We start from the raw sequence: 55388 nt of genomic DNA, 5'->3' as shown, positions 1-55388 counted from the left end.
GCGGCGATGCTGGCGCCGCCGTGCCGCACCGTCACCGCCTGTCCGGGTCGGATCGCGGCGAGGTCGAGTTCGGGCACCCGGGCATCCAGTTCCAGCCGCCCGTCCCGCAGGATGCGGAACATCTCCTGCCCCGCGCCGGTGACGGCGCCGATGCGGGCGGTGACGCGGGCGACGATGCCATCCGTCGGCGCCAGGATGCGGGTCTGCGCCAGCCGCGCCACCGCCTCGTCCCGCCGCGCGCGGGCGGAGGCGAGGCGGGCCTCGGCCTGCAGGGCGGCGGCGCGGCGCTGTTCGGCCACCTGCACGGAGGCGCTTTGCGTGCGGACCAGGGACTCGGCGCGGGTAAGGTCGGCGGCGGCGAGATCCCGCGCCGCATCGGCCTCCAGGATCGCCGCCTCCGCCTGCGCCGCCTGGGCGGCCAGCACGCCGTCGTCGAGCCGGGCCAGCAGGTCCCCGGCGCGGACGGACTGGCCTTCCTCGACCGGGGCTTCCACCACGCGCAGGCCGCCAATTTCGGCGCCGATCACCAGTTCCTGCCACGCCACCACGGAGCCGTCGGCGGTGACGGAGGTGGCGACCGGGCGGGTGGCGGCGGTGGCCAGGGCGACGGTCAGCACCGGGGTGGGGCCGGCGGCCGGTGTCGCGGGCGGGGCCGGGGCGTTGGCGGGTGCGCGCAACAGCCAGATCCCGCCGCCCGCCAGCAGGGCCAGCAGCAGGCCGAGCACCAGCCAGCCGCGGCGCCGCCCCCGAGGGGCGGTGGTGCGGGCGGCCGGGTCGGGGGTGATCCTGCTGTCGAACATATCGGATTCCGGCACGCCGTGCCGGGGAAGTCCAGCCGCGTGCCCTGCGTGCCGGCTGCCCGGCGCCACGCCTATCTGGTGCGGTGCGGCAGGGTGGTCAACGATGGCTTTGGTATCGGACGGCAACGGCAGGCGGCGGCCTCAGGGCAGCAGGTGGATTTCTGCGCGTCGGCTGAACGGGTCGATCCGGCTGCGCAGGTCGCGTTGCTCGGCTGGCGGGGTCACCGCCTCGATGCGGCCGGGCGGCACGCCAAGGCCCTCCAGCGCCTCCGCCACCGCCACGGCGCGGCGCCGGCTAAGCAGGCCATCGAGGCGCGGCCCCTGCTGGTCCTGGGCATGGCCCTCCACGCGGATGCGGCCAGGCGTGGCCTTCCAGGCTTCGGCAAGGCTGGCGAGCAACTCGAGGCAGGCGGCGTCCGGCGCATCGCCGCCGCGCGGGAACAGGCAGGCGGGCGGGCGCGTCTCGGCCCAGGTGGGTGCGGCCAGCAGGACCAGGAGGCAGGCGAGGCGGGCGGGCGACATGGGGCAGGCATCCCATGTTCGGGCTGCCCTGGCGAGGCTTGGCTTGACGTTCCGCCTTCGTTCGCCCTAATCCCTGCGCAGGCCGCCACGCCGGGAAGACCCCATCTGACCCCCGCCCCCACGCTGCGCCTGACGCGCCTCCGCCTGACGGATTTCCGGTCCTATCCCAGCTTCGAACAGCGTTTCGAGGGTCGTATCGTGGCGATTGCCGGGCCGAACGGCGTCGGCAAGACCAACCTGCTGGAGGCGATCAGCCTGCTCGGCCCCGGCCGCGGGCTGCGCGGCGCGCGCGCCACCGAGATCGGCCGGCGCGGCGGCGGCGAAGCGCCGCGGCCCTGGGCCGCCTTCGGCGCCTTCGAGGGGCCGGACGGCCCGACCGAGATCGGCACCGGGACCATCGGCGACGCCGCCGACCCGACCCGACGCCGCTACCTGGTGGATGGCGAGCCGGCGAAGAGCCAGGCGGACCTCGCCGGCCGCGCCGCCGCCGTCTGGCTAACGCCGCAGATGGACCGCCTGTTCCAGGAGGGTGCCAGCGGCCGCCGCCGTTTCCTGGACCGCCTGGTCTGGGCGCTCGACCCCGGCCATGCGCGGGAGGTGGCGGCGCATGACACCGCCATGGCCGGCCGCAACCGCCTGTTGTCCGAGGGCCGATCAACTGGAAAGGGGCGGGACGCCGGCTGGTTGGCGGCGCTGGAGGATGCCATGGCGCGGCACGGCATTGCCGCCATCGCCGCCCGCCGGTCCCTGGCGCAGCGCCTGAACCTGCTGCTGGCGGCCGGCACCGCCACCGGCTCCTTCCCGGCAGCCCGCCTGGACCTCGTCTGCCCGCTGGCCGCCGCGCTGGACGAGACGCCGGCCCTGGCCCTGGAGGACCGGCTGCGTACCGACCTCGCCGCCAGCCGCGCCCGGGATGCTGCGGCCGGCGGTGCCGCGCATGGCGCCCACCGCACCGACATGGACCTGGTCCACCTGCCCAAGGGCCTGGAGGCAGCGCTTTGTTCGACCGGGGAGCAGAAGGCGCTGCTGGTTTCGGTGGTTCTGGCGCATGCCGCGCTGATTGGCGCCGCGCGCGGCTTCGCGCCCCTGCTGCTGCTGGACGAGGTCGCGGCCCACCTGGACCTGGCGCGGCGCCAGGCGCTGTATGCGGCGCTGGCACAATCGCCGGCCCAGGTCTTCCTGACCGGGACGGAAGCGGATATTTTCAGCCCTCTCCAGGGCGTTGCCGAGGTTTTCGCGGCGACGCCCGAGGGCCTGGACCCGATGCCGAATTACCCCGTGCCCCAACCCGCGTGATTCCCTATATAAGCAGGGTTTCAAGCCGCATTTCAGGAGCCACCGCCGGCATGTCCGACGCCGCCGCGCGCGCCAACCCACCGAACCACCCGGTCCCCGGGCAGGCCAATCCTCCGCTGTCGGGGAATGGTGACCCGAATCCGGGCGCTGACACCTATGACAGCGCCTCGATCACCGTGCTGCGTGGCCTGGAGGCCGTGCGGAAGCGGCCGGGCATGTATATCGGCGACACCGATGACGGCTCCGGCCTGCACCACATGGCCTTCGAGATCATCGACAATGCGGTGGACGAGGCCCAGGCCGGCTTCGCCTCCCGCTGCGACGTGGTGCTGAATGGCGATGGCAGCGTCACCGTTACCGATGACGGCCGCGGCATCCCGGTGGACATGCACGCCGAGGAAGGCGTCTCCGCCGCTGAGGTGGTGCTGACCCGCCTGCATGCGGGCGGCAAGTTCAACCAGAACAGCTACAAGGTTTCCGGCGGCCTGCACGGCGTCGGCGCCGCGGTGGTGAATGCGCTGTCGGAGTGGATGGAAGTCCGCATCTGGCGCGACGGGCGGGAGCACTTCATCCGCTTCGAGCATGGCGACACGGTGCAGCCGCTGACCATCACCGGCGAGTCGGCGCACATGCACGGCACGCAGGTGACCTTCAAGCCGGCCGCCAGTACCTTCACCAAGACCGAATACGAATACCCGATCCTGGAACGCCGGCTGCGCGAGTTGGCCTTCCTGAACTCCGGGCTGAAGATCTCGCTGCGCGACGACCGGCACGTGCCGGCGGTGGAGGCGCATTTCGAGTTCAAGGGCGGCCTCGTCGCCTTCGTCGAATGGCTGGACCGCAGCAAGGAGCCCATCTTCAAGCCGCCGATCAGCCTGGTGACCAAGGCCACCGAAGGCATCCGCGTCGAGCTCGCGATGTGGTGGAACTCGAGCCCGCATGAAGTCGCGCTCTGCTACACCAACAACATCCCGCAGCGCGACGGCGGCAGCCACCAGGCCGGCTTCCGGCAGGCTCTGACCCGCATCGTGATGAAGTATGCCGAAGACCTCGCCAAGAAGGAAAAGGTCGAGTTGATCGGCGACGACATGCGCGAGGGCCTGACGGCTGTGCTGTCGGTGAAGGTGCCGGACCCCAAGTTCAGCTCCCAGACCAAGGACAAGCTCGTCAGTTCCGAGGTGCAGCCGGTGGTGCAGATGGCGGTCGCCGATGCGCTGTCGCACTGGTTCGAGACGCATCCGAAGGAAGCGAAGCTGGTGCTGGAGCAGGTCGTGCTCTCGGCCGCGGCCCGCAAGGCGGCGCAGCTCGCGCGCGACAAGGTCGGCCGCAAGAACGCGCTGGACATTTCGACCCTTCCCGGAAAACTGGCCGACTGCCAGGAAAAAGACCCGGCAAAATCGGAAATTTTCCTGGTCGAGGGTGACAGCGCCGGTGGCTCCGCCAAGCAGGGCCGCGACCGGCGCTTCCAGGCCATCCTGCCGCTCAAGGGCAAGATCCTGAACGTCGAGCGCGCCCGGATGGACAAGATGCTGTCCTCCGCCGAGATCGGCACGCTGATCACGGCACTCGGCACCGGCATCGGGCCGGGGCCGGAGGATCGGGGCGGCTTTTCGGCCGACAAGCTGCGCTACCACCGCATCGTCATCATGACGGACGCGGATGTCGACGGCAGCCACATCCGCACCCTGCTGCTGACCTTCTTCTTCCGCCAGATGCCGGCGCTGATCGAGCGCGGGCATCTGTATATCGCGCAGCCGCCGCTGTACCGCGCCAAGCGCGGCAATGACGAGCGCTACCTGAAGGACGATCGCGCGCTCGAGGATTTCCTGCTCGAGAAGGCGCTGTCCGGTGCGCGCATCCGCTTCGCGGATGGGCGTCTGCTGGCGGGCGATGAACTGGGCGAGGAGGTGGAGCGGCTGCGCCAGGTGGCGTCCCGTATCCGACGCCTGGCGACGCAGGTGCCGGCCGGCATCATCGAGCAGGCCGCGGTGGCCGGCGCGCTGACGCCCGACGTGGACCGGGCGCTGGCCGGGGCCGCGCTGCTGGCGCAGCGGCTGGACGCGCTGGCCGCGCCATCGGAGCGCGGCTGGAAGGCCACCGCCGATGGATCGGGCCTCAACCTGTTCCGCGTGGTGCGCGGCGTGACCGAACGCCACGCGCTGGACCCGGCGGCGCTGCGCAGTGCCGAGGCGCGCTGGCTTGATGAGCGCCGCGACGTCTTCGCCCGCGACTACGCCGCCGGCCCGGCCATGCTGGCCTTCGATGCGAATGAGACGACGCAGCACGGCCCGCTTCTGGCCTTCGACCGCGTGCTGACCCAGGGCCGCCGCGGCCTGACGATCCAGCGCTTCAAGGGCTTGGGGGAGATGAACCCCGACCAACTCTGGAAGACCACCCTCGATCCCGCAGTGCGCACCCTGCTGCGGGTGCGGGTGGAGGATGTGGAGGATGCGGAGCAGGTGTTCTCCACCCTGATGGGCGATGTGGTGGAGCCGCGGCGCGAGTTCATCGTGGGCAACGCGCTGAAGGTGGCCAACCTCGACGTCTAGAGTCCGATTGTTTGGTCGTGTGATTCACGCTCTTCGCTATTCCACCGAGACGATCACACTCAGGACCATTGGCGGCACGCTGCCGGCGTGCCGCCGCCCGGCTGCTCAGCCGTTATAGGCGTTCCGGCCCGCCATCACGCCGCCATCCACATCCCAGATCGCCCCGGTGACCCAGTCCGCGCGACCGGACAGGAGGAAGGCGATGACGCCGGCCACGTCGCCCGGCGTGCCGATCCTTCCGATCGGGTGGAAGCCGTTGAAGCCCTGCAGCGTGGCATGGACCTGCTCGCGCGGGATGAAACCCTCGTAGATCGGGGTTTCCACAACGGCCGGGGACACCGCGTTGACCCGGATGCGGTGGGCCGCGAGTTCCATCGCCAAGTGCTGCGTCATGGCATGCAGGCCGGCCTTGGCCATCGAGTAGGCCGTGGACGGCGTCGCGGCCACCGCCTGCCGCGCCCACATCGAGCCGATGTTCACGATGCTGCCGCCCTGGCCCCGCGCGACCATGGCTCGCGCCACGGCCTGGGTCAGGAAGAAGGTGCCGCGGTTGAGCGCGAGATACAGGTCGTAGTCCGCCGGCCCATGATCGAGGAACGACTTTGGCAGGAACACCCCCGCCGCGTTCACCAGGCTGGTCAGGTCGCCATGTTCGGCCGCGAGGCGCGCCGCGAAGGCTTCGACGGAAGTGGGATCGGCAAGGTTCAGGACGGTGGTGGCGACGGCGCCCAGGGGGCGGAGTTCCGCGGCGGCGGCGGCCAGGCGATCCGTGTTCCGACCCAGCAGCAGGACCTTCCCGCCGCCTTCCAGCAGCAGGCGCGCCGTGGCCTTGCCCATGCCGCTGGCGCCGCCGGTGATCAGGGTGTGGGTGTTCGTGAAGTCGGTCATAATGCCTCCCTACTGGTTGGTAGATTTGATGGGCAAGGCAAGCTCAGCTTCGGAGCGAGGCGAGCAGGTCCTCGACGGCACGGGCAACCAGGTCCGGATTGCCGGTTCCCCAGCCGACCAGGCTGGCGCCCTGCAAGGTGGAAAGGACATGCTCCGCGGCACGCCGCGCGGGGCCCCGCAACGTCACCTCCCGCGCCGTGTGGCCCTGGGCCAGGACCTCCTCCAGCCAATCGAGCTGCGCGGCGAAGAAGGTGCCCATGCGATGACGGACCTGCTCGGGCAGCACGGTCGCCTCGGCGGCGAGCATGCCGCAGAGGCACAGCATGCCCTCCCGCAGCCCCGCCTCGTAGATCCCGCCGTAGCGGGCAAGGCGGCCGTGTGCGGTCTGCTCCGCATCGGTGATGTCGGTGAGCATTTCGCGAAAGCGCGCGATGTAGTCCTCGACCAGCGCCACGCCGAGGTCGGCCTTGGCCGGAAAATGGTGGTGGATGCTGGCCTTTCGCAGGCCCACGGCCTCCGACAGGTCGGCGTAGCTGAAGGCGCTGTAGCCGCGGCTGCGGATGATCCGCTCCGCGGCCAGCATCAAACGCTCCCGTGTCGTCTCGGTGTTCATTGTCGTGACCTACCTTCTGGTAGGTAGCCCGTCAATGCCTTGAGCCGTTGCCGCCGAGCTTCAAGCAGGCGTGTTCAGCGAGGAATGGACAGGCTCCCTACCGCGCGTCTATACTTAACCGATTGGTTAATCAAAAAGGGATGATCCGATGAACTACGTCGATGGCTTCCTGGCCGCCGTTCCCGCCGCCAATCGCCAGGCCTTCCTCGATCACGCCACCGCGGCCCTGCCGCTGTTCAAGGAATACGGCGCGCTCCGCGTGGTCGAATGTTGGGGCGACGACGTGCCGGACGGCAAGGTCACCGACTTCAAGGGCGCGGTGCAGGCCAAGCCGGATGAGGTCGTCGTCTTTTCCTGGATCGAATGGCCCTCCAAGGCGGTGCGTGATGCCGGGATGAAGCGGATGATGGAGGATCCGCGGATGCGCGACATGACCATGCCCTTCGATGGGCAGCGCATGATCTTCGGCGGTTTCCAGCCGATTCTCGACGCCTGAGCGGGAGCGCGCTATGCCGAATTCCCATGGCATCTTCATCTGGTATGAGCTGCTGACCAGCGACACCGCAGCCGCACGGCGCTTCTATGGCGGCCTGCTCGGCTGGAATGCCGCTGGTCATGAGGGCCAGCCAGGCTACGAGATCCTGACCCATGGCGAGGACGGGATTGCCGGGCTGATGCAGGCGCCGGCGGGCGTCGCGCCGGTCTGGCTCGGCTATCTCGGCGTCGAGGATGTGGACGCCACGGTGGCGGCCATCGTCGCGGATGGCGGCGCGGTGCAGATGCCGGCGCGCGACCTGCCGGGCGTCGGCCGCATCGCCATGGTGGCGGACCCGGATGGCGCGCCCTTCTACGTCATGCGCGGCGCCGGCGACCGCGCCAGCACCAGCTTCGCGCCCGACGCGATCGGCCACTGCGCCTGGAACGAACTCGGCGCCGCCGACATGGACCGGGCGCTGGCCTTCTACGCCCGGCACTTCCGCTGGACGCGCGGCGAGACGCTGCCGATGGGCCCCATGGGCGATTACCAGATCATGGAGCTGGAGGGCCGCGCCTTCGGCGCCATCATGCAGCGCCAGGCGGAGGCGAAGCCGATGTGGCGCTTCTACTTCCAGGTGCCCGCCATCGGCGCCGCGGTGCGGCGGATGGCGGAGACCGGCGGGACCCTGCTGCACGGTCCCGTGGAGGTGCCGGGTGGCGACCACATCGTCATCGGCCAGGACCCGCAGGGCGCCATGTTTTGCCTGGTCGGCAAGCCAAGTTGAGGGGCCTCAGACCACCGGGCTGCGGCCGCCATCGACGTTGATGGCGGTGCCGGTGATGTAGCCGCCCTGGTCGGAGGCGAGGAAGGTCGCCATCGCCGCGAATTCCTCCGCCTTGCCAATGCGGCCGAGCGGCACGCCCTTGCCCTGCTCGGCCTTCCAGTCCTCCCAGGAAATGCCACGCGGGTCGGCGGCGTGGCGGCGGACCCATTGGTCGCTCTCGATGATGCCGACCAGCATGCCGTTCACCAGGATGCCATGCGGCGCGCCCTCGCCGGCCAGAACCTTGGTCAGCGCCATGCCGGCGGCGCGCGAGACGGCGGTGGGGGCGCCACCGGCGGCGGGAGCCTTGGCGCCGGTGTTCAGCACGTTGATGATGCGGCCCCAGCGGCGGGACTGCATGCCGGGCCAGACGGCGCGGGTCAGGCGGATGGCGGCGAACAGCTTCAGGTCGAGGTCAGCCTGCCACAGCGCGTCATCCACCTCCATGAAGGGGCCGCGCTGGCTGGTGCCGGCGTTGTTCACCAGGATATCGATCGGCCCGAGTTCCGTCGCCGCCTGCTGCGCCGCCCGGGCGCAGCCTTCCGCGGTGCCGACATCGGCCGAGATGGCCGCCACGCGGGCGCCCTGGAACCTGCCCGCGATACGCGCCTTGGCTGCCGCCAGGGCGTCCTCGCCGCGCGCCACCAGCGCCACGGCCGCGCCGGACTCGACGAACTGCTCGGCAATGGCGAGGCCGAGGCCCTTCGAGCCCCCGGTGATCAGGGCGACGCGGCCATCGAGGCGGATCTGCATGGATTTTCTTCCCTGGGACGTGTGGACCCCCTGGTGAGGGGGGATGGGCGATCGACGGGGCTCGAACCCGCGACATCCAAGACCACAACCTGGCGCTCTACCAGCTGAGCTACGACCGCCACACGCCTCCGCCAGGGTTGCCCCCGGGCGCGGGGTGATACGGCGAGCCGGGCCTCGGCGTCAACCTGCCGCGCTGCGCCCGTGATCAACCAACCGCGCTACGCGCGGCGCCCATGCGGCCGGCGATCCAGGCCTCCAGCCGCGCCAGGGCAGCGTCGATCACCTCGTTCCCCTTGCAGAAGGCGAAGCGGACGTAGTGGCTGGGCGCGTCGGCGCTGGCGTAGAAGGCGGTTACCGGAATGGCGGTGACCTTCGCCTCCACCGTCAGCGCGCGGCAGAAGGCCACGTCATCGCCGTTGAAGCCGAGTGGCCGAAAGTCCGTGGTGATGAAGTAGCTGCCCTGGGTTGGCAGCACGCCGAAGCCGAGCCGCGCCAGCCCCGCCGCCAGCCGGTCCCGCTTCGCCTCCAGGCTGGCGGACAGCCCCGCGAAATAGGCGTCGTCCTTCGCCAGGCCGACCGCAATGCCGCGCTGCAGATTGGGCGGGGTGGTGAAGGTCAGGTTCTGGTGCGCCTTGGTGACGTTGCCGGCGAGCGTCCGGTCGCAGGTGACGTAGCCGATTTTCCAGCCGGTCAGGCTGAAGGTCTTGCCGGCCGAGCCGATCCGCATGCAGCGCGGACGCATCCCCGGCAGGGTCATCAGCGGCACGTGCTTCCAGCCGTCGAAGGTCAGGTGCTCATACACCTCGTCGCAGATGGCGTAGCAGTCGTGGCGCTCGATCAGGTCCGCGATGAAGGCGAGTTCGGCGTGGGTGAACACCTTGCCGGTCGGGTTCATCGGCGTGTTGAGCAGGATGGCCTTGGTCTTCGGCCCGAAGGCGGCGGCCAGTTCAGCCCGGGGAAGTTCCCACTTCGGCGGCGTCAGCCGGACCAGCTTCGGAATCGCACCCAGCAGCTTCACCACCGGCAGGTAGGTGTCGTACAGCGGCTCGATCAGCACGCACTCGTCGCCGGGGTTCAGCACCGCCATCAGGCAGGCGGTGATGGCCTCGGTCGCACCAGAGGTGACGATGACCTCCGCATTCGGATCGACCTCCAGCCCGTAGAAGCGCTGGTTATGCGCGGCGACGGCCTGGCGCAGGTCCGGGTGGCCGCTCATCGGCGGGTACTGGTTGCGGCCGTCCTTCAGCGCGGCGGCGGCGGCCTCGATCACATCCTCCGGCCCGTCATAGTCCGGGAAGCCCTGGCCGAGGTTGATGGCGCCATATTCCGTGGCGAGCGCCGACATCACTGTGAAGATGGTGGTGCCGGTGGCGGAGAGCAGGTCGTTCTGGGGCTTCACGTGGGGGTCTCTCGCAACGGGAGGGCTCAAGGCTGCGCCGCGGCGATGATGGGGGGCCTGTGCCGGGGGCGCAACCTGCCGAGGCGGCATTTGCCGAAGCCGGGCCTTTCCCGGGCGCCGCAGGCACGCTATGAGGATCGCGGCAAGGACCCGTAGCTCAGCTGGATAGAGCGCTGCCCTCCGAAGGCAGAGGTCGAAGGTTCGAATCCTTTCGGGTCCGCCAGTTTTTCAGATACTTAGCCTGCTCGGCACAGCGACCGGAGCGGCGCTAGGTAGCAAATAGGTAGCAGCACCGTGCTGCGCCCCGAATCGGGGCTAGGTGCGCGGAGAGCCTATTCCGCCCTGCCATGTGCGCAGCGCAACTGCCCATGTGCTGGCCTTGCCTTCGCGACGATCGCCACCTCCCGGTCGCGCGCAGCGAGGAAGATCAGGCGGCGCCCGACCGAAAGCGCTCGACCTTGCGGTCCGGTCACGTGGCAGCGTCCAGGCGTCGGTCATTGTCGCTCGATCTCATCGTTATGCGCTTGGGCGCCGGAGTTCCATCTGCCGCGCCCAGCAGTGGACTGTCCGACAACGCGAACACGTTGCCGCTGCCTGGGGCAATCGGGCCGCAATGGAACCTATCGCCTGCCTCCGCTGGTGTTCGCTTCAAGCGAGCGATCTGCATCAGAGTTCGACGACAAAGGTGATCCCAGTTCCCGGGTGACACCGGGTCCCCGCTGTGGAGTGGCGTCGAGAGTGAGAGCTTTGCAGCTGTCGCCGTGACGGGTTTCGGGGCCGAGAGAGAGGCTCGCGGCCGGCCCGTCATGGAGAACCGCCATGACCCGCTCCGCGACGCGGCCGGCCCCGAGCGGCCGAGCCTCGGCTGACCGCGCGAACCTCTACGACGAGATCACCGACAGGATCATCGCCGAACTCGAGGCCGGGCGCCTGCCCTGGGTGCAGCCCTGGGGAACCTCCAGTGTGGCCGCACCCCTCGCCCTGCCGAAGAACGCCGCGACCGGCCGGCGCTACTCCGGGATCAACGTGCTGATCCTGTGGGGTGCCGTCGTCGAGCGCGGCTACGCCGGCCAGAGCTGGCTCACCTTCCGCCAGGCGCTCGCGCTCGGCGGCAATGTGCGCAAGGGCGAGCGCGGCACAACGGTCGTCTACGCCGACCGCTTCATCCCTGGCGAGGAGCGCGAGCGCGCGCAAGAGACGGGCAAGGATGCCCGCGCGATTCACTTCCTCAAGCGCTTCACGGTGTTCAACGTCGAGCAGTGCGACGGCCTGCCGCCCGAGCTCGCCGCCACGACGCCGCCTGCGGACACCTCGCTCATCGAGCCGCGCGTGCAGGCGGTGATCGCAACTTCTGGCGCCAATCTCCGCATCGGAGGAGAGCGCGCCTACTACGACGTACTCGGCGACTTCATCGGCGTTCCGCCGCCGCAGGCCTATTTCCAGCCGATCGACTGGCACCGGACCGCGCTGCATGAGCTCGGCCACTGGACGGGGCATGCGTCGCGCCTTGGCCGTGAGATCGCCAACAGCTTCGGCTCGAAGAAGTACGCGCAGGAGGAGCTGGTCGCCGAGATGACCGCGGCCTTCACCTGCGCCGCGCTGGGCATCGTGCCGACGGTGCGCCACGCCGACTACATCGGCTCCTGGCTGGATGTGCTGCGCGAGGATAATCGCGCGATCGTCCGCGCGGCGAGCGCGGCGTCGAAGGCGGCTGATTTCCTGCTCGACTTCGCGCCCGAGACCGAAGCGGTCAACGATGACGCAGACGCGGCCGAGGTGGTGTCGTGACCCGGCGACACAACACCAGGGCGCCGCTCATCGCACGCGACGCGGAGGAGCGCTACGGCCGCTACATCCGCGAAGCTCTGATCACGGAGGGCGGCCACCTCGCCATCGGCCGCGGCGGCTTCACGCTGTACTTCGCCCGCGGTGAATATCTGAGCGGGCACGACTGCGAGACCATCAAGGCGGCCTGCATCGCCGCCCGCCTGCCGGTCATCGACAGCCGCGGCCTGGAGTTCGAGGTCGTCTGCGATCTCGCGGTGCGCGGCCCGATGGTCGCGGTCGGCGAGCCTGCAAGCGCACTGCCTTGGGGTGCCTTCTCCTACGCGCCACTCGCGGCTGTCGCGGATGCGTATCGCGCGGCCGGCGCTGAGGTGTGGAACCTCCCCGCTGCGGCTCCAGCGGCGCGGAGAGAGTGAGAGGGCCGAGGCGGTCTTCGTGACGGGTTGAAGGTCGGGAGAGAGGCTCCCTGCCGGCCCGTCATGGAGAATTCCCATGTCAAAGTCCGCCCCGAAGGTCGCGCTCTCCGCCTCGCGCGACATCCCATTCAACCGGCTCGTGCTCAGCCAGGCGAATGTCCGCCGCATCAAGGCGGGCATCGCCGTCGAGGAACTGGCCGAGGACATCGCCCGCCGCACCCTGCTGCAGAGCCTCACCGTCCGCCCCGTGCTGGACGACGACGGCAACGAGACCGGCACCTTCGAGGTGCCCTCGGGCGGCCGGCGCTACCGCGCGCTTGAACTGCTCGTGAAGCAGAAGCGCCTCGCGCGCACCGCGCCGATTCCCTGCATCATCCGCACCGAGGGCATCGCCGAGGAGGACAGCCTGGCCGAGAATGTGCAGCGCGCCCCGCTGCACCCGCTCGACCAGTTCCGCGCCTTCCAGGCACTGCGCGAGCGCGGCCGCTCGGAGGAGGAGATCGCCGCGGCCTTCTTCGTCTCGGTCGGCGTCGTCCGGCAGCGGCTGCGCCTCGCTGCTGTCTCGAAGCACCTCCTCGACCTCTACGCCGAGGACGGCATGACGCTCGAGCAGCTGATGGCCTTCACCGTCAGCCCCGACCATGAGCGGCAGGAGCAGGTGTGGGAGGCGCTGCAGCGCTCCTACACCAAGGAGCCCTACCAGATCCGCCGCCTGCTGACCGAGGGCGCCGTCCGCGCCTCCGACAAGCGCGCCCGCTTCGTCGGCGCCGAGGCCTACGAGGCGGCGGGCGGGCTGATCCTGCGCGACCTGTTCCAGCCCGACGATGGCGGCTGGTGGCAGGATGCCGCGCTGCTCGACAGGCTCGCGCGCGAGCGGCTGGAGCGCGAGGCGGAGGCGATCAGCGCCGAGGGCTGGCGCTGGGTCGAGGCCGCGCCCGACTTCCCCTACGGCCACAGCTACGGCCTGCGCCGCCTGGCCGGCGAAGCGCAGCCGCTGACCGAGGAGGAGGCGGCGCGGCGCGATGCGCTCCAGGCCGAGTTCGACCGGCTGGAGCAGGACTGCGCGGAGGCCGACGAGGTGCCGGAGGAGACCGACCGGCGCCTGGCCGACATCGAGGAGGCGCTGGCTGCCTTCGAGGACCGGCCTGTCGCCTACGATCCTGAGGAGATCGTGCGCGGCGGAGTCTTCGTCAGCATCGACGGCTCGGGGGCGCTGCGCATCGAGCGCGGCTATGTCCGACCGGAGGATGAGCCGCCGGTGGCCGCGGCGCCGGAGGAGGAGCATGTCGAGACCGACCTGCCCTCGGCCGATCCGGGAACGGAGGGCGGGACCACGGCCGAGCCCGAGACCGGCACGGCCGCCCCGCCCGCCGAACCGCCGGAGGAGGACGAGGGCATCCGCCCGCTGCCCGACCGGCTGCTGACGGAGCTCACCGCGCACCGCACCCTCGCGCTGCGCGACGCGCTCGCCGCCGATCCGCAGACGGCCTTCCTCGCCGCGCTGCACGCACTTTGCCTGCGGCTATTCTACCGCTACGGCCTCGACTCCTGCCTGGAGATCGAGCCGAAGAGCGCGCTGTTCTCCGCCCAGGCGCCGGGCCTCGCCGACACCGCATCGGCGCGCGCCATCGAGGCCCGTCACGCGCGCTGGCAGGCGCAGATGCCGGCGGAGCCAGGGGAGCTCTGGCCGGTCCTCGCCGGCTTCGACGCCGACAGCCGCGAGGCGCTGTTCGCGCACTGTGTCGGGCTGACGATCAACGCGGTGCACGAGGCCTACAACCGCCGGCCCAAGGCGATCGCGCATGCCGACCGCATCGCCGAGGCGGTCAGCCTCGACATGGCCGCGGTCGGCTGGCGGCCGACGGCGGAGGCCTACCTCGGCCGCGTCACCAAGGGCCGCATCCTCGCCGCCGTGCGGGAGGCGCGCGGCGCGCGGGCGGCGGAGCGCATCGCCGGCCTGAAGAAGGCGGAGATGGCGACGGCCGCCGAGGAGATGCTCGCCGGCACCGCCTGGGTGCCTGAGGCGCTGCGCACGCCGGGCCAAGTGTTCGCTGCGGTGGAGCCGGAGACCGAGGAAACGCCGGAGGGCGAAGCGGAATCGGCGGCGGAGGGCGGCGAACCGGCCATCGCCTCGGCGCCGCCGGCCGCGGACATTGAGGCCGCGGCGATCCCCACCGCCGCGATCGCCGCCGAGTAACCGGCCTCCCTGCACCTCGCGGGCCCGTCGCAAGGCGGGCCCGCATCCTCATGGAGGGACCGATGCGCGAGGATGCCGCGACGCTTGCGCGCCGCCTTGCCCGCAACGCCGAGGCGGTCTGCCGTCACTGCCTCTCCAACGGCCGGCGCGAGGGGCGATGGTGGACCGTGGGCGATGTCGCGAACACGCCGGGGCGCAGCCTGTTCGTGCGGCTGCACGGACCGGAGGCGGGGCGTGGCGCTGCAGGGAAGTGGACCGATGCCGCGACGGGCGAACATGGCGACCTGCTGGACCTGATCGCCCGGGCGCGCGGCCTCGACAGAATGCGCGACGTGCTGGACGAGGCGCGGCGGTTCCTGAGTCTGCCGGCGCCGCAGCGGCCTGAGCCCCGCGCGCCTGTCGCGGCCGGATCGCCGGATGCGGCTCGTCGGCTGTTCAACGCCGGGCAGCCGATCAAGGGGACGCTGGCCGAGACCTACCTGCGCGCGCGCGGCATCACCTACCTGGACGACCTGCCCGCGCTGCGCTTCCACCCACGCTGCTACTACCGCGCCGAAGAGAACGCGCCGGTCGAGACGTGGCCAGCGATGCTCGCCGCGGTGACGGACCTAGACGGCACAATCACCGGCGTGCACCGCACCTGGCTCGCGTGCGACGGCAGCGGCAAGGCGCCGATCGCGACGCCACGGCGCGCCATGGGGCGGCTGCTGGGTAACGGCGTGCGATTCGGAGACGTGCAGGATGTCGTCGCAGTCGGCGAGGGCATTGAGACCGTGCTGGCGCTACGGTGCGTGCTGCCTAGGCTGCCGATGATCGCCGCACTGTCCGCAAGGCATCTTGCTGCGCTGGCCTTGGCGTCAGCGCTCCGCCGCATCTACATCGCCCAGGACAAGGATAAGGCGGGCAAGCACGCTGCGGCGACGCTCGCTGAACGCCCGGAACGGCACAGCGTCGACTTCGTGGTGCTGCGCCCACGCTCACACGACTTCAACGACGATCTGTGCCGCATGGGCCCAGCCGATCTAGCCGCATGGGTGCGCGTCCAGCTTGCACCTGAAGATGTAGCACACCTGCCGGCCACAGGGTCTTCCGCGCGAACTAAATCGAGGGGTTCTCAAATCGCCTAATGTCTGATTCAAGATGATCGCTGGCGAGGGAGGCCGGCAGACAGATGGGAGCAAATTCCGTTGATCTTCGCCGCCCTGCCTGTGACGCGGTCGTTGTAGACGGGCTGTCGCGCCGCACGGCGTTGCGGCGACTTACCGCGCCCGGCAAACGCACTCCGGCCGTGCAGCGCGCCGCTCGAAAGGCAGGGCTCTCGGCGTCGCCAAGCCCGGTCGATCGGAGCTCGGACGCGCGACCGAGATCGAAGCGGTGACGGATGCGTTCACGCCGCTGACTATCGCCGATTATGCTGCGCGGGCGGCGTCGACCGACCTTCACAGCGATGGCGGGTCGCTTGCCTTTCCGCTTCTCGGGCTCTTCGGCGAGACCGGCAGCTTGCTCAGCGAGGTGAAGAAGAAGCAGCGCGATCGCGCCTCCTATCGGGGCTACGCCGGCGCGGTCGTCGAGGAACTGGGTGACGTGCTTTGGTATCTCTCTGCAGTCGCCTCCCGGGCCGGCGTGCCGCTCACCGACGTCTTTGCGAAGGCTACTCCAACGGCGAAGGCTGGCGCGCTGACGCTTGCCGCTTTGCAGCCGGACTTCCTGCCGCGAAGCGGAGAACCGACGGCGGCATTCGAACGGACGCTGCTAAAGCTCGCGAGCGAGGTTGGAACGCTGATCAGCGAGCATGATGGTGTGTGCCAGAGCCGCCCGGTATCGGCCGAGCGGCTCGCGAGCATCGCTCACACGCTGATCAAGGCGGCCGAGGAGGCGGGCGTCACCCTCGAGGCGGCTGCGATCAAAAACCTCGCGAAGATTGAGGATCGATGGCCCCGTGATCGGCGCTATCCGGAGCCGCTCGACGCGAGCGCCGAGCCGGAAGAGCGCCTGCCCCGGCAGCTGACGATCGAGGTATTCGAGCGGCAGGTGCGGGGCCGAACCTACGTGTTCCAAAGCTGCAATGGCATCAACATCGGCGACCGACTGACCGATAACGCCATGACCGCAGATGACTACCGCTTTCACGACGTCTTCCACTATGCCTATGTGGCGGTGCTGAGTTGGTCGCCCGTCATCCGCACGCTCTTCCGGCTGAAGCGGAAGTCCGAGCCGGAAGTCGACGAGGCGCAGGATGGTGCGCGCGCGATCCTGATCGAAGAGGGCATCACCACCTGGATTTTCGGCAAGGCGCTCGACCTTAACCTATTTGCCGACCTGAAGCCGGGTGATCTGCCGTTCGACCTGCTCAAGCAGGTCCGCCAATTCGTCGCCGGCTACGAGGCCGAACAATGCCCGCTGTGGCTCTGGGAGGAAGCGATCCTCCAAGGCTATGCGGCGTTCCGCTTCCTGCGCGAGCACCGACGCGGGCGGTTGCTGATCGACATCAACAAGCACCAACTCTTGATCGAACCGCTGCCATGAACACGCCCCAAGCCTTCGCCGACGCGCTCGCCGCGATGTCGCTCAAGTCTGTCTTCAACCCCTACAGCGACTGCTGCCCGCTGCACGACCGCGAGGACGCGGCACGCGTGCGCAAACGCAACTTGGTCCTCTGTCTCGAAGCCGCGCTCGAAGTACAGGTCGATACGATCTGGATCGCGCGTGACCTCGGCTATCGCGGCGGCAGGCGAACCGGCGTGCCGCTGACCGACGAGGTTCACCTTGCTTCGGCGGGCTCGCTGCTGGGTGGCATCGCGCTGGACCGAGCCACCCGTGGTCCGGTTGTCGCCGAGCGCACCGCAGCGGTCGTTTGGCGCGTACTGGCGCGTATAGGCGCGCCCGTCGTGCTCTGGAACGTATTTCCGCTTCACCCCCATGAGGCTGACGATCCGCTGTCGAACCGCTGCCACAGCCGCACCGAACGGGACGCCACTTGGCCGTTCCTCGTGGCGCTGATCGATATGATCGCGCCTCGCCGAATTGTGGCGATCGGCCGCGAGGCTGGCCTAGCGCTGGCAGACATCGAGGTGCCTGTGATAACGGTGCGCCACCCAAGCTATGGTGGCCAGACGGAGTTCATCTCCAGCGTCAACGCCATCTACGGCCTGGACCATAAAGATGGGCCGCACCTGCCGCTCCTGGCCGCTCAGGGCTCGCGAGGCGCCGTCGCCTGATCGAATTGCGCGAGCAGCGCGTCGATCTCGCCGCGACGCGCCCGCCCGGGTTGATCAATCTTGGCGTGCGTCGACAGGACCGTGAGCGACCCGACTTTCAGACCTGTCTCACGGCCGACGAAGTGCATCAAGCGGCCGAGCCCGATCAGGTTGCCGAGTAGCTTCTCGATGTAGAAGTGGTTGCGGTACTGGGCTGTGAGCACCAGTGTCCGAGTCGGGTCAGGAATGATCTTGAAACTGAGGAAGCTCAAGCACTGACCGCCGTAGGGCGAATTGTCGACGTCGCGGACAGGATCGAACAGCGACAACTCGAACTTGTTGAGCGCCCGGACCTCCTCGTTGCGCATCCGCTCGATGATGTCCCAGAGCTGGTTCGGCGGCTGGCCGACCGCCACCGGGTAGGCAATCATTCGCTCAAAATAGTAACCTGACCAACGTTCGCCGCGACGCACCTTCGGCAAAACCTGCTTCTCGAACACCTCGAAAAACGCGGGCGCCTTGTGCCGGCGATAGAGCGAAGCGGGAAAGATGGTGTTGGCGACGGTGTCAACAGGCTTGGCACGTTCGGTGAGGAAGGCATCGACCATGGCGATGCCGGGATGCGCGACCGTCGCATCGGCAACGGGGTCGGCAACGTCGATCACTACATTATACGCGTTGCGCCCACGAGCGGCGTCGACGCGCCGCACCGCCTCGCGCCACGCCGTGGCGCAATCAGGCTGCGACGGGATGGGCAGATACATCGACATTCTCCGTAAGCACCGCCGCGGCGAACAGGCGCGGGGCGAGGAAGCTTTCAGTCAGCCAGGCATATCCGGCGGCCTGCCATCCCGGTCCCCAGCTGTTGCGGACCAGGACAACGCGCTCGCTGCCGACTGTGCCATGCCCCACGGCGATCACCGCGTGGCGCCGGGCGGGCTCAGGCGTCTCGCCGGTCGCCGGACGGATCACGGCGCCGGCGGCGGCCGCATAGAAGCTGCGCGACAACATCATAAGCAAGATCATGGGGCGATCGGCGTCGAGCTCGGCGACAATCGCATCGATTGAGGCGGCCTGCGCTGCGCCGGCGCGTCGAAATCGCGAGCCAACGTCGGTGGGCGGCAACCAAGCCGCAGGATCGGTCGGGGTCGCCGCCAAGTAAGGCCAACCGGCTTCCTCGGGTTGACCGTCATGCTGTAGCGCCACGAGCATGGCCGACAACACCGCGCCGCTGTCGGGCGGCCGCCCAGCGCGGCGTTGCGCGTGATAGAAGGCGAACTCACAGGACAATGGCGACCAGCCCGGGCGCAGCGCCGCGTGCGCATCGCTTGCGGCGAAGGCTAAGCAGGTAGGCCGCGGACCCTGGTTGCGGATCTCGCCGAGCGTGGCCCGCAGATCTTTCAGAACGGCGACACCGGTCATGCGGCTTCGAGCAGCCTCCGCCGTTCGGCGCGTGACAGGCCTTCCTCCTCAGGACCCGTCAGGTCGAAATCAAGCTGCCATCGCGACAGCGGATCGGTCTCCCACGGCCGCCGCTCGTCGAGCTGCAATGAGCCCCGACGGTCCTCGCCGGGCGCCGCCGTCACCCGGCGGACGACTGGACCTCCGATGCCATCGCCGTCGATTGCTTCGAGTGCGTCCCGGACGACCGCGAACCCACTAGACTTCAACTGGTCGATGTCCCAGAGATAGCCGCCGCCGCTATGCTCCCTGAGCCGAAGCACGAACAGGTCGTTGCGGCTGCCGTCGATCCGTGTGTCCGCGTCGCGCTCGGTCAACAGCCAGACGTCGCCGCGATAATCTTGAGGCCGGTAATCCTCGAGCAGCGCGACCTTAAGGTCGCGTGGCAGAGTCTGCTGCAGCTCACGCGCGAGTGCAGCGTTGATCAGCCGATGCCGCACCAACGTCCAGCAGGTCGCCTCGTAGCTCGCGCCCAAGCGCAGCGCGAGTTGGTATACACAGTTCGGCCGGCGGAAGTCGTCCACCGTCCAGCCTTGGCGGGCGGAGTGCAACTGGATGAGCCAGCGCGGCATCATGAACTCGACCGCGAAGGCGTCCGCCTCCACTTCCTGGAAGTCCTCAGCCGGTGCGCTGGCCATTGGCATGCGCCGAAGGATGCTCTCGTCGTCGAGGCTCGGCTCGTGCCGCATCGTGAAGTGGCCGAGCTCGTGCGCGGCGGTGAAGCGCTGGATCGCCATCGGCCTTTGCGTCGTCACCAGCACACCCGGAACCGGGTTGATCAGGAACGCACCCAGCAATCCTTGGAGCGGTCGCAAGAGGAGCGGTAGGTCGATCGCCTGAATGGCGCCGAACACATCGACATTGCCGCCACCGGCTTCTAACGCGGGACGGAGACCGAGGCGCTGATGCAAACGCGACGCGGCCTGCGTTCCCGCCCGCACCGCGCCAGCATAGGTGGCCGCCGCCATCCGCTTCAGCCCTGTCCGGTACGCGCCCGAGCGCGGAGGTAATCGGCGAAACGGCCGAGCTCGTCACGATCCTGCTGCGACAATGCCGCCGCCCGGCGCGCAAGATGCGCGACATCGACCGGCAAGCTCGCTGCGGCCTCGTCTTCACCGGTGAAATATCCCACCGGCTGTCGATAGAGCTTGGCGAGACGGCCGAGCTCGATCGCTTCGACGCGGCGCTGGCCGTTCTCGATGTCGGTGAGCGACGTACGCGGGATCTTCAAATACGTCGCCACTTCCTCCTGCTTCAGCCCGAGATATTTGCGCGCCTCGCGCAGGCGTTCGCCGAGACGGCGACGCTCAGCATCGTCGGAGTCTTGACGAAGTGCGACCTGGGTCACGGCTTGCCTCCTTTTCGTTTATTCCACTGTGCCTCAATCCGCGGCAGAAGCTGCGCCAGCGCGCTGTCGACCGAACCGTAGCCGCCGCCGCGCACGACGCTGTCCGGCAACTCGAAGCCGACAATCGGCTCGATCTTGCAAAGGATCGAGACGACGACCAACGAATCCACCTGGAACGCGGTCTTGGCGATATCGGTCGCGGTCGCCGGCAGCGCGCTGCCTTTAATCTCGGCCTCCGCCTTGACCGCTTCGAGCAACTCGTTGCGCAAGCCGGCCTCGACAGCCGCCGCGGGAAACGGTGCCGGTACACGGGGGGTGACGGGACGGGCGAGCGCGGCGACTGCCATGTGTGTCTTTCCAGAACTCAGCACAAACATAATGTCGGATTTGCCGACATGCAAGCGGATCCGCGCAAGACGCAGGGGAATCGCTTGAAGGTCACTGAGCGGTTCTGGTGATGAGTTTGTGGAGATAGTCGTGGTTCCAGGCGGCGGCCTTTCGGCGGCTCTTGAGGCTGTCCTTTCCGGCTGCGCTGCGGATGAGGTTCATGGCCATGTGCTTGATGGTGGCCATGTTTTTCGGACCGTGGTTGGTGCGCAGGCGCATGAGGTCGTCGTGGAAGACGACGTCGAGCACCCAGTGCAGCCGGTTCTCGATGCCCCAATGGGCGCGGACGGCGCGGGCGAGCATCCGGGTGTCGATCGGCAGGGACGAGATGAAGTAGCGGCGTGCGGTACTGACGGCGCCGTTGCGTTCGACCATTGCTTCGACCATGGCGATGGCCTTGAGGCCGGGGAAGCGCGGCTCTCCGGGGAAGCGGCGGTCGGTGGTCAGCCAATCCACCTCGTGGCTGACCCAGTGGCGCCGGGTTTCGATCCGGCCATGGTCGGCATCGATGGTCTCGAAGGCGTCGGCGGCCTGCGCCTCGGGCGTCTGGAAGAACATCTCGACCTCGCCGGCGAGGCTTGGCTGGTTGTCCTTCAAGGCGAGGAGATAGTCGGCGCCGCGGTTGAGGATGGTCTGGGCGATCCGGGTCTGGCAGCCCATGGCATCAATGGTGACCAAGGCACCGGTCAGGTGCAGCCGCTCCAGCAACAGCGGGATGGCGATGATTTCGTTGGATTTGCTGCCAACCGCCTGTTGCCCGAGCACCAGCCGCTGGCGGGTGGCCCAGGCGCTGACGACGTGCAGCGGGTGGTCCCCTCCGCGTCGGGCCCGGCGCGAGGTCTTGCCATCGACCGCCACGATGTCGGGCTCATCCTCGCGCAGGCCCTCGACCCAGGCGGTGAAGCAGGCGCCGAACAGCTCCGGGTCGAGCGCATTGATGGCGTCGTTCAGCGTGTCATGCGACGGGATGCCGCGGCGAAACGGCAGCAGGCTGCGCAGAAAGGCCAGCTTCTCCTGGCCCCAGAGCCGGACCTCCACGAAGTCCTCCGCGCCGGCCAGCGTCGCGCACAGCACCAGCAGCATGACCTCCGGCAACGGATACAGCACCTTGCCAGGTTGGCGCGGGTCGTCGAGCGCCGAAAAATGATCGAGCAGGGCCGCGCCAGCCATCGGGAAACCTCCGCATGCGAGGCCCCACGTGAATCAGACTTCGGCCCGCGCCGATATCCCCACGCCGTTCAAGCGATTGCCCTGGCGCAAGACGGCTTCGGATGACGCTTGTGGTGCGCAGACGCGGTCGGCAACCAGCCAGTGCTCCTCGCTGCCGCTGCGCCCATGGCCTTCGTTTCAGCGATCGGGCCGGAGCCGGGCCCTCCCCGCAACGCCGTCGCGCAGCTTTCTTCCCCGCGGCCCTGACGGGCCGCTTCCTCGCGAGGCAAGAAAGCCGCGCGCCGCCGTCCTCCGCTGCGCTGCGGCCCTCCGGCTTCGCCTGCGGGTGCCGGTCCGTCCCGCCCCCGGCCGGGTGATCGCCACGAAGGCCGCGATGGGCGCGGCCCGTGACAGCGAGGACCCGGCCATGACCGACCGCTTCGACGACGCCGAACCCACCCACGCCGCCTCCGCCACCGCGCACCTGCTCGATGAGCTCCAGCTCCACGGCTACCGCCCCTTCGCCGACGAGCCCGACCCTCGGCCGCTGCCCGATCCCGATCGCCTCTCCGGCGCCGTCGCCGACATCTTCGACGCACTCGTCACCAGCCTCGGCGAGACGCGGCTCGAGCCCGATCTGCCCGACCTGCTCTGGTCGCTGGTCAACCTCTTCCATCGCGGCATCGACCGCATCGGCCGCGAGCTCGACACCAACGAGGCCGCGCAGCAACGCTCCCAGCGCGAGCAGGACGGCTCCGAGGTCCGCTCCGTCGAGCTGGAACGCCTCCTCGCCCAGGGCCTCACGCTCATCGAGCGCCGCAACGCCTTCGAGTTCCTCCGCGAGGCCGCCGCCGAGCATTTCGAGCACCGCACCGGTTCCGCCTGGCGCCCGCGCGCGGGATCGATGGTCAGCTGCCGCACGCTGACCGCGGCGATGATCGACAGCCGCGACTTCCTCGCTGCCAGGCGCCGCGCCGAGACTGAGCCGCTGCTGCCCCCGGGCGTGCGCATCGGTTTCGCCGGCGGTGTCGAGTGCAACGACCACCAGCGCATCTGGGCCGCGCTTGACCGCGTGCACGCGAAGCACCCGGAGATGGTGCTGCTGCATGGCGGCACGCCGAAGGGCGCCGAGCGGATCGCCGCCTGCTGGGCCGACCAGCGCAAGGTACCGCAGATCGTCTTCAAGCCGGACTGGCACCGGCATGCCAAGGCCGCCCCCTTCAAGCGCAACGACGCGCTGCTGGAGACGCTGCCGATCGGCGTCATCGTCTTCCCCGGCTCGGGCGTCACCGACAACCTGGCCGACAAGGCGAAGCGCCTCAGCATCCCGCTCTTCGACTTCCGCGGGGGCGGCGGGTAGCGCCGCCCGCACGATGATGCGCTCGCGCAAAGGCGACCCGCTGCGCGCCCGCGATCCGCTACAATCGGAGCGCATCATCGCGCCTCGACCGGGGAGGGTCGCATGACGCTGGGTGTCATCGTCGGCCTGTTCGGCCTCGGCACGATGCTCGTGCTGCTGTTCACGCTCGCCATCTACGCCGTGCCGTTCTTCGTCGGGCTGACGGTCGGCATGTGGGCGTTCGAGACAGGCGCGGGCGTCATCGGCGCCGTGCTGGTCGGCCTCGTCGCGGGCGTGGTCGCGCTGTTCGCTGCGCAGCTGCTCTTCGCCTCGGTGCGCTCACTCGCCCTGCGGGCCGTCATCGCGCTGCTGTTTGCCGCACCGGCTGCCGTGGCCGGCTACCACGCGGTGCTCGGGATCTCCGTGCTACTCGTGCCGTCGGAAGCCTGGCGGCACGTGTTTGCGGCGATCGGCGGCTTCGTGGTGGGTGTTTCCGCTGCCGTGCAGCTGGCGGCTTTCGCGGGCGCCGGCGCCCAGCCGACGCAGGTCACCGCTGGCCGTCCTGACGCGGAGTTCGCCGAAGGGGCGGGACCGGATCAGCCTCGCCTGCCAGCCCGCTCCACGGCACGCCTGCCCGCGCCGTCATCGGGATCGCGCGGCTGAGCCGAAGGAGGGCGGCCCTCGTCGGGAACATCCACGCCCCGCAGCGCCCGGCCAGGATGATACGCCACAGGGCCAGCGTTTCGTTCTCCCCGTTCCGGCCGGATCCTCCCTTGTGCACGCCAGGGACGCCGCGACCGCGATGACTGGTTCATCGCCCTTGTGCCGGGCGCAGCGACAGTCGCCTCCTGTCTCCGTGGTCTGTCCGGTGTCGCGCTGCCACGCTGCCTCGGATGGCCTGATCTGGCCGAGGGACGGCTGACGCCTCGGGCGCCTCGGCCGCAACGGCGCCGGTGTGACTTTCTTCCCCTGCGCGTGCCGCGCATTCCTCGCGAGGCAAGAAAGTCTCCCAGCCCCGTCCTCCGCTGCGCTGCGGCCCGCAAGCGGGTGCGTCGGCGCCCGCCCCCGGCCGGACGATCGCCATCGAGGCCGCGATGGGCGCGGCCCGATCGACAGACAGGAGACAGTCATGGCGACCATCGGCACCTTCACCCGCACCGGCGACGGCTTCACCGGCACGGTCTCGACGCTCACCCTCGACGCCAAGGTCCAGGTCCGGCCGGCCGAGAAGAGCAGCGACAAGGCCCCCGACTTCCGCATCTTCGCCGGCCGCGCCGAGATCGGAGCGGCATGGAAGAAGACCTCGAACGAGGGCCGCGACTACCTCTCGGTCAAGCTCGACGACCCCTCCCTCCCGGCGCCGATCCTGGCGAACCTCTTCGAGATGGAGGGCGGCGAGTTCGAGCTGATCTGGTCCCGCCCCAACGGCAACCGCAGCAGGGAGTGAACGGCCAACGGCGCCCCGCCCGGGAGGGCGGGGCGTCTCCCTCCCACCAAAGCCGCGATACCGCCAGTCCGAATCGCCGGATCGTGCTATCCGATCCCTGAGAGCGCCGCCCAGCGTGGCCGTGTCGACACACGGTTCGCCCCCTCCAGCGGCCCGCTGGGACATCATGGCGACGATCTTCTTTTCCTACTCCCACGCCGACGAGGCACTGCGCGACCAGCTCGAGAAACACCTGTCTGCGCTCAAGCACGAGGGCCTGGTCGAAACCTGGCACGATCGGCGCATCCCAGCCGGCGATGTTTTGGACCACGCGATCAGTGCCGAACTTGAGCGCGCCGATGTCATCCTGCTTCTCGTAAGCGCGGATTTCCTCGCTTCGAGATACTGCTTCGACATCGAGATGCGCCGCGCGATGGAGCGACATGCGGCAACGGAGGCGCGGGTCATCCCTGTCATCCTGCGTCCTTGCGACTGGCACGGCACGCCGTTCGGCAAGCTCGCTGCAACACCGGATGACGGAAAGCCAGTCCGGTCGTTCGCCGATATGGACGAAGGCTTTCTCCAGGTTGTGCGCGCCATCCGTCGGGCCCTGCAATCCAGTGCTCCGATTGCGCCGCCGGCGCGGCAGAGCCGGACGGCTACCAGGCCGCACCCAGAACAGCCCGTTCGCCCGTCACCCAGGTCCAGCAATCTTGGCTTGCCGCGACGGTTCACCGATATCGATCGTGACCGCTTCCGTGACGAAACCTTCGAGTTCTTTGCCGCCTTCTTCGAAAACTCCTTGAATGAGTTGGCGCAGCGACATCCCGACGTTGAGGCGCGCTTCAAGCGCATCGATGCCGAAGCGTTCACGGCGGCGCTGCACCGAGGCGGAGAGAAGGCGGCATCCTGCCACATCTTCCTTGGAAAGATGCCGGATGGAATTGCCTATTCGTCGTCAGAAGGCCAAGCTCGCAACAGCTACAACGAAATCCTCAACGTCGAAGCTGACGAACACGGCCTGTTCTGGCGTCCGATTGGCATGAATATTCGCAACCATGATGCGGGACGTCTCATGCCGCAGGCGGCTGCCGAGGCGTACTGGGAGCTTTTCCTGCGCGATATGCGGCGGTGACGAGGGCGGGATGCCCATCGGTAACATGAAAGGCAGCGCATGCATTTCTGGCCGCCCGTGACTCTCCGTCCCATCGAGGAACTCTCGCCAGGCGAAGCATTCCTATTGGTCGACCTGCCATCACCCGCCGTGGGCTTCTGCGCGCAGGAAGCTGCCGGCGGAGCCATGGCGGACGGCGCGCTACTCGTCCTGCTGAACAGCAGCGCAGATGGCTTGCCCGAGTTTGTTTGGCCGCATGCGCTTCAGGCGTCGTCCGTCCTCTCGTTCGGCGCCGCTGTCCGCTTCCACTTCGACCCGACAAGTCCTCGCATCCGGCTCGCAGCGTCAGGCGGTAGCTGCGAGGGCTGCCTGATCGTCCGCAGGTCCGGCGTCGTCCTGCGCGTGCCTCAACGGCGCGGGGGCATGCGGTTGGGGTCGCGCGATGTCGACATCTCATCCGGCAAGATCACCGCCGGCGGGACGGGAAGTGGGGATGTCGCGATCACGGACTGGGACCTGCGGCTGTCGCCCGCCGACCCTGGCGGGCAGACAATTGTTCTGTTCCGGTTCGGAGCGACAACGTGAGCCACGTTTCGGCTGTGGTGCTGGCGATTGGCCACCGCGTCCCCTAGCCTGCTGACGCAGTGGTTCAGCTACCGCGGCCGCGACCGCTCGCGCCCGATCATCGGCGACCGCCGCAAGCCCTCGCCGCTTGGCGACATTCAGCCGCCCGGCTGGCTGCCGGAATACACGGCCGAACTGCTCAAAGTGCTGAACGTGCTCGGCGGCCTGGTCGCGCTGGAGCCCGCGCAGTCCGACCTGCTGGAGCGCATCTGCAACGGCCCCACGCTGCCGGCCTCGGCGCTGCAAGCCGCGGTCCCGGCGGACGCGACGAAGGCGCCCGCCGCCCGTCGCGGTCGCCGGCGCGTGGCGGCGCATGGCGATCTTTTGGGCGAGACCGATCCCTGATGCGCCGGCGGCGCGCCGTTCAGCCGTTGCGCTGCGCGTTGCGCCAGGCCGTCCAGTCGACGATGCCGTGGTCGCGCACGACCTCGACCGCCTCTGGCCCGGCAACGCCGCAGAACACCACCAGGTTGGGATGGGCAGAGCGCGCGCTGGGCACGAATAGGCCGTCGCGGCCGTGGAAATGCGCGGCCTCGGCAATCTCCTGCGTGCGGGGATATTCGAGCTGCCGTTCGCTGTAGGACAGCTGACCGAACGCGCCGGTCTTGAGGCCCAATCCCGCGAGCACTAGGCCCAATCCCGCGAGCACTTCCAACGAGGCGATGCGCACGCAGGCATCGAGCGTGACGTGAAGCTCGTGCAGGCCGTAGCGCACCTGGGACGGCATCACCGGCTGGCCGCGGCTGAGATGGAAGAACATCTCCGCCCGCGCGCCATCCTCATGCGTCGAGGTGTAGAGAACCTCGAAGCTGCGATCATCCCAACGGCCGCCGACCGCGCTGCATTGCGTCGGGTCGCGCCCTTCGCGCACGACGCGCCACACCGGGCCGCTCCAGGCCTCCCGCGGCAGGGCCTCGACGGCGTCGAGCAGGTGGTTGTCGCGAGGGGAGCGGGCCGCGGCCATGCGTCAGAGATACACGTCCGAGTCCAGCCGATCGAGGATGCGCAGGATTTCCTCGGACCGATTCTGGTTGATCAGGTCGATGGCGCGCTGGCCATCAAGCTGCGGATGACGCGCATAGAGCCAGGTGCGGATTTCATCCGCGCTGTAGTACTCGGAGAGACGTTGGACGATGAAGTGCAGGTCCGACAGCACCAGCTGCGTGTCCGGCTGCGGCTTGACCGTGCCCGACTTCCAGCGCGAGACGGTGGCCTTGGAGACATCGGCGATATTGGCGATGTCGGTGCCCGACAGGCCGCCGAACTCGTTCAGATCGTCGATGTAGCGGGGCATTGCGCCCGATTTGCCGCTCACGGCTGCCCCTTTGCGGACTTGGGTGCTCCTCCACTCCGAAGCGCGGCCACGCGCGCACGAGGCACATCGCTGCCGCGAGTCTCGTGGATGGTCTCCAGGGTCGTGCGGATTTTCTCGGTCGTCCGGCTATGGTCCGCGAGCCGCTTCATCAGGGCTTCCAGATCGATGTTGTGGCGCGCCGCTTCGGCAGCGTCCGGGCGCAGTGCCTTGATCTCGCGCGCCGTCCTGTCGGCTTTCGCCATGGGCCCGTCGTGGCTGAGAAAATACGTCTCGCGTCGAAGGTCGGGCACGGCCTCCAGCTTCGCGATGCTGCTGAAGAACTGCCGCGCCGCATGCCCCCGCGGATCGGCGACCATGCTGTCGTACCCCTTGCAGCACGCGCGATCAGCGCATCCGCAGATGCGGCGGCCATTCTTCGCGCTGGCGAGAACGTCGAGCTCGCTGCGCGTCAGCGTGCGGTTGAGGCCAGGTATCGACAGCCGGACAGCGCGGCCGAACTTCGCGTCGTCGGGTCGCGGCTTGGCTGGTTTGTGCCAGTCGCCCGTATCGAAGCGCTCGCGCTCGCCGATGCCCTGTGCGATGCCGGAGACCCCGCCGAACGCCAAGGCAGCCTGGCCTGCCAGCCCGCCCAGATGATCGGCGATCACGGGCTTGCCGAGGTTGTGCAGCCCCGCCACGGCCGAGAGGTAGCGGCTCAATTGCAGGGGACCGGCATCGGCGCCCAAACCCACGACGCGCAGCCAGACGTAATCGATGGGAAGCGCGGCCAGCGCCGCGACCAGCAATCCGCGATGATTCTGGTCGTTCAGCATCGCGTTCGGAACGATCAGCGGATAGTCGATCGCGATGCCCTGGCCTCCCTCGCGGTCGAGCGCTCTCCGCAACGCGATGCAGACGTCGCGATCCACGGAGAACCAATCGTGGAATGCCGGATCGCCCAGGTGATGCGCCGGCGACAAGACAGCGGTGACGCACGACGACACCGCCAGACGCGCGATCTGGCCGATGACGTCGGTCTTTGCGTCGGCCCGGAAATGATCGGGGCCGAGCGGCCCGGCGCCTTCGGGCAAGGCCCATGGTGCGCCGCGAACCCGCCCGGCGTGCCGGCCGACGCATGCGAGCTCTGCCGCCTCGGTATCCAGGACGATCTCGCCGCCGGCGTCCCGGACTGCCGCAGTGAGCTCTCGCTGATTGCGCAGGCGGGAGGCTTCCACGACCAGGCGGCGGGCCGGCAAATGACCTGCCGCATGAAGATCCGCGAGCTTCCGATGGGCCTCGCCGACCCAGAGATAGGTTGCGATCGGCGACGAGGGGGCCGGGGAAGGCTTCGGAAAGGGGAGTATCTGGGCGGCCAAGAAACACCTCGCGCATCGGCGTTTCACGTATACTTATTCCTGAAACGCCAATGCGTCAAGCAAAAGGCTGGCGTGGCGCGCATCTACGGGCGGTTGCGCGTCGTGCCTGAGCGACCCCCACGGCGAAGCGGAGCGGCGGCGGCGGTCTCGTCGTCCGGCGCGACAAGCGCGACGTGACTGACGCCCAGGGCGGTCGCCAACTCGAAAAGGGTGACAATGGTGGGGTTGCGGCGGCCGCGTTCCAGGCTGCTCAGGTATTGCTGGCTGAAGCCCGACTTTTCGGCGAACGCTTCCTGCGTCAGGCCCACTTCGAGCCGGATGCGACGCACATTCCTCCCAACCAACCGCCGCATATCCATGCCGGCACGGTTGGCGCGCTACATACTTTGAGTTTATCACCTATAGTGTGTATCGGCGTTTGCCATTGAGTTGCGCGTCAGGGATGGCGCACGGCGCACCAATCAATGACGCTGAGGCTGTGCGTGCACCGAGTCGTCGATGAGCGGAGGAGCTTGCATGGGCATCGGGACGATTCTCGACAGGCCGCCCAACGAGCCGACTGTCACCGAGTATGATCTTGCCCAGAAGGTGACCTATCTCCGGCTGCTTGATGCCGCGGCCGAGCACGCCGATTGGCGCGAAGTTGCCCGCATCGTTCTTGGCCTGGACCCGGACCGCGACCCTGACCGTGCCAAGCGCATCCACGACAGCCACCTTGCCCGCGCCCTTTGGATGACCGGGGCCGGCTATCGCGACCTCCTGCAGCGAGGCTCCACAAACTGACCAGCGTTGCGCCGGTGGCAACACGGGTTGCCCGGCGTGCGCCTCCACAACTCGCCGAATGGTCGCATCTCTCCGCATGCTGCGCGCGGAGCGTGTGCTCCGCCCTATGCCGGAGCCTTTCCATGCCGTCGCGAGACTGGCGGTCGGCCGCCGCCTACGCAGATCTGGAGAGCGCCTCGGCGCGCGATCTCGCCTGGGAGTTCCTCCGGCGCAACCCGCGCTATGTGCGCGACTGGGAACAGCTCGACGACACGGGGCCCGACGACGCGGCCGAGTCTGTCGCCGAGCGCTGGGGGGTGCGATTTCCCGGCCGACCCGACGCTCGACGCGCGCGCGGCGGGCGTCGTCTGGATGCCGGCGCTCTGCACCGCCACCGTGGCGCTCTCGGCCTTGCCGCCGTCATTCTCGCCACGCTCTCCGGCTGCCCTGCCGCCTGTGAACTCGCCGCGCCAGGCGAGTGACGGCCTGCACGGCGTCGTCGGGACCCCATTGCTGCCGGTCTGGCTGCTCGGCGATCCGCCGCCCGCCGCGCCGCTCGGCGTCCTCATCCCGCTCGATGACCTGACGCCCAGGAGGATGGCTGCCGCGCTGCGCCTCTGGCACGCGTTGCATGGCCGCCCCGGACGAGAGCGCATCACGCGTGACCAGCGGCGGCAGTTGATCCTCCGGCTTCGCGCGCTGGATGGACACGCCGACGGCGCAGCCCTCCGCGACCTGGCTCGCGGCCTGTTCGGCGCCGATCACGTCCCCGACGGCCCTGCCTGGAAAACCCACGATCTGCGCAGCCGCACGCTACGGCTCCTCGCCACCGCCCGCGCGCTGCGTGATGGCGGCTACCGGGAGTTGCTGACGGCGGGGCCAAGCGTCCGGCTCTGACCTCCGCACAGGGGGTCCGCTTTCTCCGCCGCAGTCTTCGGACTCCCCCGCCGCGACCCCGCTTCGCCAGCCTCCGATGCAACCGCCGCGCCTCATGCGCGGCATCCGACAGCATCACCGGAGGCTCCCGATGCCCGACCCGAATGCCGGCCTGCCACCACGCTACCTTCGCACGCCCGAGGCCGCGCGTTTCCTCGGCCTGTCCGGCCGCACCCTCGAAAAGCACCGCACCTACGGCACCGGCCCGCGCTACTCGAAGCTGGGCGGTCGCGTCGTCTACGCGATCACAGACCTCCAGGCCTGGGTGAACCGCGGCACCAAGGCCTCGACCAGCGACGACACGGGCGAGACCGTACTGCCCGCCAAGCGCCATGCCGCCGTCTCGCCGGCCTATTCCGGCGCAGCACGGCGCTAACCCCACGATGCACTGCGATCGAACCCCCAGCGAGCGGCTCAGGCTGAGCCCGTTCGACGCCCTTCCTAACCAGGGACCGCCGCGCCGCGACCAGCGCGACCTGATGGAGCGGCCGTTCTTCTCGCTCGCCAAGGGCCGTCGCGTCGCACCGATCCTCTACCGCGCCGGTGATGTCGAGGTGCAAGTCCACGCCGTTCCCGAACACGGCATGGCGACCATCTGGGACGCCGACGTGCTGATCTGGGCCGGCTCACAGATCGTCGAGGCCGCCGACCAAGAGCTCGCAGCCTCCCGGTTCATGCGCTTCGCGCCGCACCAGCTGCTAACCGCCATCGGGCGCGGCATCGGCCAGCAGCAGTACCTCCTGCTCAAGGCGGCGCTCGCCAGGCTCCAGTCGACCGTGGTGCGCACCAGCATCCGCCACGGCGCGCACTGGCGGCGCCAGCAATTCTCCTGGATCAACGAGTGGGAGGAGCGGGTCACCGCCTCCGGCCGCGCCGACGGCATGGAGTTCGTGCTGCCGGACTGGTTCTACCGCGGCGTCCTCGACCGCCAACTTCTGCTGACCATAGACCCGGCCTATTTCCGCCTTACTGGCGGCATCGAGCGCTGGCTCTACCGCGTCGCGCGCAAGCACGCCGGCCACCAGCCGTCCGGCTGGGCGTTCGAGTTCCGGCACCTACACGCCAAGTCCGGCAGCCTCGCGCGCTTCGCCGACTTTGCGCTCGACCTCCGCCGAATCGCCGCGCGCCAGAGCCTACCCGGCTATCGCCTCGCCATCCGCCGCGATGCGGGCGGCACCGAACTGATGCGGATCACGCCGTGCAGCCGCCACGCCGGCTCTGTGGATAACTTGTGCAGGCCTGTGGAACCGCACGGCAGATCAGGCGCAGGAGATTCGGCAGATCAGGCGCAACCGACACGGCAGATCAGGCGCACGAACCACCCGCAAGCCGTTGCGGCACAAGCGGAATTCTGGCCCGTAAAGACTCTAATTGAGTCTAATTCTAATGAAGGTAGGCCCAGCGCGGTCGGTGGAAAACACGACCGGGACGGGGAGCGGGAGGCGGCGCCATGACGGCGCTGACCCGCGTCGAGCTGCTGTGGCTCGAGGGCCGCGTCGAGCGCTGGATCCGCTTCGGGCGGATTGCCGAGGAGACGATCCTCGACCGCCGGCGCCGCGTCGTCGCCTTCGCCACGAGTGAGGTGTTCGCCTTCGTGCGGTGGGCGTCGAACGGCTACGGCACCGTGGTCAGCCGCATCGACATCCTGCGCGCCGTCGCACCTGGAGAGGCCTTCAGCACGATCGGCTTCGTGGAGCCGGGGGCGGAGATCCTGCTGCGCCTCTCCGGCTGGCCGAAGGTCAACGAGGTGCTGCGCGCGATCGACGCGGTCGAGCGCGCGGGCGTCGCGCCCGAGGAAGCCTGTCCGGACCACTGGCGGCACGTGATGAACCGCCTCGCTGCCGGTGAGCAGCCGCGCGCCTACACGCGCGAGCGCCACCGCGCCTGGCTGCTGCGGCGGAGGATCGACGCATGACGGCGGGGCGGAGACGGCGCGCGGCGCCCGTTGTGGCAACTCTCGCCGGGCTGGGGCTGATTGCTGTTCCAGCGGTCGCGGAGTGGCAGCCGCGCATCATCTGGAATGCGTCGGCGAGCGTGCCGCTCGGCCTCTACATCGCGGCAGCGGCCGACGATATCGCGCTGGGCGACCTCGTCCTAGTCCGCCCGCCCGAGACACTGGCGGCGTTCCTCGCCGAGCGAGGCTATGTCGCGCGCGGCGTGCCGCTGCTGAAGCACGTCGCCGCCCTGCCGCCGCAGGTGGTGTGCGCAGAGGGCACCGCGATCATGGTCGATGGCGAGACGGTGGCACACCGCCGCATGGCTGACCGCCTGGGCCGCCCGCTACCGACCTGGCACGGCTGCCACAGGCTGGAATCCGGCGAGGTGTTCCTCCTCAACGCCGACGAGCCGGACAGCCTCGACGGCCGCTACTTCGGGCCTCTCCTGCGCACGAGCATCGTCGCCAGGCTGCGTCCGGTCTGGATCACGGACCGCAGACCATGAGCACGACGCCCCCTTTCCACGCGCGCCCATCGACGCCGCGCGACGCTCAAGCAGGACGCGTTGGACCGCACGCGCCCTCCCTCCCGTCCCGGTCGTGTCTCTGCGTCGCCGCCGTGCTGCTGCTGGTCAGCCTTCCGCTGTCCCGGGTGGCGGCGCAGACGATCCACGCTGCCGAGATCGCTGCCGCATCGCAGCGCTTCGGCATTCCGGAAGCCTGGATCCGAGCGGTGATGCGCGCGGAGAGCGCCGGCGATCGGCACGCCGTGTCGCACCGCGGCGCCATGGGGCTGATGCAGGTGATGCCCGCGACCTGGGCAGGCCTGCGCGCCCAGCACGGTCTCGGCGCAGATCCCTTCGCACCACAGGACAGCATCCTGGCGGGCACCGCGTATCTGCGTGAAATGCTGGAGCGCTTCGGGTCGGTATCGCTGATGCTGGCCGCCTACAACGCCGGGCCGCGTCGGGTGGAGGCACATCTGGCGACGGGGCAGCCGCTGCCTGCGGAGACGCGAGCCTATGTCGCAGCCCTCGCACCGCTGCTGACAGGTGACGCCGGTACCGCTGCGCCTGGCCAGGTTGCGGTGCGAGCGGCCCGTGGCGCTGAGGCAATCTTCGTGCAGCTCGGCGGTCACAATACGGCACCAACGCGTTCGATCTTCGTGCCGGTTGGCGGCGCGACGATCGCAGCCGGCACACCAGCCGCGCAGCCATTCGTCGGCCGATCCCGAGCAGCGGAGGCGCACGAGGCTGACGGTCCAGCGGGCCATCGCGGCTCCATCTTCGCCATCCGTCACAGCCGGGGCGGTGCACCATGAGCGATGGCGTTGGGACACAGGGCATCGCGCGGCCCTGCAGTCTCACCGATGTCGCACGTGCGCGCACGCTCGGGTGCTTCTGTCGTGCTGCCGGCTACTCCAGGACCGACCACCAAAGCGGTGGAGGCGGCGAACCGAGGAACCCCGACCGGAGATCGCCAGATAAAAGCAGGGCTGGCGGTCGGTCGTATGTACCTGATCAAGCACAGGAATTCGTGCCACGCGCCAAAGTGGCGGCTGGCGCTTGCTGCCAAAAGCCAAGGCAAATCAGAGGTCTCAGCGCCAGCCGCCTCCGGGCCCAAGTGGATCGGCACCAATGACGGCCCGCGACGACGACCTGCATGTTCGACCTGGCCGTATCGGCGATACGCGTGCGCCGACACGGCGCGCGCGGAGCTTCGTCGGCCAAGTCATGCGTGCCGTCCGCAAGGCCGGCCATACCGGCCCCGGCTTCGGCCACGGCACGCGGGGCGCCGGCCGCTCGCGTTTCGGGCGGGGCCGCGCCGCAGCGGCACAGACCGCGCTCCGCTCGCCGTCGCGACGCGTCGTGGTGAAGGCGCGCGTCGTGCGCCATCAGGGCACGCGCTTCCGATCCGCGTCGCTCGCGACCCACATCGGCTACCTCCAGCGCGAAGGGGTCACCCGTGATGGTGCCAAGGCGCGGCTCTTCGATCCAGACTCGGACAACGCGAACGGCCCAGACTTCGCGGAGCGCTGCACGGATGACCGGCACCACTTCCGCTTCATCGTCAGCCCGGAGGACGCGCCCGTGCTCGTGGACCTCAAGGCCTGGACGCGCGATCTGATGCGCCGGGCCGAGCGGGACCTGGGCAGCCGCCTCGACTGGGTCGCGGTCGATCACTGGAACACCGACAACCCGCACGTCCATGTCCTGGTGCGCGGCCGGGCCGAGGATGGCGGCGACCTGGTGATCTCGCGCGACTACATCTCGCGCGGCTTCCGTGGCCGCGCCGAGGCGCTCGTCGAGCTGGAACTCGGGCCGCGGACCGACAAGGAGATTCGCAGCGCGCTCGAGGCCGAAGTCGGTGCCGAGCGCTGGACCGGTCTCGACGGCGCGCTGCGCGCCGCCGCCGATGAGGGGGGCGGCATCCTGGACCTGCGCCCCGCCGGCGCGGACGCTGCCGATCCGGAACTCCGCCGCCTCATGATCGGCCGGGCACAGACCCTGGAGCGGTTCGGTCTCGCCGAACGCCATGGCCCCGCGGTCTGGATGCTCAGGCCCGGCATGGAGGAGACCCTGCGCGCCCTCGGCACCCGCGGCGACATCATCAGGACCATGCACCGCGCCTTGCAGAAGCTCGGTGCCGAGCGCGCGGCCGGCGACTTCGCCATACATGGCGAGCGGCCCGTGCCGATCATCGGCCGCCTTGTCGAGCGCGGCATCGGCGACGAGCTCAAGGGCCGCGGCTACGCGATCATCGACGGCATCGATGGCCGCGTGCACCACCTCCGCTTCGCGGACATCGAGGCAGCCGGCGACGGGCATCCAGGGGCGGTCGTCGAGCTCCGCCGCTACCAGGATGCCGGCGGGAGGGAGCGCAGCGCCCTTGCCGTGCGGTCGGACCTGCCGGTCGAGGCGCAGATTACCGCAAATGGCGCGACCTGGCTGGACCGGCGCTTGGTGGACCGAGAGGCGCTGCCGCTGGCCGGGCAGGGCTTCGGCGCGGAAGTCGAGGGCGCGCTCGCTCGCCGCACCGAGCATCTCGTCGCAGCCGGTCTTGCGCGCCGGCAGGGTCAGCGCGTGGTGTTCGCGCGAGACCTGCTCAACACGCTGTGCCAACGCGAGCTGGAGGCGGCTGCCGCGCGGGTGACGGCCGAGACGGGGAAGCCGTGGCGGCCGGCGCGGGAGCGAGACAGCGTCGCCGGGGTCTTCACCCGGCGGCTCGACCTGGCCTCCGGGCGCTTCGCGATGATCGACGACGGACTCGGGTTCCAGCTGGTGCCGTGGAAGCCATCGATGGAGCGGCAGCGGGGACTGGCCGTGACGGGAAGCATTGCGCCCGGCGGCGGTCTCGAGCTCACGCCCACGCGCAAGCGAGGCCTCAGCCTCTGACCGGATGCCGTGCCGTCGCATCGGCCCGGAAGGAGTCCCCCGCCGTTTCGCGCGATGCGCCCGCCGCCGGCACGATGCCGACCTTTGGCCGCTTGAACCTCACCGCATCGATCGCGCACCACTCACGGCATGATCGCCGCGCTCCCCACCCACCCATGACCGCCACCAAGATCCTCTGGGGCCAGGTCCTGGTTGTCTTCCTGATCGTGCTTGCCGCGGTCTGGGGTGCGACGCAATGGGTCGCCTGGCGCCTCGGCTACCAGGCGCAGCTCGGCCAGCCGATGGACGTTTGGGCCGGCGTGCCGGTGTATCCGCCGCCGGCATTCTTCCTGTGGTGGTACTGGTACGACGCCTACGCACCGAGCGTGTTCTACGAGGGCGCCGTCATCGCCGCGGCCGGGGGCTTCGCGGCGATCGGCATCGCCATTGGCATGTCGGTCTGGCGCGCCCGCGAGGCGCGGGACGTGACCACATATGGCTCCGCCCGCTGGGCGACGGAGCGTGAGGTGCGGGATGCCGGTCTGCTTGCGCCCGACGGCGTCGTGCTCGGCTCGTTCGCGCAGCGCTATCTCCGTCATGACGGGCCGGAGCACGTGCTGTGCTTCGCCCCGACCCGCTCGGGCAAGGGCGTGGGCCTCGTCGTGCCGACGCTGCTGACCTGGCCCGGCTCGGCCATCGTGCACGACATCAAGGGCGAGAACTGGCAGCTCACCGCCGGCTGGCGGGCGCGCTTCGGTCGCGTGCTGCTGTTCGACCCAACCAACCCGGCGAGCGCCGCCTACAACCCGCTGCTCGAGGTTCGCCGTGGCGACAGCGAGGTGCGCGACGTGCAGAACATCGCCGACATCCTGGTTGATCCCGAGGGCGCGCTGGAGCGACGGAACCACTGGGAGAAGACCAGCCACTCCCTGCTGGTGGGCGCCATCCTGCACGTCCTCTACGCCGAGCAGGACAAGACGCTCGCCGGCGTGGCGGGATTCCTCTCCGATCCCCGCCGCGCGATCGAGCGCACGCTCGCCGCGATGATGACGACGCCGCACCTCGGCGACCGGCCACACCCCGTTGTCGCCTCCGCCGCGCGCGAGCTGCTCAACAAGTCGGACAACGAACGATCCGGCGTGCTCTCAACGGCCATGAGTTTCCTCGGCCTCTACCGCGATCCGGTCGTCGCGCAGGTCACTCGCCGCTGCGACTGGCGCATCACCGACCTGGTCGAGGCCCGCGAGCCGGTGACGCTCTACCTCGTCGTCCCGCCCTCCGACATCGTCCGCACCAAGCCGCTGGTGCGGCTCGTGCTGAATCAGATCGGCCGCCGGCTGACGGAAGCGCTGGAGAACGAACGCCGCCGCCATCGCCTACTGCTGATGCTGGACGAATTTCCTGCCCTCGGGCGGCTCGACTTCTTCGAGAGCCAGCTCGCCTTCATGGCGGGCTACGGTATCGGGTCCTTCCTCATCGCGCAGTCGTTGAACCAGATCGAGCGCGCCTACGGGCCGAACAACGCGATCCTCGATAACTGCCATGTCCGCGTCGCCTTCGCGACGAATGACGAGCGTACGGCCAAGCGCGTATCCGATGCGCTCGGCACAGCAACGGAGATCCGCGACAGCCGGAACTATGCGGGGCACCGGCTCTCGCCATGGCTCGGCCACCTGATGGTCAGCCGCCAGGAGACGGCGCGGCCGTTGCTGACGCCGGGCGAGGTGATGCAGCTGCCCCCCACTGACGAGATTGTCCTGGTGTCGGGCTGCCCGCCGATCCGTGCGCGTAAGGCGCGCTACTACGAGGATCGGCAGCTGCGCGCACGCGTTGTGGCGCCGCCTGATACCCTGGCGGCTGCGCCGCCTGCGCTTTGTGCGGATGACTGGAGCGCGCTTAAGCCTGTAGCGCGTGAGACAGCACCATCAGCCACCAACCCGAGCGATGATGCTGACGGTGGCATCCGCCGGGAGCCGACCCTGCCCGAGCACGAGCAGATCTCGCCGGAGCCAGGGCCGCCGCCCGAGAAGGAGTTCGTCTTCGCGGAGGATGAGCAGGACGACGATGCCGCACGCACCCGGGCGCTCGCTGCGCGCGCACGCCGCGTGGCCCGGCAGGCGGCGCTTGATCCCGACGACGGCATTGCCCTCTAAGCCGCCATGCGCGCCAAGGCGACCTTCCGTCTGCCGCCCGACCTGATGCGCCGCCTCGCCGATTACGCGGCACGGAAGCGGATCAGCCAGGCCGTCGTGATCGAGGCCGCACTCGAGAGTTACCTGTCTCCCGATGGTCCCGACCGACTGGAGGCGGCCCTGGCACGTCGGCTCGATCGCCTGTCGCGGGCGAGCGAACGACTGGAGCGCCACGTCACCATCGGAAACGAGGCGCTCGCGCTGTTCGTCCGGTTCTGGCTCACCAGCACGGCGCCACTTCCTGACGCGATGCAAGCGGCCGCGCAGGCGAAGGGCCGCGAACGTTACGAGGGCTTCGTGGAAGCGCTTGGCCGTCGGCTGGCAACCGGCAAGGTGCTGGCCGATGACATCCCGCGTGAGTCCGACGCGGGTCTGCCAAGTGCGACAGAGGACGACCAATTGCCACGCGCAGGCGCCCGCGCTCCCTGATCGCGAAACGCCCGCCACCGCAGCAAGGCCGCGCGCCTTGACCACGCACCCAGCCGACCGCCATTCTGTTGCCAAGGGGCCTTCCGCGATCGCCCCGTGAGGCTTCGGCTCAAGTATCGCGTCCAGGCTTCCGTGATCTGCACGGATAGTGAGGGCGTGTCATGCCGAGTCCAGACATCATCACCATTGCCCAGCTCGTCCGCCTGGCCGGAACCGCCGAGGCGCCGGTCATCGTGGACGTCCGAACCGAAGAAGACTTCGCCAAGGATCCACGCAGCTTGCCCGGCGCCGTCCGTCGCGACTTCAGAACGGTCGCGTCCTGGGTCGGCGACTTCGCCGGTCGCACCGTCGCCGTCGGTTGTCAGCGCGGGCTCAAGCTCAGGCAGGGCGTCGCGGCCTGGCTCCGCCACGCCGGCACGCCGGCCGAGGCGGTGGAGAGCGGCTTCGAGGGCTGGGTCGCGTTCGGCGGGCTCCTCGTGAAGCCCGACCATGTACCGCCTCGCGACGAGCGGGGCCGCACGCTCTGGGTCACTCGCGCGCGGCCCAAGATTGACCGCATCGCCTGTCCCTGGCTGATCCGCCGCTTTGTCGATCCGGATGCCGTATTCCTGTTCGTCGCGCCATCCGAAGTGGAGGCGGTGGCCGAGCGCTTCGGTGCGACGCCATTCGACATCGAGGGCGTCTTCTGGAGCCATCAAGGCGAGCTCTGCACCTTCGACGTCATGATCGAGCAGTTCGGGCTGCGCTCCGAGCCGCTGCTGCGGCTGGCAGCCATTGTCCGAGCCGCCGATACTGCACGGCTGGATCTTGCGCCCGAAGCGGCAGGACTTCTCGCTGTCTCACTCGGCCTGTCACGCATGTACCGGGACGACCTGGCGCAGCTCGACGCGGCGATGGGCCTCTATGACGCACTCTACCGCTGGGCGCGCGACGCCACCGGCGAAACTCACAACTGGCCGGCGCCTGGAGCCAAAGTATGAGCACGACGGATACGACTGCCGCTGCCGCATCTGCGGAGGCCGCCGCAGCAATTAACCGGCTGCCCTCCTTCGCCGCGGCGGTGCGTGTGTGGCTCAAGATCGGCCTTCTGTCCTTTGGCGGACCGGCCGGACAGATCGCGCTGCTGCACCGGGAGGTGGTGGATGACCGCCACTGGATAGGCGAACGTCGGTTCCTCCAGGCGCTGAACTTCTGCACGCTGCTGCCGGGGCCGGAAGCGCAGCAGTTGGCGACCTATCTCGGCTGGATCATGCATGGCGTGAAGGGTGGGCTCGCTGCGGGGCTGCTGTTCATCCTGCCCGGCGCCGCGGTCATGCTGGTGCTGTCGGTGATCTACGCGACGCTCGGCGAGGTTCCGCTGGTCGCCGCGCTGTTCTTCGGGCTGAAATGCGCGGTCCTGGTGCTGGTGGTCGAGGCGCTGCTGCGCATCGGGCGCCGTGCCCTGAAGGGCCGAGCCGCCTGGGTGCTCGCGGGTGCAGCCTTCGTCGCGTTGTTTTTCCTGAACCTGCCCTTTCCGGCCGTCGTCCTGGCCGCCGGCATCATCGGATATCTTGCGCCCGGCCATTTCTCGGCCGGTGGTCATGGCAAAGCCAAGGGCGATGCGGCGGCGCTGATCGACGCGGTGCTGGCGGCTGACCCGGGGCGGCCGGCGCGGCTGGCTGCTGACGCGCGCAAGGCGGGCATGGTGGCGCTGGCGCTTTGGCTCGTGCCGGTTGCCGTGCTGATGGTGACGGTTGGCGGAACCTATGCCGACATCGCCTGGTTCTTCTCCAAGATGGCGGTGGTGACGGTGGGCGGCGCCTACGCGGTGCTGGCCTATGTCGCGCAGGACGCCGTGCAGGCCTATGGCTGGCTGTCGCCAACCGAGATGCTGGCCGGCCTTGGCCTGGCCGAGACCACGCCCGGGCCACTCATCCTGGTGCTGCAATTCGTGGGCTTCCTGGCCGGCTTCCGCGCGCCGGAGGGGTTGAGTGGCCTTGGCGGTGGGATCATCGCCTCCCTGCTGGTGCTGTGGGTGACCTTCGCGCCTTGCTTTGCTTTTGTCTTCCTGGGTGCGCCGGTCATCGAGAAGCTGCAGGACAACAAGGCACTCTCGGGCGCGCTCGCGGCGATCACCGCCGCGGTGGTCGGCGTCGTCGCGAACCTGGCCGTCTGGTTTGGGCTGCGCGTTCTGTTCCGCGATCTGGTGGATGTTCGATTCGGACCGGTGGCGGTCGGGCTGCCGGTGCCGACCAGCCTCGATCTTGCGGCCCTATCGCTCGCCGTTCTGGCGGCGGTAGCGCTCTTCCGGCTGAAGCAGGGCGTATTGCGCACACTGGGCATCACCGCCGCTGCTGGCGTCGTACTGCACCTGCTGAAGTTGCTGTGACCAGGCTGAGCGCCTCTGCGCCGGTCCTCGTGCTCGGCGCTGGCGATGTGGGCTCGGCCGTCGCGCATGTCCTGTTCACAGCCGGCGTCAGCGTCGCGCTGCAGGAGGGCCCATCGCCGCCAACAACGCCACGGCGGGGGATGGCCTTCGCCGACGCCTTCTTCGACGGGGAGGCGAGCCTTGCCGGCGTGGCGGCGCGCTGTGCGGAAACGCCAGGATCGCTGCGGACCATATGGGCGGCGCACAGCATCCTTCCCTTCCTCACGCGCGCGGTTGAGGAGGCGCTTGCCGCTGAGCGTTGGGGCGCGGTGGTGGACGCGCGCATGCGCAAGCGGGCCATCCCCGAGGATTTGCGGGGAGCGGCGCCGTTGGTGCTTGGGCTAGGTCCAGGCTTCGTGGTGGGCACCAACTGCCATGTCGCGATCGAGACCAGTTGGGAGGCGTTGGGGAAGGTGGTCGCGGTGGGGGCCACGTTGCCGCTGCGCGGCGAGCCAAATCCGATCGGCGGCGCCGGGCGCGAGCGAACACTCTACGCCGCTGCGGACGGCGTATTCCGGACCAAACACAGGATTGGCGATCACGTCTCGTCGGGCCCCATAGGCGCGCTCGACGGCACGCCAGCTCAGACGCCCATGCCTGGCGTCCTGCGCGGCCTTGTGCGCGACGGCGTCCGCGTGCGCGCTGGCGCGAAGCTCGTCGAGGTGGATCCGCGGGGTGATCCCGCCCTCTGCTTCGGCCTGGGGGAACGGCCGAAGCGCATCGCCGCCGCGGTGCTCGGCGTGTTGCAGCCCACCACGCCATGACCCCGCTTCCGGAGCACGAAGCCAGACACGCCATGCGCCGCATTCTCTGGGCGCGCGGCTTCCGGGATTTTGGCGACGGCCTGGTCGCCGTGTTGCTGCCGGCGTGGTTCCTGGCGCTGGGCTATGGCGCGGCGGAGATCGGCGCCGTCTCGACTGTGGCCCTGCTCGGATCGGCGCTAATGACGCTGGGGGTGGGTCTGCTCGGCGCGCGCGCTGACCCGCGGGTGCTGCTGCTGCTCGCGGCCGTGCTCATGGCCGCGACGGGCCTGGGCTTCGTCTTCGCGACCGGCCTCGGCATGCTGATGGCCATTGCCCTGGTGGGTACCATCAACCCCTCGGCGGGCAGCGTGAGCATCTTCGCACCGCTGGAACAGACGATGCTGACGCGAGCAGCACGGGACGGCACGCGCACCGCCGTCTTCGCGCGCTACAGCTTCGTGGGCTCCTTCGCCGCCGCCGGCGGCGCGCTGGCCGCAGGCGGAGCGGACGGCCTCAAGGCGCTCGGGCTGGGGGAACTGACGGCATTTCGTTCCGCCTTCCTGCTCTATGCCGTGCTCGGCGTTGCCTGCTGGCTGGCCTATCGCGCGCTGCCGCCCCTACCGCCCGAGGTTCGGCAGGCCGCCCATGCCCCGCTCGGCCCCTCGCGGGGCATCGTGCTGCGTCTCGCGGCGCTGTTCAGCGTGGACAGCTTCGCCGGTGGTCTTGCGGTGCAGGCGCTGCTGGCGCTGTGGCTGTTCGAGCGGTTCGACCTGTCCCTGGCGCAGGCGGGCCTGTTCTTCTTCTGGACGGGGGTGCTGTCGGCCTTCTCGTTCCCGGTGGCGGCCTGGCTGGCCGGGCGGATCGGGCTGATCAACACCATGGTCTTCACCCACATCCCATCCAGCCTTTGCCTGATCGCGGCCATGTTCGCGCCGGGCGTAGAGTGGGCGCTGGGGCTACTGCTGCTCCGCTCGGCGCTATCCCAGATGGATGTGCCGACCCGGACCTCCTACGTCATGGCGGTGGTGACGCCCCCCGAGCGCACCGCCGCGGCCAGTTTCACGGCTGTGCCGCGCAGCCTGGCGGCGGCGGCCGGCCCGGCGATTGCCGGGGCGATCTTCGCGGCCGGTTGGCAAGCGACGCCCTTCATCATCTGCGGCGTGCTGAAGATCGGCTATGACCTCGCTCTGCTTTGGGCGTTCCGCCACATCCGCCCCCCGGAGGAGCGATAGCCTCCGCGATGGACAGGCGCGGCGCGCAAATGCTACGCGCCGCGGTGTGACATTTCGCGTGGCCCGTCGTGTTCGGCTTGTGCTCGCGGCCCTGATGCTCCTGACGGGGCTTCTGGGCCAGGTTGGGCATGCCTGGGCGCATGGCGCCGGCTCCGACCCGGCGGGAGCTTGGCTTGCCGCGCTTCAGGCCGAGCGCGAGTGGCTCGCCAGCAGCGCCGCCGACCCCGCGGACACATCGGTGCAGGTTTTCGGTGCTGAAGGTCGCCATAGCCATGGCGACGGCCCGACGCACCAGCATGATGGGCCGGACGGCCTTTTGGCCGACCATGCCCATGGCGTCGCCTTTCTGCTTCCTGCCGTCTCCGGCCTGGTCCACCGGACCGTCGGTGGATCACCAGCCTGGACCTTCAGTGCAGGATTGGTCGGAGCGCAATCCGAACACCCCGATCGGCCACCACGGATCGACGCACCGCTCGCCTGAGCCGCCGGCGCTTCTGCGCCGAACCGCGTCATATTCCGTGGAGTTCCCATGCCTGATCTGTTCTCGCGCGCCCGTGCCGGGCTGCGCTGCCTTGCCCTCTGTTCCCTGCTGATCACCGCGCCCGCCTTCGCCGGTCCCGGCGGCCCTGACCACCAGCATGGTCCGGAACCCACCGCCACGGCCCTGCCCCAGAGCCCAAGGCTCGTAGCCGTCTCCGAGGCCTGGCAGCTCGTCGGCATCCTCAAGGGCGGCGCGCTGACGCTCTACCTGGACCGTCAGGAGGACAACGCGCCGGCCGCGGGCGTGACGCTTGACCTCGACATCGCGGGCCGGACGGTTCGTGCCGAGCCGCAGCCGGACGGCACCTTCCGCATCCCGGCCGAGGCGCTCGGCACCGGGGAGGTCGAGGTGCTCGCGACCATCGGCGGCGCGGCGCCCGACCTGCTAGTCGGTACCATCCGCGTCCCGGGCGGTGCGGCCGCGCCCGCCGCGGCGCATGGCCACTCGCACGCGCTCAGTGATTTCCTGCACCGCCGCGTCTCAGTCGAGACGGTGCTTATGGCGCTTGCCGCCACCGGCGTCGGCGCCCTTGCGATCGGCTTCCTGTTTGGTCGTCGCCGCGCCGGCGTCGCCGCGCTGGCGCTGACGCTGCTGGCCGCATCGCCCGTGGCGGCGGGGCCCGGCGGCGCCGACCACAGCCATGGCCCTGAGACTGCGACGGCCGAGGATGGCGACGCGCCACGCCGCCGCGCCGATGGGCTGGTCTTCGTGCCCAAGTCGACGCAGCGCCTGCTCGAGCTGCGCACGCGCCGCGTCGCGCTGGAGGAGACCGCACGCCGCGTCACCCTGGCTGGCCGCGTGCTGCCGAGCCCCGACGCGCAGGCGGTCGTCCAGCCCGCGACCGCCGGCCGGATCGTCGCGATCGACGGCGCCCTGCCGCGGCGCGGCCAGGCAGTGCGCGCGGGCGATGCGCTCGCCCTCGTGGTGCCCCTCGCCTCCGCTCCTGGCGACATCACCGGCGCCGAGACTCTGCGCGCCCCGGCCGAGGGCGTGATCGCGTCCGTCGCGCTGGCCCAGGGCCAGGCGGTCTCGCCCGGCCAGACGCTTGTGGAAATCCTCGACCCCGCTCGTGTGCGCATCGAGGCCGAGGCCTTCGCGCCGACGGCGCTCGCTCCTGCTGCCGCCGCCAGCATCGAGGCCCGCGGCACGGTGCCGGTGCCGGCCACCTTGCTTGGTCGCGCACCCGCGCTGCGCGGCCAGACAGCGCTGCTCGACTTCGCGCCCCGCGCCGCTGAGCACGGCCTCGAGATCGGCCGCCGCGTGCAGGTGGTGGTCGAACTGCCGGAACGCCGCACCGCCATCATCCTGCCGCGCGAGGCGGTGGTGCAGGCCCCGAACGGCCTGCCCGTGGTGTTCCGCCACGCCGAGCCAGAACTGTTCGAGCCACGCATCGTGCGCTTCGAGCCGCTGGATGCGACGCGCGTCGCGATCCTGGCCGGCATCGAGCCGGGCGAGCAGGTGCTCGTCCAGGGCGCCCTCCTCGTGAACCAGATCCGCTGAGGGGCACGCATGTTCAACTTCCTGGTCTCGGCCAGCCTCCGGCACCGCGTCGCGGTGCTGGCGGCGGCGGCGCTGCTCGTCGCCTATGGCCTCTATGTCCTGCCGCGCGTGCCGGTGGATGTCTTCCCCGACCTGACGCGGCCTTCCGTCACCATCATGACCGAGGCCGAGGGCCTCGCCCCGCCCGAGGTCGAGCGTCTCGTCACCGCCCCGGTCGAGGCGGCGCTGCGCGGCGCGCCGGGGCTGGCGCGCATCCGCTCCACTTCGGCACCCGGCCTGTCCATCGTGCTCGCCGAGTTCGAATGGTCCGCGGACCTGACGGCGGCACGCGCCGATGCGGCAGAACGACTCGCGCGGCTGCAGGGGCGACTGCCACCGGGGCTGACGGCGCAGATGGGCGGCATCGGCACGGTGATGGGCGAGATCCTGCTCATCGCCGTGACCGCGCCTGGCCTCGACGCTCCCGCGCTGCGCGACGTGGTGGAGGCACAGGTGCGCCCGCGCCTGCTCGAAGTCCCCGGCGTGGTGCAGGTGAACCCGATCGGCGGCGCGGTGCGGCAGATCCGCATCAGCCCCGACATGGCGGCACTGGCCGAGGCGGGCATCGGCATCGACGCGATTGCGCAAGTGGTCTCCCGGGCCGGCGCTTCGGCCGGCGGCGGCTTCGTCGAGAGCCGTGGCGTCGAGTTCGTGCTGCGCGCCAGCGCGCCGCCACCGGACCTCGACGCGCTGCGCGCCCTGCCGGTGGCAACCCCGCGCGGCGCGATGCCGCTCGGGACGCTGGCGGAGGTGGAGTTAGGCACCCGCACACGGCGCGGCGATGCCGGCTTCAACGGCCAGCCTGCCGTGATCCTCAGCGTCCAGAAGGCGCCGACCGCCGACACCCTGCCGACCACGCGCGCGGTCGAGGCGAGGCTGGCGGAGGTTCAGGCGTCGCTGCCCGCCGGCGTCACCGCGAACCAGATCCAGTTCCGCCAGGCCGGCTTCATCGAGACCTCGATCCGCAACCTGCGCATCGTGCTGATCGAGGCGGCGATCGCGGTGACGCTGGTGCTTGCCCTGTTCCTGCTGAACGGGCGGGCGACGGCGATCTCGCTCACCGCCATCCCGATCTCGATCCTGGTCACGGTGCTGGTCTTCGACGCCTTCGGGCTGACGCTGAACACGATGACGCTGGGCGGGCTTGCAATCGCCATCGGCGAACTGGTGGACGACGCCGTGGTGGATGTGGAGAACATCCTCCGGCGCCTGCGCCAGAACGCCGGGCGACCCGACCCGCTGCCATCCATGGTGGTGATCGCGCAGGCCAGTCAGGAGGTGCGCTCGGGCATCCTCTACGCGACCTTCATCATCGTGCTGGTGCTGCTACCGCTGTTCGCGCTGGCGGGGCTGGAGGGGCGGCTGTTTGTCCCGCTCGGTGTCGCCTACATCGTCTCCATCCTCGCCTCCCTGCTGGTCTCCATCACCGTCACGCCGGCGCTGGCGAGTTTCCTGCTGGTGAAGGTGCCGAAGCGCGCGCATGGCGACACGCCCGTGCTGCGCGCGCTGAAGCGTTGGCAGGCGCGCGTGCTGGAGGGCGCCTTCCGCCGCCCGCGCCTGGTGATCGGCGGCGTGGTGGGCGCGGTGGCGCTGGCCGCGGTCGGCGCCGTACTGCTGCCGCGCGCCTTCCTGCCGCCCTTCAACGAGGGCACGGCGCTGGTCGGCATGCGCTTCGAGCCGGGCATCGGCCTCGAGCAGAGCCAACGGCTCGGCCTGATCGCCGAACGCCTGGTGATGCAGGTGCCGGAGGTGGTGAGCGTGGGCCGCCGCACCGGCCGCGCCGAGCTCGACCCGCATGCGGAAGGCGTGCACGCGGCCGAGATCGACGTGACGCTGCGCCGGTCCGACCGCCCGCGCGAGGCGGTGTTCGCCGAAATCCGCGAACGGCTTTCGGTGCTGCCGGCCTCGGTGGTGATGGGCCAGCCGATCAGCCACCGCATCGACCACATGCTCTCCGGCGTGCGGGCGGCGCTCTCGCTCAAGGTGTTCGGCGAGGACCAGGAGGCGGCGCGCATCGTGGCCCAAGGGCTGCGCGCGCGCATGCAGGGCATCCCTGGCCTCGTGGACATCAATGTCGAGGCGCAGACGCTGGTGCCGCAGGTCGAGATCCGCGTGGACCCGGCCGCCGCCGCGCTGCACGGCCTCACGCCGCAGGCCGTCACCGCTGCGGTCGAGGCCTTGGCCGGCGGCCGCGTGCTGGGCGCGCTCGGCGAGGGCACGCGGCGGACCGAGATCGTCCTCCGCCTGCCCGCGGCGGGGCGCAATGCCGACTCTCTGCGCGGGTTGCTCGTGCCGACGCCGCATGGCGCGGTACCGCTGGAGCGTCTTGCCGAGGTCGTGGAAACCTCGGTGACCAACCAGATCCTGCGCGAGGACGGCGCGCGGCGCATCGTGGTCTATGCCAATGGCGACGGCTCGCGCGACATGGCGGCACTCGCCGCCGATCTCGCGCGGCTGGTGGCCGAGGCCGCGCCGCCACCCGGCATCCGCATCGTGAGGGACGGCACCTTCCGCGCGCAGGAGGCGGCGAGCCGGGCCATCGCCATCCTCGGCGCGGTCTCGGCGCTGCTGGTCCTGCTGGTCCTGTGGCAGCGTTACCGTTCCGTGGTGCTGGCGCTGATCGTGCTGGCAGTGGTCCCGATGGGCCTCGTTGGTGCCGTCGCGGCGCTCTGGATCGCCGGGCAGCCGCTCTCGGTCGCCTCGATGATCGGCTTCGTGACGCTGGCCGGCATCGCGGCGCGCAACGGCATCCTTAAGGTCTCGCACTGGATCAACCTGGCGCTGCATGAGGGCGAGGTCTTCGGCCCCGGCCTCGTGATCCGCGGCACCCTGGAACGGCTCGCGCCAGTGCTGATGACCGCGCTCTCGGCCGGGCTTGCGCTGGTGCCGCTGATGATCGGCGCCGGCGAGGCAGGGCGCGAGATCCTGCACCCCGTCGCGGTGACGATCTTCGGCGGGCTGGTCACCGCGACCCTGTTCGACGCGGTGCTGACGCCGGTGCTGTTCCTGCTGTTCGGGCGGCGTCCGCTCGAACGCCTGATCGCCGCGCGCGATGCGGCGGCCGAGGCCGGTGCGCTGCGCCCGGCCACCACCTTCTGACCCCGAAAGGAGAGACTTCGATGAACCGACGCATGATCTTGGCCGGCTTGGCCGCTGCCTTTGCCACCCCGGCGCTCGCCCAGCAGCGCGAGCGCCGCGGCCCGAATGGTGGGTTGCTCACCGGCAGCGATGGCCACGAGGTGGAGTTGGTCGCCAATGGCACGGCGATCCGCGTCTACCTGGTGAACCATGGCCGCGTGGCGCCGCCGCGGGCCGGTGCCACGGCGCGGATGGTGATCCAGGAAGGGCAGGCGAACCGCACGGCGAACCTGGCGGCCAGCGGCGACGGCTTCTCCGCGACGTTGGAGACGCCGATCGCCAGCGGCGCCCGCGTTGTGGTCACCGGCCGCATGCCGGACGGCCATACCGTCCAGGCGCGCTATGTGATGCCCTGATGCGCGCGCCCGGCCGGTGTCGAACGACACCGGCCGGTTTACGCTACGCTGCTTCGCCTGGAGGACGCCGTGCTGTCGCCCCTGTCGAACCTAACCTACCGTCATCTCTTCCTGGCCCAGGTGCTCTCGCTGCTCGGCACGGGGCTCGCGACGGTCGCGCTGGGCCTGCTGGCCTACGAGTTGGCGGGCGCCGATGCCGGTGCGGTGCTCGGCATGGCGCTCGCGATCAAGATGATCGCCTATGTCGGCATCGCGCCGGTCGCCGGTGCCTTCGTCCATCTGGTGCCGCGGCGCAGCCTGCTGGTGGCCCTGGACCTGCTGCGCGCCGCCGTCGCAGTCTGCCTGCCCTTCGTCACCGAAATCTGGCAGGTCTACGCCCTGATCTTCCTGCTGCAATCGGGTTCGGCCGCTTTCACGCCGACCTTCCAGGCGACCATCCCCGACATCCTGCCGGAGGAGGCGGAGTACACGAAAGCGCTCTCCCTCTCGCGCCTCGCCTACGACCTTGAGGCGCTGGCGAGCCCGGCGATCGCCGCGGCGCTGCTCGGCGTCATCGGGTTTCACTGGCTGTTCGGGCTGAACGCGCTCGGCTTCCTGGCCTCGGCGGTGCTGGTGCTGTCGGTGGTGCTGCCCTCGCCCAAGCCGCCGACGACAGCGGAAGGTGCCTGGGGCCGCACGACGCGCGGGGCGCGCATCTATCTCGCGACGCCCCGGCTGCGCGGGTTGCTCGCGCTGAACCTCTCCGTGGCCGCAGCAGGCGCGATGGTGATCGTGAACACCGTGGTGCTGGTGCGGGCGGGCTTCCGCCTCGGCGAGCGCGAGGTGGCCTGGACGCTGGCCGCCTATGGGCTTGGCTCCATGGCCGCGGCGCTCGCCCTGCCTCGCCTTCTCGGCGAGCTGATGACGGACCGCATGGCTATGCTGGCCGGCGCCGCTCTGCTGGTCGGCGGGCTGCTGTTGGCTTCACTGGTGCCGTCCTGGCCAGCACTGCTACCGATCTGGGCGCTGCTCGGCCTAGGCAACGGGCTCGTGCTGACGCCGAGCGGACGGCTGCTACGGCGTTCCGCGCACGCTGGCGACCGGCCGGCTCTATTCGCCGCGCAGTTCGCGCTGAGCCATGCCTGCTGGCTGCTCGCCTATCCGCTCGCTGGCAGCCTTGGCGCGACGATCGGACTCGGGCCCACTTTCCTGGTGCTGGCCGTGCTGGCGGTGGCAGGGCTCGGTGCGGCGGCGGCGCTGTGGCCGCGGGATGACCCGGAGGAGATCGAGCACGACCATGCTGGCCTCCCACCGGAGCACCCGCATCGCGCAGCTGAGCACCAGCCGCTCGTGACCGGGCCGGACGGCTTCCGGCACCGGCATGCCTTCGTGATCGACGAGCTGCATCCAGAGTGGCCGGCCAGGACGCGGTAGCGGGATGGCTCTTCGCTGCCGAACCGAGCTGACCGCTCCGCGGTGACCCGAGCGACACAGCCGGCGCCCTGAACAGCAAGATCACCGAAGGCCGCTCATCTTTGCGCGCCTCTCCACGACCCAGGCATTCGGCGATTGCGAACCGACCAATCCAGCGATTCTTAATCGTCCCCGCCCGCTGCGGCGCCTCCGCCCCGGCACAACCCCGGGGACCGCTTGTCGCTGCATCCACTCAAGGCCGACACTACAGCGCGTGGCGCGCGAATGTTGCACGGCCTTCGGCCCTCGCATCGCGGGATGGCTTGAGGACCGCGCCGTCGTCGAGGTGATGTTGAACCCGAACGGTCGGCTGTGGATCGACCGTCTCGCGGGAGGCCGTCGCCGATACCGGCCACTGTCTCTCCTTCTCCGACGGCGAGCGTGTGTAGTGCGCCCGGATTCTGGGACAGCTGACTGCGGTGTTCAGGCGGCCAAGGGTAGGTCGTGCCGTTGGCGGTGAGCAAGGCGTCGCTGATCGGCACGGACCTGGTTCGGGGTCCGGTAGCGATGTCGGGCGTCGAGCTAGGTTGCGTTGTAGCGGGGGACGAACGCCTGCAAGCCGCGCCGCAGTTCTTCGATGGTGTCGAAGGTCTGCACCCACAATAAGTTCTCCTTCAAGGTGCGGACGAAGCGCTCTGCGACGCCGTTGCCCTCGGGCTGGCGGACGAAGGAGGGCGAGCCCTCCATGCCGAGGAAAGCGATCTCGGCCTGGAAATCGCCGGCGATGTAGTTCGAGACATGGTCGTGGCGGAGCGCCAGGCCCCTGGCGATATCACGGTCGATCGCGCCGAAGTGGCGCCGGACGCCCTGGCGGATCGGCTCGAGCGCCTCGAAGCGGTCGCCGGAGCGCGCGGCGTGGCTGCCGACGCACTCACCGGAGCAATGGTCGACGGCGACGAACACTCGGGCGCGGCCCTCCCTGACGGTCACGGTCTCGGTCATGTCGGTGCCCCGCATGACGTCCACCGTGCCGACGGTGATGGTACCGTCATGCGCGAGCGGCTCAGGCCGGCCGACCCGATGCGCCGCGAGCAGGCCGTGCTGGCCCATCAGCCGCCGGACCCGCCGGGCGGCGGTGCGGATGCCGGCATGGCGCAGCCGGGCCCAGATCTTGCGGTAGCCTTCGCCATGCAGGCGCGCGGCCAAGATCTGCCGGCGGATGTGCCCGACCAGCTCAGCGTCCGTGCCGGCGCCGACCGGGCCGCGGCGGGCTGGGCTAGCCGTTGCCGCGGCAACGGCCGGCGCGCGGTGGCGGTAGATGGCGGCACGGGACAGCCGCCAGACTCGGGCGACACGGACCATGCCGTAGCGCCGGCGGGTCGCCGGCGAGACCTGCCGGTTCACCGCCTCGGCCGCCGGCGGCCCAAAGGGCGGCCACCCTCCATGGTCGCGATCTTCCGCTCCAGCAGCTCGTTGGCCATGGTGACCTCGCCGAGCTTGGCCTTGAGCCGCAGCAACTCGTCGTCACGGCTGTCGCGCTCGCGCCTTCATCGCCGATGCCGCACCGGCCAACGCCCAGCCGCGCCATCCGCTCAGGCGGGCGGCGGTGACGTTGAGCTCGCGGGCCAGCGTCTCCAGCGGCTCGCCGCGCAGCAGCCGCATGACGGCGGCCAGCTTGCGTGGCGCGGAGAAGTGGCGCTCCCGGCGCCGCCCGAGGAGGCGCCGGCGTTCTCGCGTCCCCGCGCCCCCTCGGGCTCGTCGCTGCGGATTTGATCCATGGGTTCAATCTCCGGTTGCGGTGGCATCTACCGCAGCCGGCTGTCTCATCGGACCGTGCCGCACCCCAAGTAGCCCAGAATCGGCCCGGCCCCCACGACGCCAGGCCAGTCGGCATGCCGCCAGACTGAATGTGGCGCGAGCACCTCGAAGGCCGTCACCGCGTCTGCTGCACCCCACTTGCCGATGGCGAGTTCCGCGACCACCAGCGGCACGCCGAACGCCAGCGCGATCAAAAAGTTCCACCAGCAGAAAGGCGCCGCCGTTCTCACCGGCCAAGTAGGCGAATCGCCAGATGTTTCCGAGGCCTGCGGCCGCGCCGATGGCGGCAAGAATCAGCCCGCTTCTGCTACCCCATTGCTCACCCATTCCCGCTCAGGCGAGGGCCCGCAGAGGCGCCGGCCGCGCCAATCGTGGCGGGCAGCGCGCGCGGCTCGCGGACAATCATCACGTCGCAAGGCAGGCTGATGAGGAGACGCTCGGCGGTGCTGCCCATGAGGATGCCGAAGCGACCGCTCCGGCCATGTGTCCCCATCACGACGAGGTCGATGTCGTTCTCCCAGACATGCGTCCCAATCACGCTCTCGGGTGTTCCATAGCGGATCAGGCACTCCATCCGCGCCATCTTCTCCGGCGGAGTACCCAAGCTCGGCAGGAACGCCGCACGCTCACGCTCAGCGTCCGCCAGCAGTTCCGCCTCATTCGCCGCCCGGCTGATAAACCCTTCGAACGGCACGCGGTAGGCATGCATTATCGTCATGTGGGCGTCCGGGAACACGCTCAGTGCCTGCCGCAAAGCGTGGGCCGAAGTCTCTGAAAAGTCGGAGGCGACGATTAGCGTCTGGTACGCTCGCCAAGGGCGCGTCTTCACGATCAGCACGGGCATCGGCGCGCGATGGACCAGCCTCTCGACCGTGGTGCCGAGCACCGTTCGAGCAAGGCTCCCGCCGCGGGCTATGCCGGTGACTATAAGGTCGCAGTCGAGTTCGTTCGCCTTGCGCAGGATGATCTCATTGGGATCTCCCCGCTCGATCACGATCTCCGCCTTGACCTCATGACTGCGCATGGCGGCGCGGAGCTGGCGCTCGGCCAGCGCCCGCACCGAACCGCCAGGAAGCGGTTCGGGGCCTTGCTCCGGCTCATCGCCTTCCAGCACATGCAGCACCTGCAGCCTCGCACCCCAGGCCGATGCCAGCATCAATGCGCGGTCGAGGGCGCGGTCGCAGCGGCAGCTGAGATCCGTCGCGAGGAGCAGGCTGCGCGGCGGGCTACCTCGCCCGGCATCCCACCGTTCTGAGTCTTTCTGCATCGTACAACCTCCGTTTCCATCTCGGGCGCCCATCGCGCCGTCTGTGGCCGCCTGCACTGGCGGCGGTGCTGCCACCGAATGGATCACAGCAGGTGCAACACGGTTTCGGCGTAGGCGCGGCGCTGCGCGACGGTCAGCTCGGAGCGCAGTGCCTGATCGCCGACGCAGCAACCTACCGCGTCGAAATCGGCGGCAAGCTTGTGGATCACGTCGGCATCGCCCGGTTCGGCATGATCCACCCACATGACGTCGAGCGCATAGCGGGGCAGTTCCGCCTCGGGAAGGCCGAGCCGACGCCCCGCCCAGAGCCCGATGAGCAGGTTCCGCCTCGCCCTGGGGCTCTCGGCCGTTGCCTGCTCCAGGCTATGCAGTGTGATGTCGGCGGCGAGGGCGGTCTGAATCTGGGTCATCAAGTGATCTCCTCTACGTGGTTGTTGCTCCGGCGCCATGGTCCCGTCATGTCCCGCCCGTCGCGATCAGGAACAGCCCGAGGATACGGCGCGTCCGGGCGAACCCGGACACGACCGCCCATGAAGGCGAGCCACATCCGGGGCGGGATTGCCAGGCCAGTCGGCGGACAGGATCGGGTCGGGGACGTCCATGCGGGCAGCGGGCTCCAGATCGGGGCACGGCGGCCCAGCGTGGCGTCGCATCGGACGGCAGGGCAGCCGGGCACCGTCCCGCGGAAGACATCGCCGCGCAGGCCGCCCTGGGCAAGGCGGGGTACGGCCGCCCCGTGCGGTTCCGCACGTGCACGTTGGGCAGTTCCTGCGCAGCTGCGTCGGGCGTGGCGCCCGTATGGGACGTGACGGTGTTCACCAAGAACCGGGACCGGCTGCTGGGGGGCGAGGTGGCGAGCCAGTTCTTCGCCACCGTGCTGGCCGACCCGGAGGTCAAGCCGCTGCTGTTCTCGGAGTACTTCTCGGTGGCTGGCACGTTGCTAGAGGCCTGGGCTTCGATGAAGAGCTTCCGGCCGAAGGACGGCTCCGGCGCTCCGCCCGGCCCCGGCCGCAACGGCGAGCGCGACTTCCATGGCGAGAAGCGCAGCGACGAGACGCATGCCTCGACCACGGACCCGGATGCGCGGTTGGCGCGCAAGTCGAGCGGGCAGGCATCGAAGCTCTGCTACGCCGGGCATGTGGTGATCGAGAACCGGCACGGCCTGGTGGTCGCTGCGACAACGACGCGGGAGACGGGTACCGCCGAGCGCGACGCCGGCGAGGCGATGATGGCAGGGCTCGATCGTGCCGCGCGCAGCACGCTGGGAGGCGACAAGAACTACGACACGCGGGCCTTCGTCCGGGCAATGCGCGACATGGGCTTGACGCCGCACGTGACGCAGCACACCAATGGCCGGCGCTCGGCGATCCACAGACGGACTACGCGGCACCCGGGCTGCGCGGTGAGCCAGCGCATCCGCAAGCGGATCGAGGAGGTGTTCGGCCGGGGCAAGGAGATCGGCGGCATGCGCCGCACCCTGCTGCGCGGGCTGGAGCGGGTCGGATGGAGCTTCACGCTCCGCGTCGCCGCCTACAACCTCGTCCGGCTGCCGAAGCTGTTGGCGGCGCCTGCCTGACTGGCGCCGCAACAGGCCTCAACGCGGTAGTCCGCGGCGGTTGGCCACCGAAAACCACGCCCATCAGCCCGCCAAGCACCTCACAAAAACTACGCCGGCCGGGAAAACCAAGCCCTTGGCCGCGAATTTCCGCAGCCTGCTCTCATGTTTGCTGTCAAGGATTTTGGGCATGCGGCCGGGCCCGTAGAGCGGGGGCCGGAATTCAAAGGTGCCGCAAGCAGGAGGCAGGGCGGAGACGACGGTTGATCAAGCTCTCATGCGCGGGTTGGCTACCGCAGGACCGTGGTTTCGTCTCGGGGCTACCTCTGTCTAGAAGCGAGCGTCGCACGCTGGCGGCTCATAGCAGGCACGAGGATTCCCCGCCGTGCCCTGCCTCCAGCCTGCAGCACCAGATGTGAACCACTCAGTTCAGGCTGCCGAGGGCAGCCTCACCTCACGCGCAATAGCCCAGATGAACCCCGCCATTTCGCGTGCGATTGCCGTGACAACGACCACCTTCTGTTTGCCGGCCGCTAT

Annotated in this window: 55 protein-coding genes, 2 tRNA genes and 3 pseudogenes (1 of these 60 running past the window's edge); 38 read left to right on the top strand and 22 right to left on the bottom strand. The window is 69.7% G+C overall.

Going from position 1 to position 55388, the window contains the following annotated elements:
- Together ACLF3G_RS22970 and ACLF3G_RS22965 are read right to left on the bottom strand one after the other, a co-directional pair.
- On the bottom strand, nt 1-800 hold the 5' portion of the coding sequence (locus ACLF3G_RS22970; RefSeq protein WP_430671736.1) for an efflux RND transporter periplasmic adaptor subunit. It extends 355 nt beyond the left edge of the window; only the first 800 of its 1155 coding nucleotides appear in the window; it begins with the start codon at nt 798-800; the stop codon falls past the left edge of the window.
- A 141-nt stretch (nt 801-941) separates the two neighbouring features.
- On the bottom strand, nt 942-1322 hold the full coding sequence (locus ACLF3G_RS22965; RefSeq protein ID WP_430671735.1) for an OmpA family protein: 381 nt from the start codon (nt 1320-1322) through the stop codon (nt 942-944).
- A gap of 69 nt (nt 1323-1391) precedes the next feature.
- On the opposite strand from ACLF3G_RS22965, the gene recF reads away from it, so the two are divergent.
- Together recF and gyrB are read left to right on the top strand one after the other, a co-directional pair.
- Complete coding sequence (gene recF, locus ACLF3G_RS22960; RefSeq protein ID WP_430671802.1) at nt 1392-2618, top strand: DNA replication/repair protein RecF; 1227 nt, start codon at nt 1392-1394, stop codon at nt 2616-2618.
- 116 nt (nt 2619-2734) lie between these two features.
- Complete coding sequence (gyrB, locus tag ACLF3G_RS22955; protein WP_430671801.1) at nt 2735-5167, top strand: DNA topoisomerase (ATP-hydrolyzing) subunit B; 2433 nt, start codon at nt 2735-2737, stop codon at nt 5165-5167.
- A gap of 105 nt (nt 5168-5272) precedes the next feature.
- Here gyrB and ACLF3G_RS22950 read toward each other — a convergent pair whose 3' ends face one another.
- Together ACLF3G_RS22950 and ACLF3G_RS22945 are read right to left on the bottom strand one after the other, a co-directional pair.
- Nucleotides 5273-6055, bottom strand: a complete 783-nt coding sequence (locus ACLF3G_RS22950) for an SDR family NAD(P)-dependent oxidoreductase (protein WP_430671734.1) — start codon at nt 6053-6055, stop codon at nt 5273-5275.
- Nucleotides 6056-6098: 43 nt separating this feature from the next.
- Nucleotides 6099-6668, bottom strand: a complete 570-nt coding sequence (locus ACLF3G_RS22945; protein WP_430671733.1) for a TetR/AcrR family transcriptional regulator — start codon at nt 6666-6668, stop codon at nt 6099-6101.
- 148 nt (nt 6669-6816) lie between these two features.
- Between ACLF3G_RS22945 and ACLF3G_RS22940 the strand changes: the two genes are divergently transcribed.
- Both ACLF3G_RS22940 and ACLF3G_RS22935 read left to right on the top strand, forming a co-directional pair.
- The gene (locus tag ACLF3G_RS22940) at nt 6817-7164 is read left to right on the top strand and encodes a DUF1428 domain-containing protein (protein ID WP_430671732.1); all 348 of its coding nucleotides are present in this window, start codon (nt 6817-6819) and stop codon (nt 7162-7164) included.
- 13 nt (nt 7165-7177) lie between these two features.
- A complete protein-coding gene (locus tag ACLF3G_RS22935; RefSeq protein ID WP_430671731.1) occupies nt 7178-7930 on the top strand; it encodes a VOC family protein in 753 nt (250 codons plus the stop codon).
- A 6-nt stretch (nt 7931-7936) separates the two neighbouring features.
- Here ACLF3G_RS22935 and ACLF3G_RS22930 read toward each other — a convergent pair whose 3' ends face one another.
- From ACLF3G_RS22930 to ACLF3G_RS22920, 3 genes are all read right to left on the bottom strand, one after another.
- Nucleotides 7937-8722, bottom strand: coding sequence for an SDR family oxidoreductase (locus ACLF3G_RS22930; protein WP_430671730.1), 786 nt, complete (start codon nt 8720-8722; stop codon nt 7937-7939).
- Between the two features lie 46 nt (nt 8723-8768).
- Nucleotides 8769-8841 (bottom strand) — tRNA-His (locus tag ACLF3G_RS22925).
- A gap of 86 nt (nt 8842-8927) precedes the next feature.
- A complete protein-coding gene (locus tag ACLF3G_RS22920) occupies nt 8928-10121 on the bottom strand; it encodes an aminotransferase (protein WP_430671729.1) in 1194 nt (397 codons plus the stop codon).
- Between the two features lie 146 nt (nt 10122-10267).
- On the opposite strand from ACLF3G_RS22920, the gene ACLF3G_RS22915 reads away from it, so the two are divergent.
- From ACLF3G_RS22915 to ACLF3G_RS22885, 7 genes are all read left to right on the top strand, one after another.
- A tRNA-Arg gene (locus ACLF3G_RS22915) sits at nt 10268-10344 on the top strand.
- 596 nt (nt 10345-10940) lie between these two features.
- On the top strand, nt 10941-11909 hold the full coding sequence (locus ACLF3G_RS22910; protein WP_430671728.1) for an ArdC family protein: 969 nt from the start codon (nt 10941-10943) through the stop codon (nt 11907-11909).
- A complete protein-coding gene (locus tag ACLF3G_RS22905) occupies nt 11906-12322 on the top strand; it encodes a hypothetical protein (protein WP_430671727.1) in 417 nt (138 codons plus the stop codon). Before ACLF3G_RS22910 ends, ACLF3G_RS22905 begins: the two co-directional genes overlap by 4 nt.
- 76 nt (nt 12323-12398) lie before the next feature.
- Complete coding sequence (locus ACLF3G_RS22900) at nt 12399-14519, top strand: ParB/RepB/Spo0J family partition protein (RefSeq protein ID WP_430671726.1); 2121 nt, start codon at nt 12399-12401, stop codon at nt 14517-14519.
- A gap of 62 nt (nt 14520-14581) precedes the next feature.
- The gene (locus ACLF3G_RS22895) at nt 14582-15646 is read left to right on the top strand and encodes a DUF7146 domain-containing protein (RefSeq protein WP_430671725.1); all 1065 of its coding nucleotides are present in this window, start codon (nt 14582-14584) and stop codon (nt 15644-15646) included.
- Nucleotides 15647-15893: 247 nt separating this feature from the next.
- Nucleotides 15894-17045 carry a nucleoside triphosphate pyrophosphohydrolase family protein gene (locus tag ACLF3G_RS22890; protein ID WP_430671724.1) on the top strand — a complete coding sequence of 384 codons (1152 nt, stop codon included), beginning with the start codon at nt 15894-15896 and terminating at the stop codon, nt 17043-17045.
- A complete protein-coding gene (locus tag ACLF3G_RS22885) occupies nt 17042-17737 on the top strand; it encodes a uracil-DNA glycosylase (protein ID WP_430671723.1) in 696 nt (231 codons plus the stop codon). Before ACLF3G_RS22890 ends, ACLF3G_RS22885 begins: the two co-directional genes overlap by 4 nt.
- Here ACLF3G_RS22885 and ACLF3G_RS22880 read toward each other — a convergent pair.
- The 6 genes from ACLF3G_RS22880 to ACLF3G_RS22855 form a co-directional block, all read right to left on the bottom strand.
- Nucleotides 17710-18480, bottom strand: coding sequence for a hypothetical protein (locus tag ACLF3G_RS22880; RefSeq protein WP_430671722.1), 771 nt, complete (start codon nt 18478-18480; stop codon nt 17710-17712). The two genes, ACLF3G_RS22885 and ACLF3G_RS22880, sit on opposite strands and share 28 nt — an antisense overlap.
- On the bottom strand, nt 18452-19138 hold the full coding sequence (locus tag ACLF3G_RS22875; RefSeq protein ID WP_430671721.1) for a C1 family peptidase: 687 nt from the start codon (nt 19136-19138) through the stop codon (nt 18452-18454). The genes ACLF3G_RS22880 and ACLF3G_RS22875 overlap by 29 nt, the downstream gene beginning before the upstream one ends.
- Nucleotides 19135-20145: an ImmA/IrrE family metallo-endopeptidase gene (locus ACLF3G_RS22870; RefSeq protein WP_430671720.1), complete on the bottom strand. Its 1011-nt coding sequence runs from the start codon at nt 20143-20145 to the stop codon at nt 19135-19137. The genes ACLF3G_RS22875 and ACLF3G_RS22870 overlap by 4 nt, the downstream gene beginning before the upstream one ends.
- Before the next feature lie 5 nt (nt 20146-20150).
- On the bottom strand, nt 20151-20525 hold the full coding sequence (locus ACLF3G_RS22865; protein WP_430671719.1) for a helix-turn-helix domain-containing protein: 375 nt from the start codon (nt 20523-20525) through the stop codon (nt 20151-20153).
- Nucleotides 20522-20872 (bottom strand): hypothetical protein, encoded by a 351-nt coding sequence (locus ACLF3G_RS22860; RefSeq protein ID WP_430671718.1) that lies wholly within the window; start codon nt 20870-20872, stop codon nt 20522-20524. The genes ACLF3G_RS22865 and ACLF3G_RS22860 overlap by 4 nt, the downstream gene beginning before the upstream one ends.
- Nucleotides 20873-20963: 91 nt before the next feature.
- A complete protein-coding gene (locus ACLF3G_RS22855) occupies nt 20964-22082 on the bottom strand; it encodes an ISAs1 family transposase (RefSeq protein ID WP_430671717.1) in 1119 nt (372 codons plus the stop codon).
- Between the two features lie 406 nt (nt 22083-22488).
- On the opposite strand from ACLF3G_RS22855, the gene ACLF3G_RS22850 reads away from it, so the two are divergent.
- The 6 genes from ACLF3G_RS22850 (at nt 22489) to ACLF3G_RS22825 (ending at nt 26909) form a co-directional block, all read left to right on the top strand.
- Entirely contained in the window at nt 22489-23421 is a 933-nt protein-coding gene (locus ACLF3G_RS22850; RefSeq protein ID WP_430671716.1) for a DUF2493 domain-containing protein, read from the top strand.
- Nucleotides 23422-23523: 102 nt separating this feature from the next.
- Entirely contained in the window at nt 23524-24063 is a 540-nt protein-coding gene (locus tag ACLF3G_RS22845; RefSeq protein ID WP_430671715.1) for a hypothetical protein, read from the top strand.
- 466 nt (nt 24064-24529) lie between these two features.
- Complete coding sequence (locus ACLF3G_RS22840; RefSeq protein WP_149536470.1) at nt 24530-24847, top strand: DUF736 domain-containing protein; 318 nt, start codon at nt 24530-24532, stop codon at nt 24845-24847.
- A gap of 166 nt (nt 24848-25013) precedes the next feature.
- The gene (locus tag ACLF3G_RS22835) at nt 25014-25961 is read left to right on the top strand and encodes a TIR domain-containing protein (RefSeq protein WP_430671714.1); all 948 of its coding nucleotides are present in this window, start codon (nt 25014-25016) and stop codon (nt 25959-25961) included.
- Between the two features lie 39 nt (nt 25962-26000).
- Complete coding sequence (locus tag ACLF3G_RS22830; RefSeq protein ID WP_430671713.1) at nt 26001-26525, top strand: hypothetical protein; 525 nt, start codon at nt 26001-26003, stop codon at nt 26523-26525.
- A 27-nt stretch (nt 26526-26552) separates the two neighbouring features.
- Complete coding sequence (locus tag ACLF3G_RS22825; protein WP_430671712.1) at nt 26553-26909, top strand: hypothetical protein; 357 nt, start codon at nt 26553-26555, stop codon at nt 26907-26909.
- A gap of 19 nt (nt 26910-26928) precedes the next feature.
- Here ACLF3G_RS22825 and ACLF3G_RS22820 read toward each other — a convergent pair whose 3' ends face one another.
- The 4 genes from ACLF3G_RS22820 to ACLF3G_RS22805 form a co-directional block, all read right to left on the bottom strand.
- Nucleotides 26929-27528, bottom strand: a complete 600-nt coding sequence (locus ACLF3G_RS22820) for an RES family NAD+ phosphorylase (RefSeq protein ID WP_430671711.1) — start codon at nt 27526-27528, stop codon at nt 26929-26931.
- Nucleotides 27529-27531: 3 nt separating this feature from the next.
- Nucleotides 27532-27879, bottom strand: a complete 348-nt coding sequence (locus tag ACLF3G_RS22815; RefSeq protein WP_430671710.1) for a hypothetical protein — start codon at nt 27877-27879, stop codon at nt 27532-27534.
- A complete protein-coding gene (locus ACLF3G_RS22810; protein ID WP_430671709.1) occupies nt 27876-29114 on the bottom strand; it encodes a hypothetical protein in 1239 nt (412 codons plus the stop codon). The genes ACLF3G_RS22815 and ACLF3G_RS22810 overlap by 4 nt, the downstream gene beginning before the upstream one ends.
- A 203-nt stretch (nt 29115-29317) precedes the next feature.
- Complete coding sequence (locus ACLF3G_RS22805) at nt 29318-29593, bottom strand: helix-turn-helix domain-containing protein (protein WP_377752839.1); 276 nt, start codon at nt 29591-29593, stop codon at nt 29318-29320.
- 157 nt (nt 29594-29750) lie between these two features.
- Between ACLF3G_RS22805 and ACLF3G_RS22800 the strand changes: the two genes are divergently transcribed.
- From ACLF3G_RS22800 to ACLF3G_RS22705, 20 genes are all read left to right on the top strand, one after another.
- The gene (locus ACLF3G_RS22800; RefSeq protein WP_430671708.1) at nt 29751-30017 is read left to right on the top strand and encodes a DNA -binding domain-containing protein; all 267 of its coding nucleotides are present in this window, start codon (nt 29751-29753) and stop codon (nt 30015-30017) included.
- Between the two features lie 122 nt (nt 30018-30139).
- Entirely contained in the window at nt 30140-30478 is a 339-nt protein-coding gene (locus ACLF3G_RS22795) for a transcriptional regulator domain-containing protein (protein ID WP_430671707.1), read from the top strand.
- Nucleotides 30453-30893 (top strand): DUF2285 domain-containing protein, encoded by a 441-nt coding sequence (locus ACLF3G_RS22790; protein ID WP_430671706.1) that lies wholly within the window; start codon nt 30453-30455, stop codon nt 30891-30893. The genes ACLF3G_RS22795 and ACLF3G_RS22790 overlap by 26 nt, the downstream gene beginning before the upstream one ends.
- A 130-nt stretch (nt 30894-31023) precedes the next feature.
- On the top strand, nt 31024-31308 hold the full coding sequence (locus ACLF3G_RS22785; protein ID WP_430671705.1) for a helix-turn-helix transcriptional regulator: 285 nt from the start codon (nt 31024-31026) through the stop codon (nt 31306-31308).
- 7 nt (nt 31309-31315) lie between these two features.
- Nucleotides 31316-32386, top strand: a complete 1071-nt coding sequence (locus ACLF3G_RS22780; protein WP_430671704.1) for a replication initiator protein A — start codon at nt 31316-31318, stop codon at nt 32384-32386.
- On the top strand, nt 32383-32847 hold the full coding sequence (locus tag ACLF3G_RS22775) for a DUF2840 domain-containing protein (RefSeq protein ID WP_430671703.1): 465 nt from the start codon (nt 32383-32385) through the stop codon (nt 32845-32847). Before ACLF3G_RS22780 ends, ACLF3G_RS22775 begins: the two co-directional genes overlap by 4 nt.
- Nucleotides 32848-32879: 32 nt before the next feature.
- Nucleotides 32880-33374, top strand: coding sequence for a S26 family signal peptidase (locus tag ACLF3G_RS22770; protein WP_430671702.1), 495 nt, complete (start codon nt 32880-32882; stop codon nt 33372-33374).
- A gap of 113 nt (nt 33375-33487) precedes the next feature.
- Nucleotides 33488-34189: a lytic transglycosylase domain-containing protein gene (locus ACLF3G_RS22765; RefSeq protein WP_430671701.1), complete on the top strand. Its 702-nt coding sequence runs from the start codon at nt 33488-33490 to the stop codon at nt 34187-34189.
- 316 nt (nt 34190-34505) lie between these two features.
- Nucleotides 34506-36263, top strand: coding sequence for a relaxase/mobilization nuclease domain-containing protein (locus ACLF3G_RS22760; RefSeq protein WP_430671700.1), 1758 nt, complete (start codon nt 34506-34508; stop codon nt 36261-36263).
- Between the two features lie 155 nt (nt 36264-36418).
- Nucleotides 36419-38395: a conjugal transfer protein TraG gene (locus ACLF3G_RS22755; protein WP_430671800.1), complete on the top strand. Its 1977-nt coding sequence runs from the start codon at nt 36419-36421 to the stop codon at nt 38393-38395.
- Nucleotides 38396-38401: 6 nt separating this feature from the next.
- The gene (locus ACLF3G_RS22750) at nt 38402-38863 is read left to right on the top strand and encodes a CopG family transcriptional regulator (protein ID WP_430671699.1); all 462 of its coding nucleotides are present in this window, start codon (nt 38402-38404) and stop codon (nt 38861-38863) included.
- Nucleotides 38864-39024: 161 nt separating this feature from the next.
- On the top strand, nt 39025-39843 hold the full coding sequence (locus tag ACLF3G_RS22745; protein ID WP_430671698.1) for a chromate resistance protein ChrB domain-containing protein: 819 nt from the start codon (nt 39025-39027) through the stop codon (nt 39841-39843).
- A complete protein-coding gene (gene chrA, locus ACLF3G_RS22740; RefSeq protein ID WP_430671697.1) occupies nt 39840-41231 on the top strand; it encodes a chromate efflux transporter in 1392 nt (463 codons plus the stop codon). The genes ACLF3G_RS22745 and chrA overlap by 4 nt, the downstream gene beginning before the upstream one ends.
- Complete coding sequence (locus ACLF3G_RS22735) at nt 41228-42034, top strand: hypothetical protein (RefSeq protein ID WP_430671696.1); 807 nt, start codon at nt 41228-41230, stop codon at nt 42032-42034. The genes chrA and ACLF3G_RS22735 overlap by 4 nt, the downstream gene beginning before the upstream one ends.
- A 32-nt stretch (nt 42035-42066) precedes the next feature.
- Nucleotides 42067-43245 carry an MFS transporter gene (locus tag ACLF3G_RS22730; protein WP_430671695.1) on the top strand — a complete coding sequence of 393 codons (1179 nt, stop codon included), beginning with the start codon at nt 42067-42069 and terminating at the stop codon, nt 43243-43245.
- Between the two features lie 94 nt (nt 43246-43339).
- Nucleotides 43340-43726 carry a hypothetical protein gene (locus ACLF3G_RS22725; protein ID WP_430671694.1) on the top strand — a complete coding sequence of 129 codons (387 nt, stop codon included), beginning with the start codon at nt 43340-43342 and terminating at the stop codon, nt 43724-43726.
- A 48-nt stretch (nt 43727-43774) separates the two neighbouring features.
- Nucleotides 43775-45286: an efflux RND transporter periplasmic adaptor subunit gene (locus ACLF3G_RS22720; RefSeq protein ID WP_430671693.1), complete on the top strand. Its 1512-nt coding sequence runs from the start codon at nt 43775-43777 to the stop codon at nt 45284-45286.
- Nucleotides 45287-45295: 9 nt separating this feature from the next.
- Nucleotides 45296-48424: an efflux RND transporter permease subunit gene (locus ACLF3G_RS22715; protein WP_430671692.1), complete on the top strand. Its 3129-nt coding sequence runs from the start codon at nt 45296-45298 to the stop codon at nt 48422-48424.
- A 20-nt stretch (nt 48425-48444) separates the two neighbouring features.
- Nucleotides 48445-48819 (top strand): hypothetical protein, encoded by a 375-nt coding sequence (locus ACLF3G_RS22710; RefSeq protein WP_430671691.1) that lies wholly within the window; start codon nt 48445-48447, stop codon nt 48817-48819.
- Nucleotides 48820-48888: 69 nt separating this feature from the next.
- Nucleotides 48889-50232, top strand: a complete 1344-nt coding sequence (locus tag ACLF3G_RS22705) for an MFS transporter (protein WP_430671690.1) — start codon at nt 48889-48891, stop codon at nt 50230-50232.
- Nucleotides 50233-50796: 564 nt separating this feature from the next.
- Here the strand turns inward: ACLF3G_RS22705 and ACLF3G_RS22700 are convergent.
- The 5 genes and pseudogenes from ACLF3G_RS22700 to ACLF3G_RS22680 all read right to left on the bottom strand — a co-directional run.
- Nucleotides 50797-51948 (bottom strand): annotated as a pseudogene (locus ACLF3G_RS22700) (integrase core domain-containing protein); the annotation flags it as partial.
- Nucleotides 51949-52034: 86 nt separating this feature from the next.
- Nucleotides 52035-52223, bottom strand: a complete 189-nt coding sequence (locus ACLF3G_RS22695) for a hypothetical protein (protein ID WP_430671805.1) — start codon at nt 52221-52223, stop codon at nt 52035-52037.
- Nucleotides 52224-52245: 22 nt separating this feature from the next.
- A pseudogene (locus tag ACLF3G_RS22690) lies at nt 52246-52356 on the bottom strand (hypothetical protein); the annotation flags it as partial.
- The gene (locus tag ACLF3G_RS22685) at nt 52349-53296 is read right to left on the bottom strand and encodes a universal stress protein (protein ID WP_430671689.1); all 948 of its coding nucleotides are present in this window, start codon (nt 53294-53296) and stop codon (nt 52349-52351) included. The pseudogene ACLF3G_RS22690 and the gene ACLF3G_RS22685, both read right to left, overlap by 8 nt.
- Nucleotides 53297-53379: 83 nt before the next feature.
- Nucleotides 53380-53706 carry an ATPase inhibitor subunit zeta gene (locus tag ACLF3G_RS22680; RefSeq protein WP_430671688.1) on the bottom strand — a complete coding sequence of 109 codons (327 nt, stop codon included), beginning with the start codon at nt 53704-53706 and terminating at the stop codon, nt 53380-53382.
- A gap of 380 nt (nt 53707-54086) precedes the next feature.
- On the opposite strand from ACLF3G_RS22680, the pseudogene ACLF3G_RS22675 reads away from it, so the two are divergent.
- A pseudogene (locus ACLF3G_RS22675) lies at nt 54087-54872 on the top strand (IS5 family transposase); the annotation flags it as partial.
- Nucleotides 54873-55388: the final 516 nt, after the last annotated feature.

Source organism: Falsiroseomonas sp. HC035, from assembly GCF_050563525.1.
Lineage (GTDB): Bacteria > Pseudomonadota > Alphaproteobacteria > Acetobacterales > Acetobacteraceae > Falsiroseomonas.
This window is presented reverse-complemented; position numbering and strand designations above follow the sequence as displayed.

What these genes read in the sequence shown, in the direction of transcription:
- ACLF3G_RS22965 (WP_430671735.1), bottom strand. Translation starts at nt 1,322, where the DNA reads ATGTCGCCCGCCCGCCTCGCCTGCCTCCTGGTCCTGCTGGCCGCACCC.
- ACLF3G_RS22950 (WP_430671734.1), bottom strand. Translation starts at nt 6,055, where the DNA reads ATGACCGACTTCACGAACACCCACACCCTGATCACCGGCGGCGCCAGC.
- ACLF3G_RS22945 (WP_430671733.1), bottom strand. Translation starts at nt 6,668, where the DNA reads ATGAACACCGAGACGACACGGGAGCGTTTGATGCTGGCCGCGGAGCGG.
- ACLF3G_RS22940 (WP_430671732.1), top strand. Translation starts at nt 6,817, where the DNA reads ATGAACTACGTCGATGGCTTCCTGGCCGCCGTTCCCGCCGCCAATCGC.
- ACLF3G_RS22935 (WP_430671731.1), top strand. Translation starts at nt 7,178, where the DNA reads ATGCCGAATTCCCATGGCATCTTCATCTGGTATGAGCTGCTGACCAGC.
- ACLF3G_RS22930 (WP_430671730.1), bottom strand. Translation starts at nt 8,722, where the DNA reads ATGCAGATCCGCCTCGATGGCCGCGTCGCCCTGATCACCGGGGGCTCG.
- ACLF3G_RS22910 (WP_430671728.1), top strand. Translation starts at nt 10,941, where the DNA reads ATGACCCGCTCCGCGACGCGGCCGGCCCCGAGCGGCCGAGCCTCGGCT.
- ACLF3G_RS22900 (WP_430671726.1), top strand. Translation starts at nt 12,399, where the DNA reads ATGTCAAAGTCCGCCCCGAAGGTCGCGCTCTCCGCCTCGCGCGACATC.
- ACLF3G_RS22895 (WP_430671725.1), top strand. Translation starts at nt 14,582, where the DNA reads ATGCGCGAGGATGCCGCGACGCTTGCGCGCCGCCTTGCCCGCAACGCC.
- ACLF3G_RS22885 (WP_430671723.1), top strand. Translation starts at nt 17,042, where the DNA reads ATGAACACGCCCCAAGCCTTCGCCGACGCGCTCGCCGCGATGTCGCTC.
- ACLF3G_RS22880 (WP_430671722.1), bottom strand. Translation starts at nt 18,480, where the DNA reads ATGTATCTGCCCATCCCGTCGCAGCCTGATTGCGCCACGGCGTGGCGC.
- ACLF3G_RS22875 (WP_430671721.1), bottom strand. Translation starts at nt 19,138, where the DNA reads ATGACCGGTGTCGCCGTTCTGAAAGATCTGCGGGCCACGCTCGGCGAG.
- ACLF3G_RS22870 (WP_430671720.1), bottom strand. Translation starts at nt 20,145, where the DNA reads ATGGCGGCGGCCACCTATGCTGGCGCGGTGCGGGCGGGAACGCAGGCC.
- ACLF3G_RS22860 (WP_430671718.1), bottom strand. Translation starts at nt 20,872, where the DNA reads ATGGCAGTCGCCGCGCTCGCCCGTCCCGTCACCCCCCGTGTACCGGCA.
- ACLF3G_RS22855 (WP_430671717.1), bottom strand. Translation starts at nt 22,082, where the DNA reads ATGGCTGGCGCGGCCCTGCTCGATCATTTTTCGGCGCTCGACGACCCG.
- ACLF3G_RS22850 (WP_430671716.1), top strand. Translation starts at nt 22,489, where the DNA reads ATGACCGACCGCTTCGACGACGCCGAACCCACCCACGCCGCCTCCGCC.
- ACLF3G_RS22845 (WP_430671715.1), top strand. Translation starts at nt 23,524, where the DNA reads ATGACGCTGGGTGTCATCGTCGGCCTGTTCGGCCTCGGCACGATGCTC.
- ACLF3G_RS22840 (WP_149536470.1), top strand. Translation starts at nt 24,530, where the DNA reads ATGGCGACCATCGGCACCTTCACCCGCACCGGCGACGGCTTCACCGGC.
- ACLF3G_RS22835 (WP_430671714.1), top strand. Translation starts at nt 25,014, where the DNA reads ATGGCGACGATCTTCTTTTCCTACTCCCACGCCGACGAGGCACTGCGC.
- ACLF3G_RS22830 (WP_430671713.1), top strand. Translation starts at nt 26,001, where the DNA reads ATGCATTTCTGGCCGCCCGTGACTCTCCGTCCCATCGAGGAACTCTCG.
- ACLF3G_RS22820 (WP_430671711.1), bottom strand. Translation starts at nt 27,528, where the DNA reads ATGGCCGCGGCCCGCTCCCCTCGCGACAACCACCTGCTCGACGCCGTC.
- ACLF3G_RS22805 (WP_377752839.1), bottom strand. Translation starts at nt 29,593, where the DNA reads ATGGATATGCGGCGGTTGGTTGGGAGGAATGTGCGTCGCATCCGGCTC.
- ACLF3G_RS22800 (WP_430671708.1), top strand. Translation starts at nt 29,751, where the DNA reads ATGGGCATCGGGACGATTCTCGACAGGCCGCCCAACGAGCCGACTGTC.
- ACLF3G_RS22795 (WP_430671707.1), top strand. Translation starts at nt 30,140, where the DNA reads ATGCCGTCGCGAGACTGGCGGTCGGCCGCCGCCTACGCAGATCTGGAG.
- ACLF3G_RS22785 (WP_430671705.1), top strand. Translation starts at nt 31,024, where the DNA reads ATGCCCGACCCGAATGCCGGCCTGCCACCACGCTACCTTCGCACGCCC.
- ACLF3G_RS22780 (WP_430671704.1), top strand. Translation starts at nt 31,316, where the DNA reads ATGCACTGCGATCGAACCCCCAGCGAGCGGCTCAGGCTGAGCCCGTTC.
- ACLF3G_RS22775 (WP_430671703.1), top strand. Translation starts at nt 32,383, where the DNA reads ATGACGGCGCTGACCCGCGTCGAGCTGCTGTGGCTCGAGGGCCGCGTC.
- ACLF3G_RS22760 (WP_430671700.1), top strand. Translation starts at nt 34,506, where the DNA reads ATGACGGCCCGCGACGACGACCTGCATGTTCGACCTGGCCGTATCGGC.
- ACLF3G_RS22755 (WP_430671800.1), top strand. Translation starts at nt 36,419, where the DNA reads ATGACCGCCACCAAGATCCTCTGGGGCCAGGTCCTGGTTGTCTTCCTG.
- ACLF3G_RS22750 (WP_430671699.1), top strand. Translation starts at nt 38,402, where the DNA reads ATGCGCGCCAAGGCGACCTTCCGTCTGCCGCCCGACCTGATGCGCCGC.
- ACLF3G_RS22745 (WP_430671698.1), top strand. Translation starts at nt 39,025, where the DNA reads ATGCCGAGTCCAGACATCATCACCATTGCCCAGCTCGTCCGCCTGGCC.
- chrA (WP_430671697.1), top strand. Translation starts at nt 39,840, where the DNA reads ATGAGCACGACGGATACGACTGCCGCTGCCGCATCTGCGGAGGCCGCC.
- ACLF3G_RS22730 (WP_430671695.1), top strand. Translation starts at nt 42,067, where the DNA reads ATGCGCCGCATTCTCTGGGCGCGCGGCTTCCGGGATTTTGGCGACGGC.
- ACLF3G_RS22725 (WP_430671694.1), top strand. Translation starts at nt 43,340, where the DNA reads ATGCTCCTGACGGGGCTTCTGGGCCAGGTTGGGCATGCCTGGGCGCAT.
- ACLF3G_RS22720 (WP_430671693.1), top strand. Translation starts at nt 43,775, where the DNA reads ATGCCTGATCTGTTCTCGCGCGCCCGTGCCGGGCTGCGCTGCCTTGCC.
- ACLF3G_RS22715 (WP_430671692.1), top strand. Translation starts at nt 45,296, where the DNA reads ATGTTCAACTTCCTGGTCTCGGCCAGCCTCCGGCACCGCGTCGCGGTG.
- ACLF3G_RS22710 (WP_430671691.1), top strand. Translation starts at nt 48,445, where the DNA reads ATGAACCGACGCATGATCTTGGCCGGCTTGGCCGCTGCCTTTGCCACC.
- ACLF3G_RS22685 (WP_430671689.1), bottom strand. Translation starts at nt 53,296, where the DNA reads ATGCAGAAAGACTCAGAACGGTGGGATGCCGGGCGAGGTAGCCCGCCG.
- ACLF3G_RS22680 (WP_430671688.1), bottom strand. Translation starts at nt 53,706, where the DNA reads ATGACCCAGATTCAGACCGCCCTCGCCGCCGACATCACACTGCATAGC.